General features: G+C 60.5%; 37 protein-coding genes and 2 pseudogenes. 17 read left to right on the top strand and 22 right to left on the bottom strand.

Annotation, left to right across the window (positions count from 1 at the left end; translation table 11 throughout):
• Nucleotides 1–137: 137 nt before the first annotated feature.
• The 3 genes and pseudogenes from B7L09_RS15410 to B7L09_RS15400 form a co-directional block, all read left to right on the top strand.
• Entirely contained in the window at nt 138–1961 is a 1824-nt protein-coding gene (locus B7L09_RS15410) for a glucan biosynthesis protein (protein ID WP_094469547.1), read from the top strand.
• The gene (gene mdoH, locus B7L09_RS15405) at nt 1954–4524 is read left to right on the top strand and encodes a glucans biosynthesis glucosyltransferase MdoH (RefSeq protein WP_094469546.1); all 2571 of its coding nucleotides are present in this window, start codon (nt 1954–1956) and stop codon (nt 4522–4524) included. Before B7L09_RS15410 ends, mdoH begins: the two co-directional genes overlap by 8 nt.
• A gap of 76 nt (nt 4525–4600) precedes the next feature.
• Nucleotides 4601–4807: pseudogene (locus B7L09_RS15400) on the top strand (peptide ABC transporter ATP-binding protein); the annotation flags it as partial.
• A 123-nt stretch (nt 4808–4930) separates the two neighbouring features.
• Here B7L09_RS15400 and B7L09_RS32855 read toward each other — a convergent pair.
• From B7L09_RS32855 to ubiE, 11 genes and pseudogenes are all read right to left on the bottom strand, one after another.
• Nucleotides 4931–5644 (bottom strand): methyl-accepting chemotaxis protein, encoded by a 714-nt coding sequence (locus tag B7L09_RS32855; RefSeq protein WP_438269329.1) that lies wholly within the window; start codon nt 5642–5644, stop codon nt 4931–4933.
• Between the two features lie 144 nt (nt 5645–5788).
• A pseudogene (locus B7L09_RS32850) lies at nt 5789–6847 on the bottom strand (methyl-accepting chemotaxis protein); the annotation flags it as partial.
• A 231-nt stretch (nt 6848–7078) separates the two neighbouring features.
• Complete coding sequence (locus B7L09_RS15390; RefSeq protein ID WP_094469544.1) at nt 7079–7786, bottom strand: 16S rRNA (uracil(1498)-N(3))-methyltransferase; 708 nt, start codon at nt 7784–7786, stop codon at nt 7079–7081.
• Nucleotides 7783–8589 (bottom strand): twin-arginine translocase subunit TatC, encoded by an 807-nt coding sequence (gene tatC / locus B7L09_RS15385; RefSeq protein ID WP_094469543.1) that lies wholly within the window; start codon nt 8587–8589, stop codon nt 7783–7785. Before tatC ends, B7L09_RS15390 begins: the two co-directional genes overlap by 4 nt.
• A complete protein-coding gene (gene tatB / locus B7L09_RS15380; protein ID WP_094469542.1) occupies nt 8586–9035 on the bottom strand; it encodes a Sec-independent protein translocase protein TatB in 450 nt (149 codons plus the stop codon). The genes tatC and tatB overlap by 4 nt, the downstream gene beginning before the upstream one ends.
• 10 nt (nt 9036–9045) lie before the next feature.
• Nucleotides 9046–9324: a twin-arginine translocase TatA/TatE family subunit gene (locus B7L09_RS15375; protein ID WP_094469541.1), complete on the bottom strand. Its 279-nt coding sequence runs from the start codon at nt 9322–9324 to the stop codon at nt 9046–9048.
• 25 nt (nt 9325–9349) lie between these two features.
• The gene (locus tag B7L09_RS15370) at nt 9350–9682 is read right to left on the bottom strand and encodes a phosphoribosyl-ATP diphosphatase (RefSeq protein WP_094469540.1); all 333 of its coding nucleotides are present in this window, start codon (nt 9680–9682) and stop codon (nt 9350–9352) included.
• A complete protein-coding gene (gene hisI / locus B7L09_RS15365) occupies nt 9675–10076 on the bottom strand; it encodes a phosphoribosyl-AMP cyclohydrolase (RefSeq protein WP_094469539.1) in 402 nt (133 codons plus the stop codon). Before hisI ends, B7L09_RS15370 begins: the two co-directional genes overlap by 8 nt.
• Before the next feature lie 81 nt (nt 10077–10157).
• Complete coding sequence (ubiB, locus tag B7L09_RS15360; protein WP_094469538.1) at nt 10158–11762, bottom strand: ubiquinone biosynthesis regulatory protein kinase UbiB; 1605 nt, start codon at nt 11760–11762, stop codon at nt 10158–10160.
• Nucleotides 11759–12382 carry a ubiquinone biosynthesis accessory factor UbiJ gene (locus B7L09_RS15355; protein WP_090176626.1) on the bottom strand — a complete coding sequence of 208 codons (624 nt, stop codon included), beginning with the start codon at nt 12380–12382 and terminating at the stop codon, nt 11759–11761. The genes ubiB and B7L09_RS15355 overlap by 4 nt, the downstream gene beginning before the upstream one ends.
• On the bottom strand, nt 12382–13152 hold the full coding sequence (gene ubiE, locus B7L09_RS15350; RefSeq protein WP_094469537.1) for a bifunctional demethylmenaquinone methyltransferase/2-methoxy-6-polyprenyl-1,4-benzoquinol methylase UbiE: 771 nt from the start codon (nt 13150–13152) through the stop codon (nt 12382–12384). Before ubiE ends, B7L09_RS15355 begins: the two co-directional genes overlap by 1 nt.
• 155 nt (nt 13153–13307) lie before the next feature.
• On the opposite strand from ubiE, the gene B7L09_RS15345 reads away from it, so the two are divergent.
• From B7L09_RS15345 to B7L09_RS15335, 3 genes are all read left to right on the top strand, one after another.
• Nucleotides 13308–13583, top strand: coding sequence for a polyhydroxyalkanoic acid system family protein (locus B7L09_RS15345; protein ID WP_094469536.1), 276 nt, complete (start codon nt 13308–13310; stop codon nt 13581–13583).
• 249 nt (nt 13584–13832) lie between these two features.
• On the top strand, nt 13833–14255 hold the full coding sequence (locus tag B7L09_RS15340) for a phasin family protein (RefSeq protein ID WP_094469535.1): 423 nt from the start codon (nt 13833–13835) through the stop codon (nt 14253–14255).
• A gap of 10 nt (nt 14256–14265) precedes the next feature.
• On the top strand, nt 14266–15150 hold the full coding sequence (locus tag B7L09_RS15335; protein ID WP_094469534.1) for a phasin family protein: 885 nt from the start codon (nt 14266–14268) through the stop codon (nt 15148–15150).
• A gap of 191 nt (nt 15151–15341) precedes the next feature.
• Here the strand turns inward: B7L09_RS15335 and B7L09_RS15330 are convergent, their stop codons facing one another.
• The 10 genes from B7L09_RS15330 to B7L09_RS15285 all read right to left on the bottom strand — a co-directional run bounded on the left by B7L09_RS15330 (nt 15342) and on the right by B7L09_RS15285 (nt 28268).
• The gene (locus B7L09_RS15330) at nt 15342–15962 is read right to left on the bottom strand and encodes a TetR/AcrR family transcriptional regulator (RefSeq protein WP_094469533.1); all 621 of its coding nucleotides are present in this window, start codon (nt 15960–15962) and stop codon (nt 15342–15344) included.
• Between the two features lie 59 nt (nt 15963–16021).
• Nucleotides 16022–17704, bottom strand: coding sequence for a class II poly(R)-hydroxyalkanoic acid synthase (gene phaC / locus B7L09_RS15325; RefSeq protein WP_094469532.1), 1683 nt, complete (start codon nt 17702–17704; stop codon nt 16022–16024).
• 115 nt (nt 17705–17819) lie between these two features.
• On the bottom strand, nt 17820–18674 hold the full coding sequence (gene phaZ / locus B7L09_RS15320; RefSeq protein WP_094469531.1) for a poly(3-hydroxyalkanoate) depolymerase: 855 nt from the start codon (nt 18672–18674) through the stop codon (nt 17820–17822).
• Nucleotides 18675–18821: 147 nt separating this feature from the next.
• Entirely contained in the window at nt 18822–20501 is a 1680-nt protein-coding gene (gene phaC, locus B7L09_RS15315; RefSeq protein ID WP_094469530.1) for a class II poly(R)-hydroxyalkanoic acid synthase, read from the bottom strand.
• A 258-nt stretch (nt 20502–20759) separates the two neighbouring features.
• A complete protein-coding gene (locus B7L09_RS15310; protein WP_094469529.1) occupies nt 20760–21131 on the bottom strand; it encodes a gamma-butyrobetaine hydroxylase family protein in 372 nt (123 codons plus the stop codon).
• A gap of 79 nt (nt 21132–21210) precedes the next feature.
• On the bottom strand, nt 21211–22548 hold the full coding sequence (hslU, locus tag B7L09_RS15305) for an ATP-dependent protease ATPase subunit HslU (RefSeq protein WP_094469528.1): 1338 nt from the start codon (nt 22546–22548) through the stop codon (nt 21211–21213).
• Nucleotides 22549–22603: 55 nt separating this feature from the next.
• Nucleotides 22604–23134: an ATP-dependent protease subunit HslV gene (gene hslV / locus B7L09_RS15300; protein ID WP_094469527.1), complete on the bottom strand. Its 531-nt coding sequence runs from the start codon at nt 23132–23134 to the stop codon at nt 22604–22606.
• Nucleotides 23135–23364: 230 nt separating this feature from the next.
• On the bottom strand, nt 23365–24072 hold the full coding sequence (locus tag B7L09_RS15295) for an SPOR domain-containing protein (RefSeq protein ID WP_094469526.1): 708 nt from the start codon (nt 24070–24072) through the stop codon (nt 23365–23367).
• A 1-nt stretch (nt 24073) separates the two neighbouring features.
• Nucleotides 24074–25810: an arginine--tRNA ligase gene (gene argS, locus B7L09_RS15290; protein ID WP_094469525.1), complete on the bottom strand. Its 1737-nt coding sequence runs from the start codon at nt 25808–25810 to the stop codon at nt 24074–24076.
• A 238-nt stretch (nt 25811–26048) separates the two neighbouring features.
• Nucleotides 26049–28268, bottom strand: coding sequence for a primosomal protein N' (locus tag B7L09_RS15285; RefSeq protein ID WP_094469524.1), 2220 nt, complete (start codon nt 28266–28268; stop codon nt 26049–26051).
• Between the two features lie 302 nt (nt 28269–28570).
• On the opposite strand from B7L09_RS15285, the gene rpmE reads away from it, so the two are divergent.
• From rpmE to B7L09_RS15270, 3 genes are all read left to right on the top strand, one after another.
• Nucleotides 28571–28801 (top strand): 50S ribosomal protein L31, encoded by a 231-nt coding sequence (rpmE, locus tag B7L09_RS15280; protein ID WP_094469523.1) that lies wholly within the window; start codon nt 28571–28573, stop codon nt 28799–28801.
• A 14-nt stretch (nt 28802–28815) separates the two neighbouring features.
• Nucleotides 28816–29616, top strand: coding sequence for a thermonuclease family protein (locus tag B7L09_RS15275; protein WP_094469522.1), 801 nt, complete (start codon nt 28816–28818; stop codon nt 29614–29616).
• A gap of 181 nt (nt 29617–29797) precedes the next feature.
• A complete protein-coding gene (locus tag B7L09_RS15270; protein ID WP_094469521.1) occupies nt 29798–31066 on the top strand; it encodes a malic enzyme-like NAD(P)-binding protein in 1269 nt (422 codons plus the stop codon).
• 268 nt (nt 31067–31334) lie between these two features.
• On the opposite strand, the gene B7L09_RS15265 is transcribed toward B7L09_RS15270, so the two are convergent.
• The gene (locus tag B7L09_RS15265) at nt 31335–33779 is read right to left on the bottom strand and encodes a penicillin-binding protein 1A (protein WP_438269328.1); all 2445 of its coding nucleotides are present in this window, start codon (nt 33777–33779) and stop codon (nt 31335–31337) included.
• 218 nt (nt 33780–33997) lie between these two features.
• Between B7L09_RS15265 and B7L09_RS15260 the strand changes: the two genes are divergently transcribed.
• The 8 genes from B7L09_RS15260 to B7L09_RS15225 all read left to right on the top strand — a co-directional run bounded on the left by B7L09_RS15260 (nt 33998) and on the right by B7L09_RS15225 (nt 42251).
• On the top strand, nt 33998–35062 hold the full coding sequence (locus tag B7L09_RS15260; RefSeq protein WP_094469519.1) for a pilus assembly protein PilM: 1065 nt from the start codon (nt 33998–34000) through the stop codon (nt 35060–35062).
• Nucleotides 35062–35628 carry a PilN domain-containing protein gene (locus B7L09_RS15255; protein ID WP_094469518.1) on the top strand — a complete coding sequence of 189 codons (567 nt, stop codon included), beginning with the start codon at nt 35062–35064 and terminating at the stop codon, nt 35626–35628. Before B7L09_RS15260 ends, B7L09_RS15255 begins: the two co-directional genes overlap by 1 nt.
• Entirely contained in the window at nt 35625–36248 is a 624-nt protein-coding gene (gene pilO / locus B7L09_RS15250; protein WP_094469517.1) for a type 4a pilus biogenesis protein PilO, read from the top strand. Before B7L09_RS15255 ends, pilO begins: the two co-directional genes overlap by 4 nt.
• Complete coding sequence (locus B7L09_RS15245; protein ID WP_094469516.1) at nt 36245–36772, top strand: pilus assembly protein PilP; 528 nt, start codon at nt 36245–36247, stop codon at nt 36770–36772. The genes pilO and B7L09_RS15245 overlap by 4 nt, the downstream gene beginning before the upstream one ends.
• 13 nt (nt 36773–36785) lie before the next feature.
• Nucleotides 36786–38867 (top strand): type IV pilus secretin PilQ, encoded by a 2082-nt coding sequence (locus tag B7L09_RS15240; RefSeq protein WP_094469515.1) that lies wholly within the window; start codon nt 36786–36788, stop codon nt 38865–38867.
• A gap of 4 nt (nt 38868–38871) precedes the next feature.
• On the top strand, nt 38872–39390 hold the full coding sequence (aroK, locus tag B7L09_RS15235; RefSeq protein WP_094469514.1) for a shikimate kinase AroK: 519 nt from the start codon (nt 38872–38874) through the stop codon (nt 39388–39390).
• Nucleotides 39391–39541: 151 nt separating this feature from the next.
• Nucleotides 39542–40642, top strand: coding sequence for a 3-dehydroquinate synthase (aroB, locus tag B7L09_RS15230; protein ID WP_094469513.1), 1101 nt, complete (start codon nt 39542–39544; stop codon nt 40640–40642).
• Nucleotides 40643–40652: 10 nt separating this feature from the next.
• Nucleotides 40653–42251 carry an SPOR domain-containing protein gene (locus tag B7L09_RS15225; protein ID WP_094469512.1) on the top strand — a complete coding sequence of 533 codons (1599 nt, stop codon included), beginning with the start codon at nt 40653–40655 and terminating at the stop codon, nt 42249–42251.
• The last annotated feature ends 66 nt before the right edge of the window (nt 42252–42317 follow it).

Raw genomic sequence — 42317 nt, 5'->3', positions numbered from 1 at the left:
TTTTGACTTAGGTAGAGACTTGTCCGGCGACCATTGGGGAATCATTTTGACCCAGGGGAGTCGGAACAATGCTCGCCAACCTGGCATATAGATAGCTGGCCGTTGGTTTTTTGATCTGTTTTCGGCGAGGGTTGCTCGTGATTGTTAGTCCCTGTAATGCACCAAAATTGTCTGCCAAACGGTTACGAAACGCACTGGTAGCGGGCTCTGCACTGCTCTGCCTGCTCAGCGCCGGCCAGATTTGGGCATTCAATCTGGATGATGTATCGGTCAAGGCGAAAGAGCTGGCCGGACAAAAATACGAAGCCCCGCGCAGTAACCTGCCGAACGAATTCCGCGAAATGAAATTCGCGGACTATCAAAAAATTCGTTTCCTCACTGAAAAAGCCGAGTGGGCCGATCAGAAAACCCCGTTCAAGCTTTCGTTCTATCACCAGGGCATGCACTTCGACACGCCGGTGAAAATCAACGAAGTGACCACCGACAGCGTTCATGAAATCAAATACGACCCGACTCGTTTCGATTTCGGCGACGTGAAATATGATCCAAAGTCCACCGAACAACTGGGTTACGCCGGTTTCCGTGTGCTTTACCCGATCAACAAAGACGACAAGCAAGACGAAATCATGACCATGCTCGGCGCGAGCTACTTCCGCGTGGTCGGCAAGGGTCACACCTATGGCTTGTCCGCACGCGGCATGGCGATCGATACCGCATTGCCGTCCGGCGAAGAATTCCCGCGCTTCACCGAATTCTGGATTCAACAGCCAAAACCGGGTGACAANCAGCTGGTGATCTTCGCCTTGCTGGATTCGCCACGCGCGACCGGCGCCTATCGCCTGACCCTGCGCCCTGGCAGCGACACCATCGTCGACGTCAAAGCCCGCATGTTCCTGCGTGACAAGGTCACCAAGCTTGGCGTTGCGCCGTTGACCAGCATGTACCTGTTCGGCGCCAACCAGCCGTCGAAAGTGCTTAATTACCGTCGTGAACTGCACGACTCCAGCGGTCTGTCGATCCATGCCGGCAACGGCGAGTGGATCTGGCGCCCACTGAACAACCCTAAACACTTGTCTGTCAGTAACTTCAGCGTCGAGAACCCGCGTGGTTTCGGCTTGCTGCAGCGTGGCCGCGACTTCAGCCATTACGAAGACCTGGACGACAACTACGACAAGCGCCCAAGCGCCTGGATCGAGCCTGAAGGCGACTGGGGCAAGGGTTCCGTCGACCTGGTAGAGATTCCGACCGCCGACGAAACCAACGACAACATCGTTGCGTTCTGGAGCCCGGCCGAGCTGCCGAAACCTGGCCAGCCGCTGGACGTCGCTTATCGCATGCACTGGACCATCGACGAAGCCGCTCTTCACGCACCGGACAGCGCCTGGGTCCAACAGACCCTGCGTTCCACGGGTGACGTGAAGCAATCCAACCTGATCCGTCAGCCGGATGGCAGCGTTGCCTACCTGGTGGACTTCGAAGGTCCGTCCCTGGCGGCACTGCCGGAAACCGCGGACGTTCGCAGCCAGGTCAGCGTTGGCGACAATGCCGAGCTGGTCGAGAACAGCGTGCGTTACAACNAGCACACCAAAGGCTGGCGCCTGACCCTGCGCATGAAGATCAAGGATCCGGGCAAGCCTACCGAGATGCGTGCAGCACTGGTCGAGAACATCGTGCCTGGCGACCTTTCCAAGAATTCGCTGCCAGTCTCCAACTCTTCTGTTGCCAAGGCCGACAAGGTCGCCGCCAAGCAACAAGAGAAGGCTGACAAGGAAGCCAAGGACGCCAAGCAAGCTGAAGCCAAGCAGGCCGACGCCAAGCCAGTTGCCAATACCAAGGACAAGGACAACAAAGACGCCAAGCAGCCTGTTGCTGCGGACGCGGCCCCAGCCACACCGGAATCGGCAGCGACGGAAGAAGTCCTGACCGAGACCTGGAGCTACCAGTTGCCTGCCGATGAGTAATTCTCAAGTTANGCCNGAGACGCTTGCCGAGTATCTGGCGCATCTACCGATGACCGACCAGCAGCGCGCGGAACTCGCGGGCTGCCAGTCCTTCAGCGAACTGCACCAGCGTCTGTCGTCATCGACGTTCGACGCACCGACCGAGGCTGCCCAAGCCTCGGTGGGCCGTCGCTTGACCCTGAACACTGCGGAAGAACTGGAAGATGCGGAAATGCTGGCGCTCGACGCCAGTGGCCGTGTTTGCCTGAAAGCCACGCCGCCGATCCGTCGGACCAAAGTGGTGCCCGAGCCTTGGCGTACCAACATCCTGGTGCGCGGTTGGCGCCGGATGACCGGTCGCACCAACCCTCCGGCCCCGCCGAAGGACGAGCGTGTATTGCCAGCGGCTCGCTGGCGTACCGTGGGTTCGATCCGTCGCTATATCTTGCTGGTGCTGATGCTCGGCCAGACCATCGTCGCCGGCTGGTACATGAAAGGCATCATGCCGTACCAGGGCTGGTCGCTGGTCGACCTTAACGAAGTGCTGCATCAACCGCTGCTGCAGACGGCCACGCAAGTGCTGCCGTATGCGCTGCAAACCAGCATCCTGATTCTGTTCGGGATTTTGTTCTGCTGGGTGTCGGCCGGTTTCTGGACCGCGCTGATGGGCTTTCTCGANTTGCTCACCGGTCACGATAAATACCGGATCTCCGGTAAAAGTGCCGGGGACGAGCCGATTCCGAAAGATGCCCGTACAGCGTTGGTGATGCCGATCTGCAACGAAGACGTGCCCCGGGTATTTGCCGGTCTGCGCGCGACGTTTGAATCGGTAGCCGCCACGGGCGACCTGGATCGCTTCGATTTCTTCGTCCTCAGTGACAGTAACGAAGCCGACATCTGCATCGCCGAACAGCAAGCCTGGCTCGACGTGTGCCGCGAAGCGGGTGGTTTCGGCAAGATCTTCTATCGCCGTCGTCGCCGTCGCGTAAAGCGCAAGAGCGGCAACCTCGACGACTTCTGCCGTCGTTGGGGCGGTGACTACAAATACATGGTGGTGCTCGACGCCGACAGCGTGATGAGCGGCGAATGCCTGACCAGNCTGGTGCGCCTGATGGAAGCCACGCCGGATGCCGGGATTATCCAGACCGCGCCACGTGCGTCGGGCATGGACACCCTGTATGCGCGCATGCAGCAATTCGCCACTCGCGTGTACGGCCCGCTGTTTACGGCCGGTCTGCACTTCTGGCAGTTGGGTGAGTCGCACTACTGGGGCCACAACGCCATTATCCGCATGAAGCCCTTTATCGAGCACTGCGCCCTCGCGCCGTTGCCGGGTAAAGGTGCGTTTGCCGGTGCGATTCTTTCCCACGACTTCGTTGAAGCAGCGCTGATGCGCCGTGCCGGTTGGGGCGTGTGGATTGCCTACGACCTGCCGGGCAGCTATGAAGAGCTGCCGCCGAACCTGCTGGATGAACTCAAGCGTGACCGTCGCTGGTGCCACGGTAACCTGATGAACTTCCGCCTGTTCCTGGTAAAAGGCATGCACCCGGTGCACCGCGCGGTGTTCCTGACTGGCGTGATGTCCTACCTGTCGGCGCCGCTGTGGTTCTTCTTCCTGGTGTTGTCGACGGCGTTGCTGGCGGTGAACACCCTGATGGAGCCGCAGTACTTCATGGCGCCACGCCAGTTGTACCCGCTGTGGCCGCAATGGCATCCGGACAAGGCTGTGGCGCTGTTCTCCACCACCATTGTGCTGCTGTTCCTGCCTAAATTGCTGAGCATCATCCTGATCTGGGCCAAGGGCGCGAAAGAGTTCGGTGGCAAGTTCAAGGTGACCTTGTCGATGCTGCTGGAGATGCTGTTCTCCATGCTGCTGGCGCCGGTGCGGATGATCTTCCACACCCGTTTCGTGCTCGCCGCGTTCCTCGGCTGGGCCGCGACCTGGAATTCGCCACAACGTGACGACGACTCCACGCCGTGGAGCGAAGCGGTTAAGCGCCACGGCCCGCAAACCTTGCTGGGCTTCTTCTGGGCCCTGCTGGTGATCTGGCTGAACCCGAGCTTCCTGTGGTGGCTGGTGCCGATCGTGGGTTCGCTGATGCTGTCGATTCCAGTGTCGGTGATTTCCAGCCGGGTCAAGCTGGGCCTCAAGTCCCGCGACGAGAGCCTGTTCCTGATCCCCGAGGAATACAATCCGCCGCAAGCCCTGTTGTCGACCGAGAAGTACACCCACGAAAACCGTTGGCACGCCCTCAATGACGGGTTTGTGCGTTCGGTGGTCGACCCGCAGCAAAACGCCTTGGCCTGCNCGCTGGCGACCTCGCGTCACGGTCAGGCCGAGCCGATCGAATGGTTGCGGATCGAGCGTGTGCGTCATGCATTGAAAGTCGGGCCTGACGGCCTGAACAACAATGAGCGTGTGCAGCTGCTGAGCGACCCGGTGGCATTGGCTCGCTTGCACGAGCAGATCTGGAATGAAGGCCACCCCGAGTGGCTGGCCGCCTGGCGCAAATCGGTGAAAGCCGATCCCCATGCGCCGCTGCTACCGCTCAAACCACTGAGTGCACAGCCTCAGTTGGCGTAACAAAGAGCCCCGCTAGCCAGCGGGGCTTTTTTTTGCCTGAACGTTGCCAAACCCTTGTGCAAACGGGCGAGTGCGTTNNGAAGTGCTGGACGTGATGAAGACCCTGGCGCTGGAAGGCATGACCATGGTCTGCGTCACCCACGAGATGGGTTTTGCCCGCGAAGTAGCGGACCGGGTGCTGTTTTTCGATCACGGCAAGTTGCTGGAAGATGCGGCCCCGGCCGAGTTCTTCGATGCGCCGAAAGACCCACGGGCCCAGGCTTTCCTGCGCCAGGTGCTGTAGCGCAGGGCGAGCCTCAGAGCCTGAATTTACCGACCAGCGTCTGCACCGCTGATCCCTGTGGGAGCGGGCTTGCCCGCGATAGCATCACCTCGGTCTCAAGCGAACCGAGGCATTCGCGTCACCTTAAACCTTGAACCGCCCAACCAGCATCTGCAGATGGGTCCCCAACCGCGCCAGCTCAACGCTGGAGGCCGCGGTCTCTTCACTGGCTGCCGAGGTCTGCTCGGACACATCGCGCACGTTCAGCACGCTCCGGTTGATCTCCTCGGCCACTGCGGTTTGCTGTTCGGCAGCGGCGGCAATCTGCTGGTTCATCGACTGAATCGCCGACACTGTGCGAGTGATATTGCCCAGTGCGTTGCCGGCTCGACGAGTCAGTTCGACGCTGCTGTCGGTGAGGCCACGGCTGTTGTCCATGATGGTGGCTACCTGTTGGGTGCCGCTTTGCAGGCCGACGATCAGCTCTTCGATCTCTTCGGTGGACTTCTGGGTGCGCTGGGCCAGGCTGCGCACCTCATCGGCCACCACCGCGAAGCCGCGGCCGGCTTCACCGGCACGCGCCGCTTCAATCGCGGCGTTGAGTGCCAACAAGTTGGTTTGCTGGGCCACCGATTTGATCACGTCGAGCACGCTGCCGATCTTGTCGCTTTCGCGTTTCAGATGGCTCATGGCCTCGGTGGAATTGCCGACCTCGGTAGCCAAACGCTCGATCTGGGCGATGGCTTCACCGACCACCTTGTCACCCTCGCGGGCCTGCTGGTCGGCGGCGACGGCAGCTTCGGAGGCTTCTTCGGCGTTACGCGCGACTTCCTGCACGGTGGCGGTCATCTCGTTCATCGCCGTGGCGACCTGATCGGTCTCGACCTTCTGGCTGTTGACCCCGGCGCTGGTCTGCTCGGTGACGGCCGATAACTCTTCGGCGGCGCTGGCGATTTGCGCAACGCCATCGCTGATCCCGCCGATCAGTTCGCGCAAGCCCAGGGTCATGCTCTGCATGGAGCGCTGGAGCTGGCCCAATTCATCGCGACGTTCGGAAACAAGGTTTTGCGTCAGGTCGCCAGCGGCCACACGCTCGGCCACTTTGAGGGTCTGGTTCAGCGGGATGACGATCTGGCGAGTGATCGCCCATGCCGCCAGCAAGCCAAACGCCAGGGCCAGAACGGTGGCCATCAGCAACAGGTTCTTGGCGTGCGCGGCGTCGGTGTCACGGACGATGGTTTGCGAAACGGTGAGTTTTTTGCTGACGTTGAGCAAGATATCGCCTTGCCCGGCCATGAGCTTGAGGGCGGCGGCGCTGGCCACTTGCGAGTCGCGGAACTGGCTGACGGCGGCGCGGTAGGCTTTGAGCGAATCGGTAGCCTGTTGCAGGTTGGCGATGTGCTGTTCCGGCAGTTTGGATGGCAGGCTTTCGAGGTTCTTCAGGGCGTTGTCGATGGCGTCCAGCGCCGGTTTCTCGGCCTCCGTCTTGCCGCTGTAGGTGTAGCCGCGAACCTGGAAGCGTGATTGCTGAATCAGTTTGCTCAGATCGATCACGCTGTTGAAGTCGGCGACGCTGTCGCCTTGCAGCATGGATTTTTCCACTTCCGCGACGCGGGCCACGGCATTGTCGGCGGTGGCGCCCAGTTTACTGCGGGCGTCTTCGCGGTTGGCGCCGGCCTGGGTCATCGCAATGAAGGCTTGTTTGTACTGGCTGACGGCGGCCAGTTGCTGGTCGATCATCGCCACGTCAGATGGCTGTTCGATCAATTTGCGCGCGGTTTGCAAACCGGCGTCGAGTTGGCTCAGCAGGTCGTTGACGGCGGCCGGGCCTTGTTCACCGCGACGCATTTCGAAGTCCAGGCGCGCCAGGCGCAGGTCTTTGGTCAGGCCGTTGAGGCTGGAGATGAAGCCCAGTTTGTCGCCGCGACTCATCACGCTCGTCAGGCCGGTCCAGCCTGTGAAAGTGATCAGCAACGTTAGCAGCAGCACCAGACCGAAGCCGATCCCCAGTTTGCGATTGACGCTTACATTTCCCAGATTCTCGGCTAGCCAACGGTACATGCTGCTACTCCCTCGGACTACAAATTGGTTTTATGGGGTCTGTATCGGCGGGCGGCGGGGAATCTGTAGGCGTACACATTGGTTGGAACGACAAATTCCCCTGTGGGAGCGAGCTTGCTCGCGATGACGGTGGGCCAGTCAACACATGCGTTTCTGACGGTGGGCCAGTCAACACATGCGTTTCTGGCAGTCCGCTATCGCGAGCAAGCTCGCTCCCACAGGTTCTGTGTCTTAGAAGAGTCGTGCGAGCAGCGCGGTGACGGCGGTTTCAACGCGCAGGATGCGTTCGCCGAGTTGTACCGGTTGCAGGCCGGACTTGGCCAGCAGGTCCACTTCGTAAGGAATCCAGCCACCTTCCGGGCCGATGGCCAGGGTCACAGGCGTATCCAGCCCACGGGGGCAGGCCGGGTAATCGCCGGGATGGCCGATCAGGCCCAGGGTGCCTTCGGTCATGGCCGGCAGGCGATCTTCGACAAACGGTTTGAAGCGTTTTTCGATAACGATTTCGGGCAGGACGGTGTCCCGTGCCTGTTCCAGGCCGAGGATCAGTTGCTCGCGAATCGCCTCAGGCTCCAGAAACGGCGTCTGCCAGAAGCTCTTCTCGACGCGATAGCTGTTCACCAGAATGATTCGTGGCACACCCATAGCCGCCACGGTCTGAAACACCCTGCGCAGCATTTTCGGCCGTGGCAGGGCCAACACCAGTGTCAGTGGCAGCTTGGCCGGTGGCGGCTGGTCAAGGGTGACGCGCAGTTCGGTTTCATCAGCGTCCAGTCGCAGCACTTCGGCCGCACCCATAAGGCCGCCGATACGCCCGACGCGCAGGTTGTCGCCCACCGCAGCGCGGTGGACTTCCTGCATGTGCACCAGGCGCCGATCACGCAATATCACCCGGTCGGCCGCGATAAAGTCGGCCTCTTCAAGGAGCAGCAGGTTCACGGCTGGGTCGCTGGCGGCTGGTCGTTGTGATCGTCTGCCGGCTGGTTGTCCGGCTGATCGTTTGGATGGTCGCCGCGCTTGCTGATCAGACCACCGAACAGGATGCCGATTTCGAACAGCATCCACATCGGCACAGCCAGCAGGGTCTGCGAGAAGATGTCCGGCGGCGTGAGGATCATGCCGACCACGAAGCAGCCGATGATGACGTACGGGCGGACTTTCTTCAGGTATTTGACGTCGACCACACCAATCCACACCAGCAGCACCACGGCCACCGGGATTTCGAAGGCCACGCCGAAGGCGAAGAACAGCGTCATCACGAAGTCGAGGTAGCTGGTGATGTCGGTCATCATCTCCACGCCGGCCGGGGTGGCGGCGGCGAAGAATTTGAAGATCAGCGGGAACACCAGGAAGTAGGCGAAGGCCATGCCGGTGTAGAACAGCAGGATGCTCGACACCAGCAACGGCACGGCGATGCGCTTCTCGTGCTTGTACAGGCCCGGTGCGATAAAGCCCCAGATCTGATGCAGGATCACCGGGATCGCCAGGAACAGCGAGACCATCATGGTCAGCTTCAGCGGCGTCAGGAACGGCGACGACACGTCGGTGGCGATCATCGTCGCGCCGGCCGGCAGGTACTGGCGCAGCGGCGTGGAGACGAAGGTATAGATTTGCTGGGTGAAGGCGAACAGCCCGGCAAAGATGATGAAGATGGCCGCTACGCAACGCAGCAGGCGGGTACGCAGCTCGGTGAGGTGCGAGACCAGCGGCATGTGATGGTCGTCTTCNGGATNATCGCTCATGGGGCTCGCGGCGGCAGTGTTGGGTCATGAGGGGCCGGCGCAACAGGCGCAGCCGCAGGCGTGGCAGGTTCAGCCGGTGGCATTGCAACAACAGGCGCAGGTGCTACAGCGGCGACAACAGGTGTTGGCTCGGCGGCGGGGGCATGAATCGTTTGCTCCGCGACCGGTTCAACAGGCTGAACGGGCGTGGCCTCCTGCTGGGTCGGCGTGAAAATCTTCCGCGCCTCCTGTTCCAGGGACAGGATGTGCTCGTTGTGCAGTTGCCGACGAATCTCGTCGGCGCCGATTTCCCGTTCAACTTCCTGTTTGATGGCGTTGAAACTGCGNTTCAGACGACCGACCCACAGGCCGGCGGTGCGCGCAGCACCCGGCAGACGTTCNGGCCCCAGCACCAGCAGGGCCACAAGGCCGACGAGCAGCAGTTCAGAGAAGCTGATACCAAACATTAGTCAGTGCTCACGAGTCTTTGCGGGTCGGCTCTTCGACTTTTTGCGCCTGCACGTCAATGGTGTGCGGCTGGTTCACGGACTGAGTGGTCTGTGGCTGAACAGGTGGAACCGGTTGCGCCGGGGTAACGGTAGGGTCGGCCGGTTTTTCGTCATCGTTCATGGCTTTTTTGAAACCCTTGATCGACTCGCCCACGTCGGTGCCCAGGTTCTTGAGTTTCTTGGTGCCGAATACCAGAACGACCACCACGAGAATGACGATCCAGTGTTTCCAGTCAAAAATGCCCATGCTGCAATTCCTCTGTAAAAGTTATTCAGGCGGACGGGCGCGAGGCCTTTTCGACGTGCCCGGACAAGCCGAAGCGACGGTCCAGTTCATCCAGCACGGCCTGCGGATGCTGCCCCAGTTGGGCGAGCATGACCAGACTGTGGAACCATAAGTCAGCGGTTTCGTAGATCACATCGCTGCAATCACCGCTGATCTGCGCGTCTTTGGCGGCGATGATCGTCTCGATGGATTCTTCGCCAAGTTTTTCCAGAATCTTGTTCAGGCCCTTGTGGTACAGGCTGGCGACATAGGAGCTGTCGGCATCCGCGCCTTTGCGGTCTTCCAGCACCTCGGCCAGACGGGTCAGGGTGTCACTCATGGGTGTGTCCTGCGGAATAAATGGCGTGCGGGTCCTTGAGCACTGGATCGACGGTTTTCCAGTCGCCGTTCTCGAAGACGCGGTAAAAGCAGCTCTGGCGACCGGTATGGCAGGCGATGTCACCGATCTGCTCGACCATCAGGATGATCACGTCGGCGTCACAGTCCAGGCGCATCTCGTGCAGGGTTTGCACGTGCCCGGACTCTTCGCCCTTGCGCCACAGTTTGCCACGCGAACGTGACCAGTAAATGGCGCGCTGCTCAGTGGCGGTGAGGCTCAGGGCCTCGCGGTTCATCCAGGCCATCATCAGTACGCGCCCGGTCTTGTAGTCCTGGGCAATNGCCGGCACCAGGCCGTCTGCGTCCCACTTGATCTCGTCCAGCCAGTTTTTCATCTTCGACTCCGACAGCGGGTTCCACACTTCATGAGCAGAACCCAAGCGTTCAAACAGTGTGCCAGCGTGCGGGGGCGCTGGCTATCGGCGAACGACCAGATACAAACCGACGGCCACCATGATTCCGGCCGGCCAATGACCCATTTCGCTCAACGGCCCGCCGGCCAGCAGAATGGCGCCGCCCGCCAGGTGAGCGCAGCCGAGCAGGCGCAGGAACCAGTCGTCCTTGCGCTTGTGCCACGGTGGTGGCGGATCGTTGGCGTGGGGCTGGGACATGCGTTCCAGCAGGTCGCGGGCCATGTTGGCCAGGTGCGGCAGTTGCTCCACTTGGCTTTGCAGGTTGCCCAGCAGGGTTTTCGGGCTGACGCGCTCGCGCATCCAGCGTTCGAGGAACGGCTGCGCGGTATTCCACAGATCGAGGTCCGGGTACAACTGACGGCCCAGGCCTTCGATGTTGAGCAGGGTTTTTTGCAGCAAGACCAGCTGCGGCTGCACTTCCATATTGAAGCGGCGCGCGGTCTGGAACAGGCGCATCAGCACCTGTCCGAATGAAATATCTTTTAACGGTTTTTCAAAGATTGGCTCGCACACCGTGCGGATCGCTGCTTCGAATTCGTTGAGCTTGGTTTCCGCCGGCACCCAGCCCGAATCAATGTGCAATTGCGCCACGCGGCGATAGTCACGCTTGAAGAAGGCGAACAGGTTACGCGCCAGGTAATCCTGGTCTTCCGGGGTCAGGCTGCCGACGATGCCGCAATCGATCGCAATGTACTGCGGGCTCCACGGGTTCACGGTGCTGACGAAGATGTTGCCCGGGTGCATGTCGGCGTGGAAGAAACTGTCGCGGAACACCTGGGTGAAGAAAATCTCTACACCGCGTTCGGCGAGCATCTTCATGTCGGTGCGCTGGTCGGCCAGGGTGGCGAGGTCGGTGACCTGCACGCCGTAGATGCGCTCCATCACCAGCACTTTAGGGCGGCACCAGTCCCAATACACCTGCGGCACGTACAGCAGCGATGAGCCTTCGAAGTTGCGCTTGAGCTGGCTGGCGTTGGCGGCTTCGCGTAGCAGGTCGAGTTCGTCGTAGATGGTTTTTTCGTAGTCGGCGACCACGTCCACCGGGTGCAACAGGCGCGCATCGGCAGAGAAGCGTTCGGCGGCCCGGGCCAAGATGAACAGCCACGCCAGGTCCTGACCGATGATCGGCTTGAGGCCTGGGCGAATCACCTTCACCACCACTTCTTCGCCGGTCTTCAGTTGCGCGGCGTGCACCTGCGCCACCGAGGCTGAGGCCAGCGGTTCAACGTCGAAACGGCTGAACACTTCACTGATCTTTTTGCCGAGCTGCTCTTCGATCAGGTTGACCGACACCTGCGAGTCGAACGGCGGCACGCGGTCCTGAAGTTTCATCAGTTCATCTGCGATGTCTTCCGGCAGCAGGTCGCGGCGGGTGGACAGGATCTGCCCGAACTTGATAAAGATCGGCCCCAGGTCCTGCAACGCCAGGCGCAGGCGCGCGCCACGGCTCAGCTCCAGCGGTTTGCGCGGGAACCAGCGCCACGGCAGTACGTAGCGCACCGCCAGCAGAAACCATGGCAATGGCAGGGCGAACAGCAGGTCATCGAGGCGGTAGCGGATTACGACGCGCTGGATACGAAACAAACGGCGGACGGCGAGCAGCTTCATGCGTTATCGCTTGGATCAAGGGACCGGCTCAGGCGCTCGAANCGCGCCTCGAGACGTTCCAGATCGAGTTTGATCTGGTCCAGTTCACTGAATCGGGCTTCGGCTTCGCGCTGACCGACGAGGGTGCGCGATTCTTCGGCCAGGTATTCGCCAAGATTCTGGTTCAGGCTGGCGAACCCTTGCTGATACCAGCGTGCGCGACTGCGCAGGTGACCGCCGACCAGTTGTGTGGCGACCGGGCCGAGCCAGCGCGAGAGTTCGTACTCCCAGTCCAGCTCAAGGTCCTGAAGGATCGCCGCCAGTTCCAGCAGCACGCCGCTGTCGCCGTCGAGCTCGACTTCCGGGCCGTGCAGCACCGAAGTCTTGTCCTTGCTCATCGCCAGTTTCAACAGGCTTGAGGCCGGTGCGCGCAACGTGCAGTCAGCGCCGGTTTCCCAATGGGAGGCGAGCATCAGGCCTTCGTCGCTGGGCAGGATGAACAGTTGCAGCGCCGGGCTGCGGCAGTCGACGGCAATCACCCTGCCGCTCAAATGCGCCAGCCGCGGCAGCGCCGTGCTGTCGAGACGCAGCACCCGGTTCAGACCGAGTTCAACGCTGGCGAGCAGGCCGGCCAGCAACATCAGGGTTTGATGCCGCGGTGCAGGGCGACGATACCCGAGGTCATGTTGTGGTAGGTCACGCGGTCGAAACCGGCTTCTACCATCATGGACTTCAGGGTTTCCTGGTCGGGGTGCATGCGGATCGATTCAGCCAGGTAGCGGTAGCTTTCGGCGTCATTGGTGATCAGCTTGCCCATCAGCGGCATGAAGGCGAACGAGTAAGTGTCGTAGACCTTGGACATCAGCGCGTTGGTCGGCTTGGAGAACTCCAGCACGAGCAGGCGGCCGCCCGGCTTGAGTACGCGCAGCATCGAGCGGATCGCGTCCTCTTTATGGGTCACGTTGCGCAGGCCGAAGGCGATGGTCACGCAGTCGAAATGGTTGTCCGGGAACGGCAGTTTTTCTGCGTCGGCCTGGACGAACTCGACGTTGCCGGCCACACCCAGATCCAGCAGGCGGTCACGACCGACCTTGAGCATGGATTCGTTGATGTCGGCCAACACGACCTGGCCGGTCGGGCCAACGAGGTGCGAGAACTTCNTNGCCAGGTCACCCGTACCGCCGGCGATATCCAGCACGCGGTTGCCGGTGCGTACGCCCGACAGTTCGATAGTGAAGCGTTTCCACAGGCGGTGCATGCCGCCCGACAGCACGTCGTTCATCAGGTCGTACTTGGCGGCTACGGAGTGGAACACCTCAGCGACTTTTTCCGCTTTCTGGCTTTCCGGGACGTTCTTGAAGCCGAAGTGAGTGGTGGGTTCGGCATCGCTGCCTTTGCGCTGATCAGTCATATCGCTGTCACCAAAAGAGAATGCGGGACATGATAATCCCCAAGGCCTGCTTTGTCTTGGCAAGGCTGAAGGTAAGATAGGCAACCACCGGGACGTTTTGCCGCAGCAGCGGTCAAGATGCTTCAGGAAAGCATTCATAAAGCAGGAGTCATTCGATGGCCCGTATTAGTGTTGAACGTGCCCACGGCCTGGGCAAGGAAGCGGCCCGTGAGAAGGCCGACCAGTTGGCGCAGAAACTGTCCGATCAATATGGCCTGGAGCCGCAGTGGTCCGGCGACACCCTGAACCTCAGACGCTCCGGCGTTAAAGGCGCGGTGCTTGTCAGCGAAGACTCGATCCGTGTCGATGTGGAGTTGGGTCTGATGATGTCGGCCATGAGCGGCATGATCAAATCGGAAATCGAGAAAGCGCTCGATAAAGCGTTGGTCTGACCCGATTCTTTCTGTGAGACGCAATCCCTGTGGGAGCGGGCTTGCCCGCGAAGGCGGTGTACCCGTCACAGAAGATGTGGTGGATGTACCGACCTCTTCGCGGGCAAGCCCGCTCCCACAGGTTCGGTGGTGTACCTACTTCTTTATGTCAGTTGTTAGGGTGCCGTTTCTAATTTTTCTCCCTACTTTGTGCCTGAGCCCGACACTTTCGCGGGCAGTTCCTCGACCCTAATCTGCGTGAGGTGCACCATGGCCAAAGTTATTTTGAAGAAAAAAATCGACGTTCAGTCTACCGCCCTGAGTGACGTTAAAAGCTATGCCCGCAAGATCTGGCTGGCGGGCCTTGGTGCCTACACCAAGGTTGGCCAAGAGGGCAGCGAGTACTTTCAAGAGTTGATCAAGGCGGGTCAAACTGTTGAAACCAAAGGCAAAAAAGTAGTTGCCGAGAAACTTGAAGCGGCTAACTCAGAGATCGACGAAGCCAAGAGTGAAGTGAGCACTTTCAAAGCCAAGGTCGAAGTTCAACTCGACAAGGTCGAGAAGGCTTTTGACACGCGTGTTGCAAGTGCCTTGAATCGGATCGGCATTGCGTCTAAACATGACGTTGAGACACTCTCTGCTAAGCTCGAAGAGCTGACGGCATTGCTAGAACGTGTCGCGCGTAAACACTAAGGAGATCGGGATGGCTGTTAAAAAGACGACTCAGAAAGAAGGCAGCTCGTGGATCGGGGAAGTTGAAAAATATTCCCGTAAAATCTGGCTTGCTGGTTTAGGCGTGTACTCGAAGGTTAGCAGTGACGGCGGCAAATACTTCGAGACTTTGGTTAAAGACGGCGAGAAAGCCGAGAAGCTCACCAAGAGCGCTGTCGGCAAGAAAGTCGATGACGTCAAGGATTCCGCTTCGTCGGCCAAGTCGCGTATCAGCGGCGTGAAAGATCGTGCGCTGGGCAAGTGGGATGAGCTGGAAGGGGCTTTTGACAAGCGCCTGAACAGCGCCATTTCGCGCCTGGGTGTACCAAGCCGCAATGAAGTGAAAGCGCTGCACAGCAAGGTCGATACCTTGACCAAGCAAATCGAAAAACTGACCGGCGCCAAGGTTGCGCCTGTTGCGGCGAAAACCGCAGCGGCCAAACCTGCGGCAGCTAAACCAGCAGCCAAAAGCGCAGCCAAGCCACTGGCCAAGGCCGCCGCTAAACCGGTCGCTAAAGCCGCGTCGAAAGTTGCGTCTGCAGCCAAGTCTGCTACCAAAACTGCGGCCGCCAAACCTGCAGCAGCCAAGGCAGCGGTCAAATCGGTTGCTGCCAAAGCCGCCGCCAAACCAGCGGCAAAACCGGCTGCTAAAACTGCAGCAGCCAAACCGGCAGCCAAGCCAGCGGCAAAACCTGCCGCAGCGAAGAAACCAGCAGTGAAAAAGCCGGCCGCGCCTAAGGCTGCCGCGCCAAAACCAGCAGTGGCTGCCGCCAAACCGGCAACCCCGGTCAGCACGTCGAACTCCGCTGCTGCACCGACCCCTGCTGTAACCCCGACTGTCGCGCCAGCTCCATCGACGCCAACCAGTCAGTCCTGATTTTCAGGGCTCAAGAAAACGCCCGGCCTGCAAAGGTCGGGCGTTTTTGTTTGTGCACGGTTTCCAAGGTGCCACTAGACCTGTGGGAGCGGGCTTGCCCGCGATGAGGCCATCACATTCACCATTGATATCGACTGGGAAATAGCTATTGCGGGCAAGCCCGCTCCCACAGGATTTAGCGGTGTGCAGAGTTAGTCGTGTTCTTCCAGGTATTGCAGCGCCAGGTGCTCGGTCGCCACTTTGATCGGCGGCAGCAAATGCGGCGCCACCAGCATCATGATCTGATACACCACCAACCTGACTTCACCCTCGCGATCAAGAATCCGCTGATAGTCCAGCGAGAACAGCAGCGTCATGGTGATCTGCTCCACCAACTGCCCCAGCGCTTGAGTGTCACTGACCAACTGCCCTTGCGCCTTCAAACGCGCCAACAATGAAGCCAGTGTGCGCTTCAGCGCCGTCAGCAAATTACGAATGCCCTTGGCCAGCTTCGGCAGGCGTCCTGCAAGGTTCGACAGGTCCTGAAACAGAAACCGGTAATGGGCCATGCGCTCGACGATCAAGTGCAGGAACAGCCAGTAATCCTCCGGTGCCAGTTCCACATCGGCCGGAGGATCAAGCAGTGGCGCAAGCTCGGCCTGGAAACGCTCGAACAAGCCGAGAATCAACGGTTCCTTGCCGTGGAAGTGGTAGTAGAGGTTGCCCGGGCTGATGCCCATTTCGTTGGCAACTTCCATGGTGGAAACGTTCGGTTCACCCTTCTGATTGAACAATTGCAGGGCACATTCGAGGATCCGGTCGCGGGTTTTCATCCAGTCTTCTTAATGGTCGAGTCATGCCACGGCAGGCGTGTGCCGTGGTTCGTTGTCAGTCAGCGCACACGCACGTAAGTACCGGGTGCCGCCTCCATCGGTGGATAGTTCTGGTTGCCGAGGGCCATGTGGGTTTCTTTTTGCGCGCCCGAACGTTCCTGAATCCAGCTCAGCCATTGGGTCCACCAACTGCCGTCGACTTGCTTGGCGTCGTAATACCACGCCCGTGGATCGCTGCTCAGTTTCGCGCTCTCGACGAAGTTGGCTTTCGGGTTGCTAGGCGGGTTGAGGATGCTCTGCACATGACCGCTGTTGGACAGTACGAAGCGTCGCTCGCCGCCCAGCAATTGTGTGGAGCGATACACCGCGTCCCACGGTGTGATGTGGTCGTTAATCCCGGCCACGCTGAAGCTGTCCACCGTGACCTTCTGCAAATCGATAGGCGTGCCGCACACTTCCAGGCCGCCGGGATGGCTCAACGGGTTGTGCTTGAAGAAGTCCAGCAAATCGCCATGCAGCGCGGCGGGAAGCCGCGTGTTGTCGTTGTTCCAGTAGAGGATGTCGAACGCTGGAGGCTCCTTGCCCAACAGGTAGTTATTGACGAAGTAACTCCAGATCAAATCGTTGGGACGCATCCAGGCAAAGACCTTGGCCATGTCGCGCCCGTCCAGCACACCCTTCTGATAGGAGCGACGCTTGGCCGCTTCCAGAGTCTGTTCGTCAGCGAAAAGAGTCGCTGGAGAGTCCATCTGACTGTCGAGCAGGCTCACCAGATACGTCGCGCTGGACACTCGCCGCAGTTGTCGCTTGGCCTGCAAGTGGCCTTGCANCGCGGCGATGGTCAGGCCGCCGGCGCAAGCCCCCATCAGGTTGACTTCGCGAGCGCCGGTGATTGCCCGGCAAACGTTCATCGCTTCTTCCACCGCTTCGACGTAGGTCGACAGACCCCATTCACGGTGACGCACATCCGGGTTGCGCCAGCTGACCATAAAGGTCTGCAGGCCGTTTTTCAGGGCGTACTGCACAAAGCTGTTGGCCGGGCTGAGGTCGAAAATGTAGTACTTGTTGATTTGCGGCGGCACGATCAGCAGGGGCTTGGCGTACTGTTTTTCGCTCATCGGCTTGTATTGGATCAGCTCCAATAGCTCGTTGCGAAACACCACGGAGCCCGTGGTGGTGGCGACTGTTTTACCGACCTCGAACGCTTGCTTGGTGACTTGTCTGGGCAGGCCGTCGTTGTGCAGGAAATCGTCGACCAGATGGCTGATGCCACGCACCAGACTGTTGCCGCCGGAGTTGAAGATCTCTTTGATCGCCAACGGATTGAGCAGGGTGTTGGACGGCGCCACGGCGTCATTGAGCAAAGCAAAGGCGAAGTGCGCGCGGGCACGATCGTCTGGGGGCATTCCGCTCTCGTCGATCCAGCTTTTGACCTGTTTCTGCCAGCTCAGGTAGGCCTGCAAGCTGCGGCGATAAAACGGGTTGAGGCTCCACGCCGGGTCGGAAAAGCGACTGTCTTGCGGATTGGTCGGATGCAGCGTTTCACCCAGCAGTACCCGGCCCAGCTGACCGCCCAGTTTCAAGGCGTGGCGGGCACTGTGCACCGGGTTGCGCAAGCCGTGAGCTGCAACGCTGCGCAGGGTCGAAAACAGATCCCGGCCACGCAGGCCAGTGATCGCACTCTGCGCGTTGATGAACGCGGCGGGAGTGGGCAAAAAGTCCCTCGCTGGTTTGTCGCGCATGTGTCAACACTCCTTCGTCTTTCAGGCCAAATACAAACACACTGAACCAGAACACCATAGACGCTGTTACGGGTTGTTGCGCGGTGCGGCGTCCTGCCGACCGATAATGGGCCGGTTAACCGCCCAATGGCGCCGGATGCGGATGCATCACGGCGCGCTGACGTTCCTCCTCGAGGAATTTCATGATGATCGGTGCCACCGCTTCGGCGCGGGTAATCAGGAACAANTGGCCGTCATCGATGATGTGCAACTGTGCGTTGGGAATNCGCCAGGCCAGCATGCGCATGTTGATCAGCGGGATCAGCGGGTCGTCGTCCCCCGCCAGCACCAGGGTGGGTTGGCGGATTTTGTGCAGCCAGTGAATGCTGGTCCAGCCCAGCCCCGCGAACAGCTGCCAGTAGTAACCCAGCTTGCCNGCCGAACGGACCTTTGCCGCATGGCTGGCAGCCAGGGTCGGATCGCGACGGAACGAGCCGCCGTAGATCATCGGCGCAATGCGGATCACGTGAGACGGCTGGATGTAGCGCCGTGGGCTGGCCATCATCCACAGTACCTTCGGCTTGCCCGGCACCATGAATGCGCCGGCCGCCGTGGCCGCCAGCACGAGTTTCTTGCAGCGCTCGGGATAGTCGTAGGCGAACTGCTGGGCGAGGGCACCTCCCCAGGAAACGCCGATGACGTTGACTTGCCCGTAGTCGAGATAGTCGAGCATCCGCGCCGTGAGTTTCGCCAGGCCCGGAAAACGGTACGGCCGATTCGGCGTCGACGAACCGCCCACGCCCGGCACATCGAAGGCGATCACTTCCAGGTCCGGGTCCAGCGCCTGGACGAACGGAAACACCAGCTCAAGGTTGGCGCCGATGCCGTTGAAGATCAGCAGCGGCGTCAAGTGAGGCTTGCCCGGGCGCACCGCCGTGCGGATGGTCTGGCCATCCAGGTCGACGGTACGGAATATGAACGGTTGCGGCATGCTTCAGGCCCTGTGGGTGAATTATCCCGGTCCCCTGTAGGAGCGAAGCTTGCTCGCGAAGGCGTCAAGTCAGTCGACATCCGTGTTGAATGAAAGACTGCTTTCGCGAGCAAGCTTCGCTCCTACAGAGGGCGCGAGGTGTGTCGGTTACCGCTCGTGTACGTAAGTGCCTGGCGCCGCCTCGCCTGCCGGGTAAGCTTTGTTGCCCAGGCTCGCCGGGGATTTCTTCAGCTTGCCCGAACGCTCGGCCTGCCAGGCCTGCCAGTGCAGCCACCAGGAGTCAGTGTGCTTGGTGGAGTTCTCTTGCCATTCTTCGGCTTTGACCGGCATTTCGGTGCTGGTCATGTAGCGCGATTTCGGGTTGCCCGGCGGGTTCAGAATGCTCTGGATATGCCCGCTGCTGGACAGCACAAACTCGACCTTGCCACCAAACAGCTGCGCCGACTTGTAGCAGGACTTCCATGGCGTGATGTGGTCGTTGGTGCCGGCCAGGGAGTAGATGTCGGCGGTGACCTGCTTGAGGTCGATCGGCGTGCCGCACACTTCCAGGGCGTTGGCGCGCACCAGCGGGTTGTTCTTGAACAGCTCGATCAAGTCGCCATGGAAGGCAGCCGGCAACCGCGTGGTGTCGTTGTTCCAGAACAGGATGTCGAACACCGGCGGCTCGTTGCCCAGCAGGTAGTTGTTGACCCAGTAGTTCCAGATCAAGTCGTTGGGGCGCATCCAGGCAAACACTTTGGCCATGTCGCGGCCTTCCAGCACACCGGCCTGGTAGGAGTGGCGCTTGGCCGCCTCCAGGGTCTGTTCGTCGACGAACAGCGCCACCTGGGTGTCGAGGGTCGTGTCCAGCACGCTCACCAGCAGGGTGAGGGCGTTGACCTTCTTTTCTCCCAGCGCGGCGTAGTGGCCCAGCAGCGCAGTGCAGGTGATGCCGCCGGAGCAGGCGCCGAGCATGTTGATGTCTTTGCTGCCGGTAATCGCCGTGACCACATCGACCGCTTCCTTGAGCGCCTCGATATAGGTCGACAGGCCCCACTCGCGCTGGGCCTTGGTCGGGTTGCGCCAACTGACGATAAACGTCTGCAGGCCATTACGCAGGCAGAAGCGCGCCAGGCTCTTGTCCGGGCTCAGGTCAAATACATAGAACTTGTTGATCTGCGGCGGCACCACCAGCAATGGGCGCTCGTGCACCTGCTCGGTGGTCGGGCGGTACTGGATCAATTCCAGCACGTCATTGCGGAACACCACCGCGCCTTCGGTCACGCCCAGGGTCTTGCCCACTTCAAAGGCACCCATGTTGACCTGGCTCGGCATGCCGCCGTTGTGCACCATGTCCTTGGCCAGATGGGACAGGCCATCGAGCAGGCTTTTACCGCCGGTTTCAAAGAAGCGTTTGACCGCCGCCGGGTTGGCCGCACTGTTGGTGGGGGCCATGGCTTCGGTCATCAGGTTGATCACGAAGTGGCCGCGGCTGATGTCCTGTTCCGACAGGTTGCTGTCGCCGATCCAGTCGTGCAGTTCCTTGCGCCACGCCAGGTAGGTTTGCAGGTAACGTTTATAGAGCGGGTTCTGGCTCCAGGCCGGGTCGTGGAAGCGGCGGTCGTCGCTGGTCGGTTGAAGCTCGGATTTGCCGAACAACACGTTCTTCAATTCAAGGCCGAAATGGGCGACATGCCTGGCACTGTGGATCGGTTGTTTGATGGCCTGCCTGAGCACCATTCGAGCAGACGCCAGTAGATCCTTTCCACGCAGCCCAACGACAGGATTCAGCCCCAAGGTGTTTTCCGAGGCTTGATACTTCAAGTCATCGTTATTCTTGTTACTCATCTACGACGCTCCATTGTCCTGAGACGAGTACCGGGGTCCAGCCGTGTCATCACACAGCCAATGCCAGGTACTTCTGCTCGGGTGACCGTTAATTCTGCATCGCTGCTTTTTACGGCAGAGAGCACTGCAGGGAACTTGCCAGCTCCATTGGTTACCCGAGTTTAATTTTTTTCGCAAGCGGGCCAATCGTTGGCCACGCGACAGGGCATTCAAGCAGATGAAATTAGAAAATGCCCTCTAAAGAGCAAGAAGCCTGGGCTAGAGCATCAGCTTGACGATGGATTCGTTGGGATCGCGGGTTTTTCCGGCGGCTTTCAGTTCGGCAAGATAATCGTTCCAAAGGTCCTCCTGACGCACGCCCAGCTGGTACAGATATTCCCAGGTGAACAGTCCGCTGTCATGCCCGTCGTCGAAGGTCAATTTCAGTGCGTACTGACCGGCCGGTTCTATCTTGATCAACCGGACGTTGAGTTTGCCGAATTGCAGGATAGGTTTGCCGTGGCCCTGGACCTCGGCGGAAGGAGAGTGCACGCGAAGGAACTCGGCGGGCAGGTGATGTTCCTCGCCGGACGCGTATTTCAGCGACAGGGTTTTCGAGGCTTTGTGCAGTTTGATGTCGGTGGGGATCATGACCGGATGTCTGGGCTGCAAGCTACAAGCTTCAAGTTGAACGCGATCAACTTGCCGCTTGTAGCTTACAGCTTGAGCTCTACAGAATGTAGCGCGACAGATCTTCGTTCTGCGCCAATTCGCCCAGGTGGCTGTTGACGTACTCAGCGTCGATCAGGATCACCTTGTCGTCGTGGGCGCTGGCCATGTCGCCGGCGCTGAAGGACACTTCCTCAAGCAGACGTTCGAGCAAAGTGTGCAGGCGACGGGCACCGATGTTCTCGGTCTTCTCGTTGACCTGCCAGGCGATCTCCGCCAGGCGCTTGATGCCGTCTGGCAGGAACTCGATGGCCAGGCCTTCGGTTTTCAGCAGCTCACGGTATTGCTCGGTGAGCGAAGCGTGTGGCTCGCTGAGGATACGTTCGAAGTCGCCCGGGGTCAGCGCCTTGAGTTCCACGCGAATCGGCAGGCGGCCTTGCAGCTCCGGCACCAGGTCGCTTGGCTTGCTCAGGTGGAATGCACCCGAGGCGATGAACAGGATGTGGTCGGTCTTGACCATGCCCAGCTTGGTGTTCACGGTGCAGCCTTCGATCAGCGGCAACAGGTCGCGTTGTACGCCTTCGCGCGAGACATCGACGCCACCGGAGTTGCCGCGCTTGGCCACCTTGTCGATCTCGTCGATAAACACGATGCCGTGCTGCTCGACCGCTTCCAGCGCCTTGGCCTTCAACTCTTCATCGTTGACCAGGCGACCGGCTTCTTCGTCACGCACCAGTTTCAGCGCTTCCTTCACCTTGAGCTTGCGGCTTTTCTTCTTGCCCTTGCCCATGTTGGCGAACAGGTTCTGCAACTGGCTGGTCATTTCTTCCATGCCAGGCGGTGCGGAGATATCGACGCCGGACACTTCGGCGACTTCGATCTCGATTTCCTTGTCGTCCAGTTGGCCTTCACGCAGGCGCTTGCGGAACAGCTGGCGGGTATTGGAATCCGAGGCCGGTGCGTCGTCATTGTTGAAGCCCATGCGTGCCGGTGGCAGCAGGGCGTCGAGGATGCGTTCNTCGGCGGCGTCTTCGGCGCGATGGCTGACCTTGGTCATTTCCTGTTCGCGCAGCAGTTTCAGCGCGGCGTCGGCCAGGTCACGAATGATCGACTCNACNTCGCGGCCCACATAGCCCACTTCGGTGAACTTGGTGGCTTCGACCTTGATGAACGGGGCGTTGGCCAGTTTGGCCAGGCGCCGGGCGATTTCGGTTTTACCGACGCCGGTCGGCCCGATCATCAGAATGTTCTTCGGCGTTACTTCAACGCGCAGTTCTTCGGGCAGTTGCATCCGGCGCCAGCGGTTACGCAGCGCAATGGCAACGGCGCGCTTGGCATCGTCCTGGCCGATGATATGGCGATTAAGTTCATGGACGATTTCGCGGGGAGTCATGGACATAGTAATTGGCGGTCCTCAAGCAAAAGTGAGCCGTGGCGCTAGGGCCGGAACAGGCTTACTCGGCGAGGTCCTGCTCCTCAATGGTGAAGGTGTGGTTGGTGAATACGCAGATGTCGCCGGCGATACCGAGTGCGGTTTCGACGATTTCCCGGGCCGACAGATCGGTTTTCTTCAGCAAGGCGCTGGCTGCCGCTTGGGCGTAGCCACCGCCGGAACCCATGGCGATCAGGCCATGTTCAGGCTCAACCACATCGCCGTTACCGGTGATGATCAGGGAAGCGTCTTTGTTCGCGACNGCGAGCATGGCTTCGAGGCGGCTGAGGGTACGGTCGGTGCGCCATTCTTTGGCGAGTTCGACAGCGGCGCGAACGAGGTGACCCTGATGTTTCTCAAGCTGGCCTTCAAAACGCTCGAAGAGGGTGAAGGCGTCAGCGGTGGCCCCGGCAAAACCGGCAATTACCTGGCCGTGGTACAGGCGACGCACTTTNTTGGCGTTGCCTTTCATCACGGTGTTGCCAAGGGAAACCTGGCCGTCGCCGCCCATGACGACTTTGCCGTGGCGACGTACTGAAACGATGGTGGTCAAGGGGGAGTCTCCACGCAGCGGGGCGAAAATGCCTTATGCCAACTCATATGGGGGTGGTGATGCGTTTTTCAACTGTAGGACGGGAGAGGGGACGAGCGGTGTTTAGCAGGGAAGGGGGGGTGTTTGATCTGACGCCATCGCCAGCAAGCCGGCTCCTACAGGATTTACGCGATCCCTTGTAGGAGCCGGCTTGCTGGCGATCAACCGTGGGGCCTACTGTGTTCTCAGAATCAGCGGCTCTGGCGTTGTTGTAACAACAGGTTACTAAAGCCGGCTCCCGCCAATTGTTTCTGCGCCACGGTCAGCTGTTCGCGGTTGCTGAACGGCCCGACCAGTACGCGATACCAGGTCGCGTCCTTCACTGTGCCGGATTCAACCGCCACCGCCTGACCCAGCAGGATGATCTGCGCCCGAACCTTGTCCGCATCAGCCTCCTTGCGGAACGAGCCGGCCTGGAGGAAGAACTTCGTCACCGGGGCCGCTTTGGACACCGGTGGCGCTGGCGGCGGCGTGATTCCGGCCAGTGCCGCCTGGGCTCGCGCAGTATCAATCTTCGCGGCTTGCTCTGGCGTGACCGGCGTGGTCGGAACGGCCGGCACTTGCGGCGTCGGCAGGGTTTTCTCCGGCACGGCGTCGGGCGGCACGATCACTTCCGATTCAGGCAGCAGCGTATAGAAGTCGTATTTCGGCTTCACCGGTGCTGTAGGGCTCGGCGGGGTCTTGTTGGCCTCGGCGATCTTGGTGGCTTTCTGCTGTTCGATCTTCTCGCGCTTGACGCTCTCGCTGCCCTTGCCCGGTTCCAGTTTCATCAGGAACACAATGAACGCGCCGACCGTCAGGCCGATGGCCATCCACAGCCAGCCCGGGATCGGTTGCTTTGCAGGTGCCTGATAGCGGCTGGCGCCGCGCTTGGGTGCAGGTTTTTTCTTGGCAGCCAACTTACATACGCTCCAGAGTTTCCAGGCCTAACAGTTCCAGGCCTTGCTTGAGGGTCCGTCCAGCCAATGCGGCGAGGCGCAGGCGACTTTGCTTTTGGGCTTCGTCGTCGGCAGTGAGAATCGGGCAGTTCTCGTAGAAGCTGGAGAACAGGCCGGCGACTTCGTACAAATAGGTGCAGAGGATATGCGGCGTGCCTTTCTCGCCGACGCTGTTCAGCACTTCGCCGAATTGCGCCAGTTTGGCAGCCAGTTCCTGTTCATGCGGCGCTTCAAGATTGATCTGGCCTTCAACTTCGCTGAAGTCCTTGCCCAACTTGCGGAACACACCGGCCACGCGGGTGTAGGCGTACAGCAGGTACGGCGCGGTATTACCTTCGAAGTTCAGCATCAGCTCGAAGTTGAAGCTGTAGTCGCTGGTGCGGTGCTTGGACAGGTCGGCGTATTTCACCGCGCCAATGCCCACNACNCTGGCGATGTTGCGCAATTCGTCTTCGGCAAGTTCCGGGTTCTTTTCCTTCACCAGGTTGTAGGCACGCTCCTGGGCTTCGTTCAGCAGGTCGATCAGCTTCACGGTGCCGCCGTCACGGGTCTTGAACGGGCGGCCGTCGGCGCCGTTCATGGTGCCGAAACCCATATGCTCCATGTCCATCGGGTGCGTCACGAAGCCGGCCTTGCGGGCGACCGCGAACACTTGCTGGAAGTGCAGCGCTTGACGCTGATCGACGAAATACAGCGCGCGGTCAGCCTTGAGTNCGCCGCTGCGGTAGCGCACGGCCGCCAGGTCAGTGGTGGCGTAGAGGTAGCCGCCATCGGCCTTGACGATGATCACCGGCAGCGGCTCGCCGTCGGCAGTCTTGAATTCTTCGAGGAACACGCACTGCGCGCCGTTGCTCTCAACCAGCAGGCCCTTGGCCTTGAGGTCGTTGACCACGTTGATCAGGTCGTCGTTGTAGGCGCTTTCGCCCATCACGTCGGCCATGGTCAGTTTCACGTTGAGCAGTTCGTAGATTTCCTGGCAGTGCGACAGCGAGATCTCACGGAAGCGGCCCCACAGTTCCAGGCATTCCTTGTCACCGGCTTGCAGCTTGACCACCAGGCCACGGGCGCGGTCGGCGAACTCTTCGGATTCGTCGAAGCGCTTCTTCGCGGCGCGGTAGAAGTTTTCCAGGTCCGACAGCTCGTTGCTGGTAATCGGGTTTTCCTGCAGGTACGCCATCAGCATGCCGAACTGCGTGCCCCAGTCGCCCACGTGGTTCTGGCGGATCACGTCGTCGCCCAGGAACTCCAGCACCCGCGCCACGCCGTCGCCAATGATGGTCGAGCGCAAGTGGCCGACGTGCATCTCTTTGGCCAGGTTCGGTGCCGACAGGTCGATGGCCACGCGCTGCAACGGGCCGGCCTTGCGCACGCCAATGCTGGCGTCGGCGAGGGCGGCGTCCAGGCGAGTGGCCAGGGCATCAGTGTTCTGGAAGAAATTCAGGAAGCCCGGGCCGGCGATTTCGGTCTTGCTGACGNTCTCGTCAACCGGCAGCGCGGCGATGATTTTTTCCGCCAGGTCGCGCGGCTTCATGCCCGCAGGCTTGGACAGCATCATCGCGATGTTGCTGGCGAAGTCGCCGTGGGTCTTGTCGCGGGTGTTTTCCACCTGGATCGCCGGCGTCAGGCCTTCAGGCAACACACCTTCGTTGACGAGTTGGGTGAGGGCTTGTTGGATCAGCTGGCGAATGGTGTCTTTCATGGTGTTCTCTTTCGACCGCAAGCGCGGCGGCGCTTCGATGCGCTAGTGGAAAAACTGGGCATTATCCGTTGCGAAGACGGGCTTGCCAACTATAGCGGGCAGGTTATGGATATGTGGTGACAAATAGTCAGCCTTCGCGGGCAAGCCCGCTCCCACAGGGTCAGTGACAGGATGCGGTACGTGTAAGCAACGCAGATCCCTGTGGGAGCCGGGCTTGCCCGCGATAACGAGCTTGAATTCAATACAAGTCGACCGGGTCGACATCCAGCGACCAACGCACCGCCCGCCCACTCGGCATCTGCTCCAGCGCCAGTAACCAACTGCTCAGCAGCCGATGCAACGGCGCCCGAGCCGAGGCCTGCAACAACAACTGCGCACGATACCGCCCCGCGCGTCGTTCCATCGGAGCCGGCACTGGGCCGAGCAGTTCAATCCCGGTCAGATTCTGCTCAGCCAGCAAGCGCTCGGCCTCACTGCACGCCTCATCGAGAAAACCCTCGGCCTGCCCCGGTTTGTGCGCTTCGGCCCGCAGCAACGCCAAGTGCGCAAACGGCGGCAATCCCGCAGAACGACGCTCACTCAAGGCCTGTTCGGCAAAGGCGAAATAGCCTTGTTCGGTCAATTGCACCAGCAGCGGATGATCGGCCAGGTGCGTCTGGATAATCACCTTGCCCGGCTCTTCGGCTCGCCCGGCCCGGCCTGCGACCTGCACGATCAGCTGCGCCATGCGCTCGCTGGCGCGGAAGTCCCCGGAGAACAAGCCCCCGTCGGCATCCAGGATCGACACCAGCGTGACGCGTGGAAAGTGATGCCCTTTGGCAAGCATCTGCGTGCCGACCAGAATGCACGGCTGGCCTTTCTGGATGGTGGTAAACAGCTGGTTCATCGCGTCTTTGCGCGAGGTGCTGTCGCGGTCGACCCGCAGCACCGGGTAATCCGGGAACAGGATGCCCAAGCGCTCTTCTGCGCGCTCGGTGCCGGCACCCACCGGGCGCAGNTCGACTTTGCCGCACTTCGGGCAATGCCGAGGCACACGCTCTACATGGCCGCAGTGGTGGCAGCGCAACTCGCCGTAGCGTTGGTGCACGGTCATGCGCGCATCGCAGCGTTCGCACTCTGACATCCAGCCGCAGTCGTGGCACAGCAGCGTCGGCGCAAAACCCCGGCGGTTGAGAAACACCAGCACTTGCTGGCCGGCGGCAAGGGTCTGGCCGATGGCCTGTTGCATCGGCCCGGAAATCCCACTGTCCAGCGGGCGACTTTTTACATCCAGGCGCAGGAAGCGTGGTTGCTTGGCGCCGCCTGCCCGCTCATTCAAGCGCAGGAGCCCATAGCGGCCGGTGTAGGCGTTGTGCAGGCTTTCCAGCGAGGGCGTGGCGGAGCCCAGCACAATCGGGATGTTTTCCTGGCGTGCGCGCACCAGCGCCAGGTCACGGGCGTGGTAGCGCAGGCCTTCTTGCTGTTTATAGGAGCCGTCGTGCTCCTCGTCGATGATGATCAGCCCGGGGTTNTTCATGGGCGTGAACAGGGCCGAGCGGGTGCCGATAATAATGTCGGCCTCGCCGTCCCGCGCGGCGAGCCAGGCTTCGAGGCGTTCGCGGTCGTTGACCGCCGAGTGCACCAGGGCGATGCGCGCGTTAAAGCGTTGTTCGAAGCGCGCCAGGGTTTGCGGGCCCAGGTTGATCTCGGGGATCAACACCAGCGCCTGTTTACCGGCCTGCAGGGTTTCGCGGATCAGTTGCAAATACACTTCGGTCTTGCCGCTGCCGGTGACGCCGGCCAACAGGAACGCGTGATAACTGTCGAATCCGGCGCGAATCGCTTCATACGCGGCACGCTGCTCTGGGTTGAGCGGCAACTCCGGTTGCGCCAGCCAGTGTTCGTGGCGCGGGTCCGGCGCGTGCTTGCGGATTTCCACCTGCACCATGCCCTTGGCCAACAGCAGGTCGAGGCTGTCCTTGCTCAGCATCAGCTTGCTTAATAGCTGATGGGCCACGCCGTGGGGGTGTTGGGCCAGCGTGGCCAGGGCTTCGCGCTGACGCGGCGCTCGGGCGATACGCGGGTCATCCAGGCTGGCGCCGGGCGCCATCGACCAAAAGCGTTCCTGGCGCGCTTCGGCCAGTTCGCCCTGGCGCAACAGCACCGGCAGCGCCCAGCTCAGCGTGTCGCCCAGGCTGTGCTGGTAATACTGNGAGGTCCACAGACACAGCTTGAACAGTGCTGGCGGTAGCGGCGGGGTGGCGTCGAGCAGGGCCAGCGCCGGTTTGAGCTTTTCCGCCGGGACTTCGCTGGTGTCGGTGACCTCCACCAGAATCCCGATCATCTCCCGCCGGCCGAACGGCACCCGCAGGCGCATGCCCGGTTGCAACTGGGCGCGCAGGACCCCGGCCGGGGCACGGTAATCGAACAGGCGGCGCAGCGGCGAAGGCAAGGCGAGGCGCAAAATGGCATCGGGCACGCGGGGGATTCTCTTTGGGCGGGCAGTAAGAAAGGCTGAGCGCAACCCCTGTGGGAGCGGGCTTGCCCGCGAAGAGGCCTATACAGTCGGCATCTTCATCGACTGTCAGGACGCTTTCGCGGGCAAGCCCGCTCCCACAGGTTTGCGTGCAGATAGTCAGCATTTGGGGCGCGAGCCTAGCAGACGGTCGGTAGAAGCGACAGCTTGCGCGATTGGCATTGTCTGGTAGAATCCGCGGCCTAATTACGTGCGGTATTCAACAATAGTGTCGAGTGGCGGCACGCTAGCCCGAGGAAGTCACCATGAAAGCCGATATCCATCCAGCGTACGAAACCATCGAAGTAACCTGCAGCTGCGGCAACAAGTTCGAAACGCGTTCGAACCTGTGCAAGCCACTGGNGATCGACGTATGCAACGAGTGCCACCCGTTCTACACCGGTAAGCAGAAAACTCTGGACACCGGCGGCCGTGTACAGCGCTTCGCAGATCGCTTTGGTACTTTCGGCAAGAAAGCTCCTGCTGCTGCAGAGTAAGGTTGAAAAGCCCCATGGGCTTTACCTTGCTAACGAAAAAGGCGTCCCTCGCGGGCGCCTTTTTTGTGTCTGCGATTTGGCTGTCCGGCGCCCAGGCCTTCTGTCCGCTACCAAGCGGTCTGACACCCGTCGCGGTGCAACGGGTGGTGGATGGCGACACGTTGCGCCTGAGCGATGGCCGCAGTGTGCGCATGATCGGCTTGAATACCCCTGAGCTGGGCAAGCAGGGACGTTCCGACGAGCCGTTCGCCGTGGCCGCGCGCAAACGCCTGGAAGCGCTGGTGGCGGCCAGCGACGGGCGCGTGGGTTTGCTGGCCAGTAAAGAAAGCAAAGATCATTACGGTCGCACGCTCGCCCATGTCTACGGCGCCAATGGCGCCAACCTCGAAGCGCAGATGCTCGCCGAGGGCCTCGGTTTTCAAGTGGCGGTCGCGCCGAATGTCGATTTGGTCAGCTGCCAGCAAGCCGCCGAACGCAGTGCCCGTCAGGCCGGCCTTGGCCTGTGGCGGCAATCGCCTGTACTGAAAGCGGAGCAGATCAACGCCTCCGGTTTTGCCGTACTCAGTGGTCGTGTGAGCAAGGTTCAGCGCAATCGCGGCGGGGTTTGGATTGAGTTGCAGGGCGCGGTTGTATTGCGCGTTGCACCCAATTTGCTCGGGGAGTTCGATGTTGCAGCGCTTGAGCGGCTGAAGGGTAAGCAGATCGAGGCGCGTGGCTGGGTTGTGGATCGATCGCGCCGGGGCGGTTTGAAATCCGGGCAGGCACGCTGGCTTCTGCCGCTGACCGACCCGGCGATGCTGCAAGCGGCACCCTGATAAAAAATTGTAGACATTTTTTCTGGTGATTGTGAACAGTCTATCCCTTGTGTTCCGCGGCTCTTGGCCNAAAGTCGTAGCGCAGGGCCCTTGACACCTGTGACCGGTCAGTCTTGTAGGGACTTTGCGACACGCGTATCCTCGGCGGTCCGTCGACCAACAGTAAAAGCGGAATGCCGATATGTCTGATTTGAAAACTGCCGCTCTCGAATATCATGCCCATCCTCGTCCAGGAAAGCTGAGTGTAGAGCTCACCAAAGCCACTGCCACCGCCCGCGACCTGTCGCTGGCCTACAGCCCTGGCGTTGCCGAGCCCGTACGTGAAATCGCCCGCGACCCTGAACTGGCGTACAAGTACACCGGCAAAGGCAACCTGGTTGCAGTGATTTCCGATGGCACCGCGATTCTCGGCCTGGGTAACCTCGGCCCATTGGCTTCCAAGCCAGTCATGGAAGGTAAGGGCGTGCTGTTCAAGCGCTTTGCCGGCATCGACGTTTTCGACATCGAAGTCGATTCCGAGAGCCCGCAGGCTTTCATCGACACCGTTAAGCGCATTTCCATCACCTTCGGTGGCATCAACCTGGAAGACATCAAGGCACCTGAGTGCTTCGAGATCGAAAAGGCCCTGATCGAACAGTGCGACATTCCGGTATTCCACGATGACCAGCACGGCACCGCGATCGTTACCGCGGCCGGCATGATCAACGCCCTGGAAATCGCTGGCAAAACTCTGGCTGACGCCCAAATCGTCTGCCTGGGCGCTGGCGCTGCGGCCATCTCCTGCATGAAGTTGCTGGTGAGCATGGGCGCCAAGCTGGAAAACATCTTCATGGTTGACCGTACCGGTGTGATCCACTCCGGCCGTGACGACCTGAACCAGTACAAGGCTGTCTTCGCTCACGCGACCGACAAGCGCACCCTGGCTGATGCCTTGAACGGTGCAGACGTGTTCGTTGGCCTGTCCGGCCCGAACCTGCTGAGCGCTGAAGGCCTGAAGTCCATGGCGGCCAACCCGATCGTGTTCGCCTGCTCCAACCCAGACCCGGAAATCTCCCCGGAACTGGCGCACGCCACCCGTAACGACGTGATCATGGCCACCGGCCGTTCGGACTACCCGAACCAGGTCAACAACGTACTGGGCTTCCCGTTCATCTTCCGTGGCGCCCTGGACGTTCGCGCCAAGCGCATCAACGAAGAGATGAAAGTAGCTGCCGCCAACGCCCTGCGTGAACTGGCCAAGCTGCCGGTACCTCAGGACGTATGCGATGCCTACGGTGGTGCCCCGCTGGCGTTCGGCCGTGAGTACATCATTCCGAAACCAATGGATAAGCGCCTGATCACCCTGATCTCCGATGCCGTGGCTAAAGCTGCCATCGAGACGGGTGTGGCCACCCTGCCGTATCCGAAGCACTACCCACTGCAAAGCGTGGATGATGTGTTCAACGGCTAAGCCGTTGTAGCGCTTCAACCGAAAGCCCCGGCTCATATGAGTCGGGGCTTTTTTGTATCTGTCGTTTTTGTGGTGCTTGTGATGGCCCCTTCGCGGGCAAGCCCGCTCCCACAGGTATTGCAGTGATGCAGGTTTCTCAATAGCACCACAGAACCTTGTGGGAGCGGGCTTGCCCGCGAAGGGGCCTTCCAGGACAACACAAAACCTGCAGGCCATAAAAAGCCCCGCACTTCTCTCGAAGGCGGGGCTTTTGCATTGCGCTATGCGATCAGAACAAATCGATCGGCGCCGCCTCATCCGCTGGCAGCGGGCTGCCCGGTNCGNTGCCGTTACCCAGCTCGTTGACCGACGGTGGCGTGTCTTCACTCTTGAACAGCTCGAAGTACGCATTTGGCGTGCTTGGCGAAGCCGCACGGCCGCTGACGGGNTCAATCCGCAAACTGAGAATGCCTTCCGGCTCTGGTTGGGTGTGAGGCGGCTTGTCCTTGAGCGCGGCAGCCATGTAGTTCATCCAGATCGGCAGCGCGACGGTGCCACCGAACTCGCGCTTGCCCAGGCTTTCAGGCTGATCGAACCCGGTCCAGACGGTGGTCACGTAATCGGCGTTGTAGCCGGAGAACCAGGCGTCCTTGGATTCGTTGGTGGTACCGGTCTTGCCCGCAATGTCNNTGCGACCCAAGGCCAGTGCGCGGCGGCCGGTGCCGAGTTTGATCACGTCCTCAAGCATGCTGTTGAGGATGTAAGTGGTGCGACCGTCGACGATGCGTTCGGCCACGGCCGGCGTTTGCGGCGCACTGCCGGGTGCGGCCGGAGCTTCCCCCGGCGTCGCATTGACCGTGAACGCCTGGGCGTCGGTCGGTGCGGCGATGCCGTTGGTCGCTGTGTCGCCCCTAGGAACGCTCGGCGGGTTGGCGACGAACAGCGTGTCGCCATTGCGGCTTTCGATCTTGTCGATGATGTACGGGCTGATTTTGTAGCCGCCGTTGGCGAAGGTGCTCCAGCCGGTGGCGATTTCCATCGGCGTCAGGGTCGCGGTGCCGAGGGCCAGGGACAGGTTGGGTGGCAGGTCCGACTTGTTGAAGCCGAACTTGCTGATGTAGTCGATGGTGCGATCGACGCCCAGCGCTTGCACCAGTCGGATCGACACCAGGTTGCGCGACTTGTACAGCCCTTCACGCAGGCGGATAGGGCCGAGGAACGTGTTGGTGTCGTTCTTCGGGCGCCAGACCTTGTCCAGGTACTCGTCGACAAACACGATCGGTGCATCGTTCACCAGGCTGGCGGCGGTGTAGCCGTTATCCAGCGCGGCGCTGTACACGAAGGGCTTGAAGCTCGAACCCGGCTGACGCTTGGCCTGGGTGGCGCGGTTGTAGTTGCTTTGTTCGAAGGCAAAACCACCGACCAGCGAGCGGATGGCGCCGTTCTGCGGATCAAGGGACACCAGCGCGCCTTGCGCTTGCGGGATCTGGCTGAATTTCAGCGAATTGTCCGGTTGGCGGTGCACGCGAATCAGGTCACCGACCTGAGCCACATCCGCCGGCTGCTTGGGNNTCGGGCCCATGCTGTTGGTGTTCAGGAAGGGGCGCGCCCACTTCATGCTGTCCCACGACACATGGCCTTCACCGGTGCGGGTCAGTACTTGCACGCCANTCTTGTCGACCTGCGTGACGATGGCGGGTTCAAGGCCGCTGATGGTCCGCTGTTTGGTCAGCTCGGTGGCCCAGGCCTCGCGAGTCTTGCCCGGCAGGCGCGACTCAGGACCGCGATAGCCATGACGCTGATCGTAGGTCATCAAGCCTTCGTGGACTGCGGTGTTGGCCATTTCCTGGAGATTGCTCGGCACCGTCGTGGTCACGCGGAAACCTTCGGTGTACGCGTCGCTGCCATAGCGGCCGACCATTTCGGCNCGCGCCATTTCAGCGATGTACGGTGCATTCACTTCCGGTGTCGGCACGTGGTAGCTGGCATTCAACGGNTCGGNTANGGCGGTGGTGTAGTCGGCTTCGGTGATCTTGCCCAGTTTGTACATGCGCCCCAGGATCCAGTCGCGACGNTCNTTGCTGCGCGCAGGGTTGGCCAGTGGGTTAAAGCGTGACGGGGCCTTGGGCAGGCCTGCAATCATTGCCATCTGCGCCAGGCTGGCGTCACGAATCGACTTGCCATAGTAAACCTGGGACGCCGCTTCGATCCCGTAGGCGCGGTTGCCCAGGTAGATCTTGTTGACGTACAGCTCAAGGATTTCGTCCTTGGTCAGCTGACGTTCGATCTGCAATGCCAGCAGGATTTCAGTGGCTTTACGCGAAAAGCTGCGCTCGCTGGTGAGGAAGAAGTTCTTCGCCACCTGCATGGTGATGGTGCTGCCGCCGGACTGAATGTGTCCGCTTTTTACCAGCTGTGTGGCTGCACGCACCAGGCTGCTGGGGTCGACGCCGTAGTGATTGGCGAAATTATCGTCTTCAGCCGACAGCAGCGCGTTGATGAAATTGGGTGGAATGTCGGCGAAACGGATCGGTGTACGGCGCATTTCGCCGAACTCCGCGATCAGTTTNTTNTCGCTGCTGTACACCCGCAATGGAATCTGCAACTGGATGCTTCTCAGAGCCTCCACAGATGGCAATCCCGGACTAAGGTAAAGAAACGCGCCACTCAGACCAAGGAGCAGTCCGCAGAAAACGGCGACGATGGACCAACCGAAAAATTTCAGCAGACGAATCAAGGCTTTGGGATATCCAGGGCAAAGAATGAATTAGGCAACAGGGTTCAGATAAACAGGGAGCAACCCGCGCTTGCAGTAAAAACCGGAAAAAAACGCTGGGCATTATAAGCATTTTTCCGTCGAGAGCGTCATTTGCGCTGCTGTCAAGACGGGTGGTTTGAACGCAACGGGTATTACAGAGTCCGTAAGACACGGATAGTCATAGGGAATTGGTAGTGCTAGGACTCTTCAATAAAAAAGCTAATACGCTTCTGGGCATCGACATCAGCTCCACGTCGGTGAAGCTGCTTGAGCTAAGTCGTCAGGGTGAGCGTTATCGGGTCGAGGCCTATGCGGTCGAGCCCTTGCCCGCCAACGCAGTGGTCGAAAAAAATATCGCCGAGCTCGAAGGCGTGGGCCAGGCACTCGCGCGCGTGCTGCTCAAGGCCAAAACCAACCTCAGGAATGTCGCCGTGGCCGTCGCCGGTTCGGCAGTCATCACCAAAACCATCGAGATGGACGCGGGTCTTTCCGACGACGAGATGGAAAACCAGCTGAAAATCGAGGCCGATCAGTACATTCCCTATCCTTTGGATGAAGTCGCCATCGACTTCGAAGTCCAGGGCGTGTCGGCGCGTAACCCAGAGCGGGTCAATGTGCTGCTGGCGGCCTGTCGCAAGGAAAATGTCGAGGTGCGTGAAGCCGCCCTGGCGCTGGCCGGCCTGACGGCGCGAGTGGTGGATGTCGAGGCCTATGCGCTGGAACGATCATTCTCCTTGCTGGCGGGGCAACTGGCGGTCTCTCAGGAGGGGCTGACCGTGGCGGTGGTCGACATCGGCGCGACCATGACCACCCTGAGCGTGCTGTACAACGGGCGGATCATCTACACCCGGGAACAATTGTTCGGCGGTCGTCAGCTCACGGAGGAAATCCAGCGTCGTTATGGCCTGACCATCGAGCAGGCGGGGCTGGCGAAGAAGCAGGGCGGATTGCCGGATGACTACGTCAGCGAAGTCTTGCAGCCGTTTCGCGATGCGCTGGTGCAGCAGGTTTCCCGGTCGTTGCAGTTCTTCTTCGCTTCCGGTCAGTACAACGCGGTCGATCAGATCCTGCTGGCTGGCGGTACCGCGTCGGTCCCGGGGCTTGATCGCCTGATCGAACAGCGGTTGGGCACGCCGACCCAAGTGGCCAATCCGTTCTCCGACATGGCGTTGAGCAGCAAGGTCAACGCCGGGGCCCTGGCAAGCGATGCGCCCGCACTGATGATCGCTTGCGGGCTCGCCCTCAGGAGTTTCGACTGATGGCGCGGATCAATCTTTTACCCTGGCGCGAAGAGCTGCGTGAAGAGCGCCGCAAACGCTTTTTGCTGGCACTGGTCGGCGTATTGGTGTGCTCGGTGGGCGCGATTTTAATCGCGGACCAGGTCATCAGTGGCGCGATTGACCGACAAGTGGCCCGTAACGATTACATCGGCAAACAGATCGCCGTGGTCGACGAGCGCATCAAGCAGATCAGCGACTTGAAGTCCCGTCGCCAGCAGCTCGTCGAGCGCATGCGCATCATCCAGGACCTGCAAGGTAACCGTCCGATCAGTGGGCGAATTTTCGACCAGTTGGCGCGTACCCTGCCGGACGGGGTGTATTTCACCGAAGTGAAAATGGCCGGCAAAACCCTGTCCATTACTGGCGCGGCGGAATCGAACAATCGGGTTTCGGACCTGATGCGCAACCTCGACGCGTCTGATTGGTTCGATGCGCCGAGTCTCACGGAAGTCAAAGCCACCACCGCCGGTCAACTGGATCAGGCCAACGTCTTTCAGTTGACCGTCCGTCAGACTCAGCCCGCCGTTGTGGAGGCTGGCAAATGAGCCCCTCGGAATGGTTCGAAGGTCTGCGCAAGATCGACATCAACGATCTGGACACCAACAACATGGGTTCCTGGCCGCCAGCGATCAAGGCCCTGGCGGGTGTCCTGCTCATGGTTCTGGTGTTGGCCCTCGGTTACACCTTTTACATCAGCGATCAGGAAGATCACCTCGCACTCAAGCGCGAAGAGGAGTCGACCCTCAAGGAGCAATTCGCGACCAAGGCGCATATGGCGGCGAATCTGGAGCTGTACATCCAGCAGATGAAAGAGATGGAGAACTCTTTTGGCGTGCTGCTGCGGCAATTGCCCAGCGATACCGAGGTGCCCGGGCTGCTCGAGGACATCACTCGCACCGGCCTCGGTAGCGGGCTGGAATTCGAAGAGATCAAGCTGTTGCCGGAGGTTACCCAGCAGTTCTACATCGAACTGCCGATCCAGATCACCGTGACGGGTGCCTATCACGACCTGGCGACGTTCGTCAGTGGCGTGGCGGGGTTGCCGCGGATCGTTACGCTGCATGATTTCGACCTTGCGCCGGCCGACCCCGAGGGCGGTCCGAAACTGCGCATGAGCATCCTTGCCAAGACCTATCGCTACAACGACAAGGGGCTGCAGAAATGAGCCCGATTCGTAGTTTATTGATGGGTGTGCTACTCGCCGGCCTGGCCGGTTGCGGCAACGGCAATGACGTCGGCGACCTCGACGCCTTCATGAATGAAGTCCGTCTGCGGCCGCCGGGCAAGATTGAACCAACGCCGACATTCCGGTCTTACCCAACGTTCACCTACAGCGCTGCCAACCTGCGCAGCCCGTTTTCCCGGCAGGTCAGGGTCGATCTGGCGGGGCAGAAGCGCGGCTCACGCAACGTCAAGCCTGACCCCAACCGGGCCAAGCAATACCTCGAAGGTTTCAACATCGAGCAGTTTGAAATGGTCGGCACGATCTCCAATGCGACCGGCTCCTTTGCGCTGTTGCGCGGGGCAGGCGGGGTGCATCGGCTGAAAGTCGGCGATTACCTGGGGCGTAACGATGGACGGATCGTCGCCATCAGCGGCTCGCAAGTCGATGTGGTCGAAATCGTTCCCGACGGCGAAGGTGCCTGGCTGGAACGGCCACGGACCATCCCTTTGAAAGAGCACTCATAGTGGAACTCGAATAATGAACAGGATTTTCTCAACCCTCGGTATCTCGCTATGGATAGCGTTGTTGTCGCCGATGGTACAAGCGGCCAACCTCAAAGCGCTGGATGTCGCTGCGCTGCCAGGTGATCGTGTCGAGTTGAAGATGTCTTTCGATGGCCCGCCACCGCAACCTCACGGTTATACGACCGAGTCGCCTGCACGAATCGCGCTGGATCTGCCCGGCGTTGTCAGTCAGCTAAAAAACAAAAATCGTGAACTGGGCGGCGGCAATGCCCGTAGCGCGACGGTGGTGGAAGCCAAGGACCGGACGCGGCTAATCATCAATCTGACCCAGTTGACCCCGTACAGCGCCCGTGTCGAGGGCAACAACCTGATCGTGGTGGTCGGGCAGGGCGCTAACAACAAAGCGCCTCGGCCGACGACCAGCGCACCCCGCGCCGCGACTGCAACGCCCGCACCGACGAAAGCCTATGCGCCCGTGGGCAAAGCCATTCGCGGTGTGGATTTCCAGCGCGGTACGCAGGGTGAAGGCAACGTGGTGATTGATCTGTCGGATCCGTCCATCGCCCCGGACATCCAGGAGCGCGATGGCAAGATCATCCTCGGTTTCGCCAAAACCCAATTGCCAGAGCCGTTGCGCGTGCGTCTGGACGTCAAGGATTTCGCCACCCCGGTGCAGTTCGTCAATGCCAGCGCCACGGGCGATCGGGCCACGATCAGCATCGAGCCCAGCGGAGCGTTCGATTATTCGACCTACCAGACCGACAACAAGCTGACGGTCAGCATTCGGCCAATGACCGTCGACGACCTGCAAAAGCGCAACGCCGAACGGTTTGCCTACACCGGTGAAAAACTCTCGCTGAATTTCCAGGACATCGAGGTGCGTTCGGTGCTGCAACTGATCGCCGATTTCACCAACCTCAATCTGGTGGCCAGCGACACGGTGCAGGGCGGCATCACCTTGCGTTTGCAGAACGTGCCGTGGGACCAGGCGCTGGACCTGGTGCTGAAAACCAAAGGCCTGGACAAACGCAAGATCGGTAACGTCCTGCTGGTGGCGCCGGCCGATGAAATCGCCGCGCGTGAACGTCAGGAACTGGAATCGCAGAAGCAGATTTCCGAACTCGCGCCGTTGCGTCGCGAATTGCTGCAGGTCAACTACGCCAAGGCCGCCGACATCGCCAAGCTGTTCACGTCGGTGACCAGTGCCGAAGCGAAAATCGACGAGCGGGGTTCGATCACGGTTGATGAGCGGACGAACAACATCATTGCCTACCAGACTCAGGACCGGCTCGACGAACTTCGTCGCATCGTCGCGCAACTGGACATCCCGGTGCGTCAGGTGATGATCGAGGCGCGAATCGTCGAAGCCAACGTCGACTACGACAAAAGCCTCGGCGTGCGCTGGGGCGGTTCGGTGCAGAACAAGGGCAACTGGAACACATCCGGCGTCAGCAATGGTTCGTCGACCACCATCGGTACTCCGGGCAGCACCAGCACCAACTCTCCGTTTGTCGACCTGGGCGCTGCGGGCAACACCTCGGGGATCGGCATCGCCTTCATCACCGATAACGTGTTGCTGGACCTGGAGCTGACCGCGATGGAGAAGACCGGTAACGGCGAAATCGTCTCGCAGCCCAAGGTGGTCACCTCCGACAAGGAAACCGCGCGCATCCTCAAGGGCACCGAGATCCCCTATCAGGAATCCACCTCGCGCGGTGCTACATCGGTGTCGTTCAAGGAAGCCTCGCTGTCGCTGGAGGTGACGCCGCAAATCACCCCGGATAACTGGGTGGTCATGGAGGTCAAGGTCACCAAGGATGAGCCGGACTATNTGAACAAGCTCAATGACGTACCGCCGATCAAGAAAAACGAGGTCAANGCCAAGGTCCTGGTCAATGATGGCGAGACCATCGTGATTGGCGGGGTTTTCTCAAATACTCAGAGCAAGGTTGTAGATAAGGTGCCATTTTTGGGCGATGTGCCGTATCTTGGCCGCCTTTTCCGGCGCGATGTGCTGGCGGAAAGAAAATCCGAGCTGCTGGTATTCCTGACTCCGCGTATTATGAATAACCAGGCGATTGCTGTGAGTCGTTGATTCTGTGCGAAATTTGATTCTTGTAGGACCGATGGGCGCTGGAAAAAGCACCATCGGCCGTTTGCTGGCCAAAGAGCTGCGCCTGCCGTTCAAAGATTCCGACAAGGAAATTGAATTGCGCACGGGTGCCAATATCCCATGGATCTTCGATAAGGAAGGCGAGCTGGGCTTTCGCGACCGCGAGCAGGCGATGATTGCCGAACTGTGCGGCTGCGATGGCGTGGTATTGGCGACCGGTGGCGGCGCGGTAATGCGCGAAGCCAATCGTCGGGCGTTGCACGCCGGCGGTCGGGTGGTCTATCTGCATGCCTCGGTCGAGCAGCAGGTCGGCCGCACGTCCCGTGATCGCAATCGCCCCTTGTTGCGCACCGCCGATCCGGCCAAGACCCTGCGGGATTTGCTGGCGATCCGCGATCCGCTGTATCGGGAAATCGCCGACCTGGTGGTTGAAACCGATGAGCGGCCGCCGCGAATGGTCGTGCTCGATATTCTCGAACGCTTGCAGCAGCTACCTCCCCGTTAATGCGTAGCGCGAAATGCGCTATCCTCGGCGTCCTGTCACGACCGCTCAAGGTTGTGGCGGATGGCTACCGAACGGCGTCACACCAGCAGACGCCGTGGACATTCGTTAACTCAAGGCAGGACGCCTGATTCCATCTTCACTGTGGGGACACATGCAGACACTCAAGGTCGATCTAGGCGAGCGCAGCTACCCAATCCATATTGGCGAAGGTTTGTTGGACCTGCCCGAATTGCTCGCTCCGCATATTGCCGGGCGGCAGGTGGCGATCATCTCCAACGAGACCGTTGCGCCGCTCTATCTCGAACGTCTGACCCGCAGCCTCGCGCAGTTCTCGGTGATTTCCGTGGTGCTGCCCGATGGCGAAGCCTTCAAGACCTGGGAAACCCTGCAACTGATATTTGANGGCCTGCTGACTGCACGCCACGACCGCCGCACTACGGTGATCGCCCTCGGTGGCGGTGTGATTGGTGACATGGCCGGTTTCGCGGCCGCCTGTTATCAGCGCGGTGTTGATTTCATTCAGGTCCCGACTACGTTGCTGTCGCAAGTCGACTCCTCGGTGGGCGGCAAGACCGGCATCAACCACCCGCTGGGCAAGAACATGGTCGGCGCGTTCTATCAGCCCAACGTGGTGCTGATCGACACCGCGACCCTCAACACCCTGCCGCCGCGCGAGTTGTCGGCGGGGTTGGCGGAAGTCATCAAGTACGGGCTGATCTGCGACGAGCCGTTCCTGACCTGGCTCGAAGAACATATCGATCGCCTGCGCGCCCTGGACCAGGTCGCGCTGACGTATGCCATCGAGCGTTCCTGCGCCGCCAAGGCTGAGGTGGTCGGTGCCGACGAGAAGGAAACCGGTGTTCGTGCCACGTTGAACCTGGGTCACACCTTCGGACACGCTATCGAAACCCATATGGGCTATGGTGTCTGGCTTCATGGTGAAGCCGTCGCTGCTGGCACCGTAATGGCTTTGGAAATGTCCGCACGACTGGGCTGGATCAGCGAACAAGAACGCGATCGCGGCATTCGCCTGTTTCAGCGTGCCGGCCTGCCGGTCATCCCGCCGTTGGAGATGACCGAGGCGGATTTCCTCGAACATATGGCAATAGACAAGAAAGTGATCGACGGTCGCCTGCGACTGGTGTTGCTGCGCCACATGGGCGAAGCGGTAGTGACCGACGATTATCCGAAAGAGATTTTACAGGCCACGCTGGGAGCGGATTACCGCGCCCTGGCCCAGCTTAAAGGTTAATAAGATCCCGATGACTAGTTTGCATGCCGACGAGGCGTTCCTCGGCCATTACCAGTTAAGCCATGACCCTTTTGCTCCGCGGGTACCTGGCTTCAAATTCTTCCCGGCCCAGCGCAAACCGGTGCTGGGGCAACTGCATCACCTGGCCCGCTACAGCCAGTTGTTGCTGGTGGTCACCGGCCCACAAGGCAGCGGCAAGACCCTGTTGCGCCAAGCCCTGGTTGCCAGCACCAACAAGCAATCGGTGCAAAGCGTGGTGGTTTCCGCCCGTGGCGCTGGCGATGCGGCCGGCGTGTTGCGTCAGGTGGCTCAGGCGCTGAACGTTGCCCAGGCTGAGGTCAACGCGATTCTGTCGCAGGTCGTGCAACTGGCGCTGACCGGGCAGGAAGTCTATTTGCTGGTGGATGACGCCGAGCAGCTCGACGAATCCGCGCTGGAGGCCTTGCTGGCCCTGGCCGCCGGTGCGCCGGAAGGTCGTCCGCATGTGTTCCTGTTCGGTGAGTCGTCGCTGATTGCGCAACTGGACGCGCTGAGCCTCGAGGAAGAGCGTTTCCACGTCATCGAGTTGCAGCCCTACACCGAAGAAGAAACCCGTGAATACCTGGACCAGCGGCTCGAAGGCGCCGGGGCCGGTATCGAACTTTTCTCCGCTTCGCAGATCTCTGATATTCACGAAAGCTCCGACGGCTGGCCTGGCACCATCAACCAGGTTGCCCGGGATGCCTTGATCGAAGCCATGATTGCAAGCCGCTCTGCGGTTAAGCGTCCAAAGATGGGGTTCAACATGCCGAAGAAACACGTATTGGCGATTTCCGCCGTCGTCGTGGTCGCGGTAGCCGCCGCCTGGTTGATGCCGGGTCGCAGCAAAGCACCGACCACCGGCGCGCCGGCCAACGAACAGGCGCAATTGCCACTCGGGCAGGGCACGCCACAACCTAACAGCGGCGGTGCGCCTTCCGTCGAATTCGCCGGTAATTCGCAACCGATGCCGTTGCCGCTGGTCGGCAACTCGCAACCGGTCATGAGAGGTCCGCTGGCCGAAGCCGCCGGTGGCATCACTGAAGGCGACGACGGCGTGCCGGTCGAAGGGTCCAGCGCTACACCGCCAACCGTGACCACCACCGCGCCACCAGCGGGTATTCAGCCGGGCCCTGCGCCGACGCCAGCCGCCAAACCAGTGCCAGCGCCGACTCAGGTTGCGACCGCCAAGCCAGTCCCGACTGCGCCTGCCGTGAAGCCGGCCCCGGTGCCAGCCAAGCCAGCCGTCGTGGCTACCGCCAAGCCGGTCGAGAAGCCGGCCGCCGCTCCTGCGAAAGGCGCGGGTGGCACCTGGTACGCCGGGCAGCCGACAAGCAACTACGTGGTGCAGATCCTCGGCACCAGTTCCGAAGCTAATGCTCAGGCCTTCGTGAAGGAGCAGGGCGGCGAGTACCGTTATTTCAAGAAAGTGCTCAACGGCAAGCCTCTCTACGTGATCACTTACGGCAGCTTCNCCAACCGTGCAGCAGCTGATTCCGCTATCAAAGCCTTGCCAGCGAAGGTTCAGGCTGGTAAACCTTGGCCTCGCACTGTTGCCAGCGTTCAACAAGAACTCGCAACAACTCGCTGAAGATTCGGCGGCCTTACCCAGGCCGCCTCTCCCGGCACCTCAAAAAATCCGCAAGTGCGTGCTGCC

Origin of the sequence: Pseudomonas mandelii (assembly GCF_002251635.1) — a bacterium.
Classification (GTDB): Bacteria; Pseudomonadota; Gammaproteobacteria; order Pseudomonadales; family Pseudomonadaceae; genus Aquipseudomonas; species Aquipseudomonas mandelii_B.
Note: the sequence above shows the minus strand (reverse complement) of the source record. Positions and strands in the feature narration are given on the sequence as shown.

Bases quoted from the DNA above. Each gene is read 5' to 3' on its own strand.
- B7L09_RS15340 (WP_094469535.1), top strand. From the start codon at position 13,833: ATGGCCAAAGTTATTTTGAAGAAAAAAATCGACGTTCAGTCTACCGCC.
- B7L09_RS15335 (WP_094469534.1), top strand. From the start codon at position 14,266: ATGGCTGTTAAAAAGACGACTCAGAAAGAAGGCAGCTCGTGGATCGGG.
- B7L09_RS15270 (WP_094469521.1), top strand. From the start codon at position 29,798: ATGTCTGATTTGAAAACTGCCGCTCTCGAATATCATGCCCATCCTCGT.
- pilO (WP_094469517.1), top strand. From the start codon at position 35,625: ATGAGCCCCTCGGAATGGTTCGAAGGTCTGCGCAAGATCGACATCAAC.
- B7L09_RS15330 (WP_094469533.1), bottom strand. From the start codon at position 15,962: ATGAAAACCCGCGACCGGATCCTCGAATGTGCCCTGCAATTGTTCAAT.
- B7L09_RS15370 (WP_094469540.1), bottom strand. From the start codon at position 9,682: ATGAGTGACACCCTGACCCGTCTGGCCGAGGTGCTGGAAGACCGCAAA.
- B7L09_RS15275 (WP_094469522.1), top strand. From the start codon at position 28,816: ATGGGCTTTACCTTGCTAACGAAAAAGGCGTCCCTCGCGGGCGCCTTT.
- phaC (WP_094469530.1), bottom strand. From the start codon at position 20,501: ATGAGTAACAAGAATAACGATGACTTGAAGTATCAAGCCTCGGAAAAC.
- ubiB (WP_094469538.1), bottom strand. From the start codon at position 11,762: ATGAAGCTGCTCGCCGTCCGCCGTTTGTTTCGTATCCAGCGCGTCGTA.
- B7L09_RS15310 (WP_094469529.1), bottom strand. From the start codon at position 21,131: ATGATCCCCACCGACATCAAACTGCACAAAGCCTCGAAAACCCTGTCG.
- B7L09_RS15245 (WP_094469516.1), top strand. From the start codon at position 36,245: ATGAGCCCGATTCGTAGTTTATTGATGGGTGTGCTACTCGCCGGCCTG.
- B7L09_RS32855 (WP_438269329.1), bottom strand. From the start codon at position 5,644: ATGAACGAGATGACCGCCACCGTGCAGGAAGTCGCGCGTAACGCCGAA.
- B7L09_RS15255 (WP_094469518.1), top strand. From the start codon at position 35,062: ATGGCGCGGATCAATCTTTTACCCTGGCGCGAAGAGCTGCGTGAAGAG.
- B7L09_RS15375 (WP_094469541.1), bottom strand. From the start codon at position 9,324: ATGGGCATTTTTGACTGGAAACACTGGATCGTCATTCTCGTGGTGGTC.
- B7L09_RS15345 (WP_094469536.1), top strand. From the start codon at position 13,308: ATGGCCCGTATTAGTGTTGAACGTGCCCACGGCCTGGGCAAGGAAGCG.